This is a genomic window from Rhizobium sp. G187 (assembly GCF_051549525.1).
GTDB lineage: Bacteria > Pseudomonadota > Alphaproteobacteria > Rhizobiales > Rhizobiaceae > Allorhizobium.
This window is the reverse complement of sequence record NZ_JBPUGM010000009.1, coordinates 1-55961: the sequence shown is the minus strand read 5'-3', so window position 1 is coordinate 55961 and position 55961 is coordinate 1. Positions and strand designations below refer to the sequence as shown.

Sequence of the window (55961 nt, the reverse complement as noted above, 5' to 3'; positions counted from 1 at the left end):
GCCTCTGCTGTTCAAGCGGTTGCCAGGTTTGAAGCTCGCAGAGACGCCCAAGGTCAAGGACGTCTATCATTTCCATGGGTTGGAGCGTCTTGATCTGACCTGGTGACGTCGACGGCGTCAGCGTAGCGTTGCATCAGCATTTCGACGGCCCGCCGCATGGCCAGGCGCAATTCCGGCGGGTCGACCACATCGACTTCCGTTCCGAGCTTCAGCATTTCGGATACGGCCATGCGCTCATGCGCCACGGGCAGCCGGATCGTGCGCCAACCGTGCTCGTCTGGTTGGCCGATAAATTCGAGATGGGCGCGGACATAGGGCGCCGCCATGTGCTCGATCTCCTTCAACCGCCAGGGCGAGAGACGAATCACTGCCCAATTCGGATAGAGTTCACGTTCAAGCCGGCGCGTGTTTTCGTTCCAGTATTCTGCGAGATTGAAATCCGTCGGCCAGTCGAAACGCTCTTCTGTGACGATGAGGTCGAGAACACGGGAAATGCGATAGGTGCGCGCTGTGTCATTAACACGCGCCACGAGATACCAGGCACCTCCCTTCATCACGATGCCGAGCGGTTCGGCGATCCTGTTCTTCTCGGCTGTCCAGGAGCGGTAGCGCATACGGATGCGCTTGGAGTTCCACACCGCGTCGGCGATGGCCTGCAGGTAGATGGGCTGCTCCCCCTCCGCGAGCCAGGTGGGCGCATCAAGATGAAATTTCTGCTGCATGCGGCGCGCGCTCTGGCGGAGATCCTCCGGCAAGGCGGCGGTGAGCTTCTTCTGGGCGCCAGCCATCAGGGTTTCCAGGCCGAGATCGGCTGCTGCCCCCGGAATACCGGACAGGAACATGGCTTCGGCCTCGGCGGGGGTCAGACCGTTCAAGCGCACGCGGTAACCGTCCAGCAATCGGTAGCCGCCGTCCGAGCCGCGCTCGCTGTAGACCGGGATGCCCGAGAGCGACAGCGCATCGATGTCGCGATAGATGGTGCGCACCGAAACATCGTTTTCATCGGCCAAGGCCTCGGCCGTCACAAGGCCTTTCGCCTGCAGGGTCGTCAAAATGTTGATCAGCCGGCTCGCCCGCATCCAAAAATCTCCCTTCCGGGCATTATGCTAATCCAACCTGACACAATCTGACAGGTATGACGGTGCAATTTCTCCGCATCGCCTCGGAGCGAGATGCTTTCCAAAGGGAGATTTCCATGACCAAGACCCGTCCGATTACCCTCTTCTATTCCCCCCAGACGCGAGCCACTGGGGCACGAATCCTGCTTGAGGAACTGAAGGTGCCCTATGAATTGCATGTGCTGAACATGAAGGCGGGCGAACAGCGGCAACCGGCTTATCTCGCGATTAATCCACTCGGCAAGGTCCCAGCTGTTCGCGTGGGCGACACGCTGGTCACGGAGCAAGGCGCTATCTATCTGTACCTCGCGGATCTTTTTCCAGAGGCGGGCCTTGCGCCTGACCTTACGGATCCGGATCGCGGCGCTTATCTCCGTTGGCTCTTCATCTACGGCAGTTGCTTTGAACCGGCGGTCATCGATCGCTTCATGAAGCGCGAACCGGGATCGATGAACGAGACGCCCTATGCCAGCTACGCGTCTCTGATCGATATGCTGGAGACCGCCCTGACGAAGGGGCCTTACCTGCTGGGAGAGCGCTTCACGGCAGCCGATCTGCTCTGGGGGATCGCGTTGCGTTGGACAACCATGTTCGGCCTGGTCGAGGCACGCCCTGCGTTCCAAGCCTATATGGAGCGCATCAGCAGCCGCGAGGCCGTCCAGAGGGTATCGGCGGAAGACGCGGCCCTGGCCGCAGAACATCAAGCGGCAGCAGACCGGATTGTGAGCGCGAGCTAGAGCCGGATCACATAATCCTTGCGAGTCGTTTCAATGACTTCCCAGGTTCCCTTGAAGCCTGGTCTGAGGATCAGACGGTCACCGGCGACAAGCTCGATCGGCTCGCCCCCGTCTTCGGTGACTATCGAACGGCCTTCGAGAATGTGGAAGTATTCCCATTCATCATAGAGGATCCGCCACTTGCCCGGCGTGGACTGCCAGACCCCTGCATAGACGCCGCCATCGGCTTCTTCGAGATTCCAGGTGGTGAAACGCGGGTCGCCTGAAATCAGCCTTTCGGGTGCTGGCGCGCCCTCCTCCGGCGTGACGGTGGCAGGATCGAAGGCCAGGGAAAGGCTCATGAGCTGTCTCCAGAAGATAACACGGCGGCACCACATGTGCCGCCGTTATGAAAGATGGTTCAGGCCTTGGCGAGGGCCTGTTCCAGATCGGCGATGATATCGTCGGCATCCTCGATGCCGACTGACAGCCGCACCACATCAGGACCGGCACCGGCCGCAATCTGCTGTGCTTCACTGAGCTGAGCATGGGTGGTCGAGGCCGGGTGAATGATGAGTGAGCGCGTATCGCCAATATTGGCAAGATGTGAGAAGAGCTGCAAACCGCCGACCAATGCCTTGCCGGCTTCCAGGCCACCCTTGATGCCGAAAGTGAAGACGGCCCCTGCCCCCTTCGGCGAATACCGCTTCTGAAGGGCATTGTTCGGATCGTCGGCAAGTCCCGCATAGTTGACCCAGGCCACCTTCGGATGGCTTTTCAGCCAGGTGGCCACCTTCAACGCATTGTCGCAATGGCGCTGCATGCGCAGCGGCAGTGTCTCGATGCCCGTCAGGAGCAGAAAGGCGTTCATCGGTGCGATCGCGGGTCCGAGATCGCGCAGGCCGAGGACACGGCAGGCGATGGCAAAGGCGAAATTGCCGAAGGTCTGATGCAGCACCACACCATTATATTCGGGGCGCGGCTCCGACAGCATCGGGTATTGGCCGGCCTTTGCCGACCAGTCGAACGTGCCGCCATCGACGATCACGCCCCCCATCGAATTTCCATGACCGCCGAGAAATTTGGTGACCGAGTGGACGATGATGTCGGCGCCATGCTCCAGCGGACGTACGAGATAGGGGCTCGCCATGGTGTTGTCGACGATCAGCGGCAGACCGTGCCGATGAGCAACCTCTGCAATGGCCGCAATGTCGACGAAGGTACCGCCCGGATTGGCCAGGCTCTCGATGAAGACGGCCTTCGTCTTCTCGTCGATCTGAGCGGCAAAGCTTTCCGGATCAGCGGGATCCGCCCAGCGCACCTGCCAGCCAAAATTCTTGAACGCATGGCCGAACTGGTTGATCGAGCCGCCATAGAGCTTGCGGGCGGCGACAAAATTGTCCCCGGGCTGCATCAGTGTGTGAAAGATGAGGAGCTGGGCTGCATGCCCGGAGGCGACGGCAAGGGCTGCCGTGCCGCCTTCGAGCGCCGCAATTCTTTCCTCGAGAACGCCCTGGGTGGGGTTCATGATGCGGGTGTAGATATTGCCGAACTCCTTCAGCGCAAAAAGGTTCGCAGCGTGGTCCGAGTCGTTGAAGACATAGGCCGTCGTCTGGTAAATCGGCGTAATCCGCGCGCCAGTGGTCGGGTCAGGTTGGGCACCGGCATGGATGGCGAGTGTGGCAAAGCCCGGATTCTTGTCGGACATGATTTCGATCCTCCCTCATGGTTGTCGGAGCGGATCATAACGCGCTTACGTCGTCTGTCAGCCCTGGCTTGTTCCAATCTTCTTGGACAACGGAGCAAATCGATCCTTGATCGATATCAATGACCGCAGCCCGGGCTTTGGCATGATGGGAAAGCAACCACGGAGCGCTGCCATGTCCATTTCCCTTACAGATCCGATCCGCCAAGGCTTTCACCATCTGCTCACCTGGTGCGGGACAGGGTTCGAGGCGACGGCTGAAGCCGACCTTCTGGCCAATCTCGATGAGACCCAGCTTGCTGCACTCGCAGAGGATTGCGGGCTGACGCCCCATGAAATGCTGGCGTTGGCAAAGGCGGGCCCGCACGCCGCAGACGAGATGCCGAGATTGATGCGCGCGCTCAATATTGACCCTGCCGAGGTTGAGTTCCGCATGCGAAAGCTGTTTCGAAGCATGCAGGTCACCTGCGCGAATTGCAGCGCAAAGCAATCCTGTCGCCACGATCTGGACAATGGCCATGCGGAAACAGTGTTCGCCAGCTATTGCGGCAATGCCGATCTGATGAACAGCCTGCGCGTCGATCCGGAACTTCTTGTCGAGCGTTGAGCAGGTTCAAAGCCCGAGGCGGGGGATCTCAATGGCCGGGCAGCGGTCCATCACCACGGTCATGCCCGCCGCCTCCGCTCGACTCGCCGCTTCGTCATCCCTGACGGACAACTGACCCCAAATCACCTTCGGCGGGATGGCGAGAGATTTCGCCTCCTCAACCACGGCGCCGAGATACTCAGGCGCGCGAAACACATCGATCATGTCCACTGCTTCCGGCAGATCGGCAAGCGTGGCGTACACAGTTTGCCCGAGGATTTCCTTGCCCGCCTGCCCCGGATTGACCGGAAAAACCCTGTAACCATGCGCCAACAGGAAGCGCATCACGCCGAAACTTGGGCGGTCCGGCTTGGGTGACGCACCGACAAGCGCGATGCTCTGGACCTTGCCAAGGACTGCTCTCAGATAGTCGTCCGGATAATTGTCATGGCGGGTCATTCGGCAATCCTCACTTTCGGCTTGTTCTCAATCCCTAAATGGAATGGCTGCCAGTCGACAACAAGAGCGACCCGCCCTATTTCCCATGGCACTGAGAGCAGCTTTGTCCAGCAAAGCTATTTCCAAACGAGGAGGATGGCCGATGCGCCTTCAAGCAATCACTGCCCTTGCCCTTGCATGCGGGCTTGGATCACCGGCCTTGGCGATATCGCGCTATAATTCGACCCAGATGAGTTGCGACGCCGTTCGCGAACGCGTCATCAATGAGGGCGCTGCAATCTTACGCTACCCATCGACCCGGGTCGCCGGCATGACCCTGTATGATCGCTATGTCACGCGGAATGCCGCCTGCGAACAGCATGAATATGCCGCACGCTCTTATGTGCCGACGAAGGACAATCCGCGCTGCCCCGTCTTGAACTGCCAGGAGTACGAGCCGCGTCCCGGTCGGTTCGGCAAGCCCAATCTGCGGTTCTGACGACCTCAGGCTGCGTGAGCCGGACCATCACGATGGGGCCGGTGTGTCGCCTCATAGACCAGCGGATATTCGGAAACGAGTGCACGATTCATCACGACCGAAATCCCAGCCGCCTCGGCCCGAGCCGCCGCCTTGTCGTCACGGACGCCAAGCTGCGTCCAGATTGCGGCTGGTCTCGGCGTCATAGCCAGCACCTCATCAACGACCGAATCGAGATACTCGGACCGACGGAACACATCGACCAGGTCAATCGGTTCCGGAATATCGGCCAGAGAGGCGTAAACCGTTCGCCCGAGAATCGTCTCCCCTGCGTGCAGCGGATTGACCGGAAAGACATGATAGCCTTTTCCGAGCAGGAAACCGGCGATCCACTGGCTGGGCCGCCGGTCATTGGTTGAAGCCCCGACGATTGCCACATTGTGGGCTTTCGACAGGATCTCGGCGAGGTAGGCATTGGCATAGTGATCATGCATCATGGACGTCTCTCCCGGCCCTTATGGGCGCATCGACCATCTTGTGTCACGATGAGCAGAATAATGGGCCGCCCTTAACGAAGCGCATGAGAAATCGCTAAAGTTCAGTCCATCACTGGGGCAGAACAATATGTCCCTGCTCATCCTGCGGGAAAAATGGATTGTAGGCGATTTCCCAAAGATGCCCGTCCGGATCGGCCACATAACCGGAATAACCGCCCCAGAAGACTTTTTCCGGAGCCTTGACCAGCGTTGCGCCGCAGGACACGGCAAACTTTACGACGGCGTCTACGCCTATCTCACTTGGCACATTATAGGCCAGCGTGACGCCGGAAAACCCCGCCGGCTTGTTCTCGACGCCCACATCTTCGGCGAGGGCAGCCCGGCCATACAAGGCCAGAACTGTCCCCTTGAGCTGAATGAAGGTCACACCCGCGGTGGATGCCGGCGATCTCGACCATCCAAGGCGTCGATAAAATTCGGTGCTGGCTTCCAGGTCCGACACCCCCAGAGTGACCAGAGAAATGCGACGCTCCAATGACATAAAAGACCTCCGTAAACTGAAGTCTGCCGTTACGTTCGGTTTATGTTTTCATTATGTTCATACGAATATTAGCAACCTCGAATGGCAACTTCCCTCCATTTCTCAATCCTCGGCTTGTTGAAGGAACGCTATCTGTCCAATCGAGTGATTTGCTTATGAGCACTTGTTGCCCATTGTCTCTGTCGACCCGGTGACGCTCTTAAGGTCGCCGTCCGCCATCCGACTGCACGGCCAAAGCCGCAACTGACGGCACTTTTTGCGGCGAACAATGCGGTAAAATAATACCTCAACAACAAACAATTGATATCATTGCATATTTCTCCACCCCGCCCAGACAGACGCATCTTGACGTGGTTACACTGTCCGCGTAGATGCAGATCCGGAATGAAAGCCTCACGGCCTACGTTCCCTTTTGCGTCGAGAACGGCGCGAAACAAGCAACAAGAAACGCCTGCGGCCCTCTCGGGGACTGGCAGGATCACACGGAAAGAGACCTCAATGTCTACCTTCGTTCAGAAGCCTGCAGAGGTGGAGAAGAAGTGGATCGTCATCGATGCCGAAGGGCTCGTTGTCGGCCGCCTTGCCACCATTATCGCCACGTATCTTCGCGGCAAGCACAAGGCCACCTACACCCCCCATGTTGACGACGGCGACAATGTCATCGTCATCAACGCCGAAAAGGTCGTCTTCACCGGCAAGAAGTATGCCGACAAGAAGTACTACTGGCACACCGGTTATCCGGGCGGCATCAAGGAGCGTACGGCTCGCCAGATCATCGAAGGCCGCTTCCCGGAGCGCGTCGTTGAAAAGGCTGTCGAACGCATGATCCCGCGCGGCCCGCTCGGCCGTCGCCAGATGAAGAACCTGCGCGTTTACGCCGGCGTGAACCACCCGCATGAAGCCCAGCAGCCCGTCGCTCTCGACGTTGCAAAGCTGAACAGCAAGAACACAAGGAGCGCCTAATCATGGCCGATCTTTCTTCCCTGAAGGACCTTGCCCCGGCACAGGACGCAGCTCCGGCTCACGTCCGCAAGGTCGACTCGCTGGGTCGCTCCTACGCCACCGGCAAGCGCAAGAATGCCGTTGCCCGCGTATGGGTCAAGCCGGGCTCCGGCAAGATCACCATCAACGGCCGCGAATTCCGCACCTACTTCGCCCGTCCGGTCCTGCAGATGATCCTGCAGCAGCCGATCATCGCAGCTGCCCGTGATGGCCAGTTCGACATCGTCGCGACTGTCGCCGGTGGCGGCCTGTCCGGCCAGGCCGGTGCTGTTCGTCACGGTCTCTCGAAGGCCCTCACCTACTTCGAGCCGGGCCTGCGTCCGGTCCTGAAGAAGGGTGGCTTCCTGACCCGCGACAGCCGCGTTGTCGAGCGTAAGAAGTACGGCAAGGCCAAGGCCCGTCGTTCCTTCCAGTTCTCGAAGCGCTAATCGCTTCTCGAACGGTTCGATGTTCTACAGAAGGCACATGGTTTCATGTGCCTTCTTTTTTGAGACCCACAGGGTTTCGAGGCGCGTGCTGACAGCCGATCAACCGGGGAAAACGCCGGTTCATTTGCCGAGAGCGACCCGCCGTGGATGCTCGCCTTCCGTGGAAACATGTAGATGCAATATAGAAGAGAGCTCGACGGACTGCGCGCCTTGGCCGTTCTGCCGGTTGTCCTCTTCCACGCCCAATTGCCCTTTTTCGATGGCGGGTTCGTTGGCGTCGATATCTTCTTCGTCATCAGTGGATATCTGATCACCAGCATTCTCCTGGAACAACTCGACCAGGGCAGCTTCTCTCTCGGCCAATTCTACGAGCGACGAGCGCGGCGCATTCTGCCGGCGTTTGTGGTGATGATGCTCGTCTGCCTGCCACTGTCGCAGATCCTGATGGATCCACACACCTTCCAGGAGTTTCTCGACAGCTTTCTCCAAAGCGCCATCGGCCTTTCGAACCTCTACTTCATGGACCAGGTCGGCTATTTCGCGCCCGATGCCGATCTCCAACCTCTCTTGCACACCTGGAGCCTGGGCGTTGAGGAGCAATATTATTTCGCCTTCCCCTTGTTGCTCGCTGGGCTGACTGCGCTCAAGCCGAGCTTGAGGACACAGGGCATTATCGGCTTGACAGTCGCCGGCTTTGTCTTTGCAGAGGTTGCGCGGCATATTGATCCTGAGCGCAGCTTCTTCTTCACCTTGTCGCGCACTTGGGAGCTGGGGTTGGGCTCAGTCTGTGCAGCTCTTGTCCGAAAACGGGAATTCAGGGCCAGCAATCTTTACAGTCTGACGGGCCTCGCCCTCATTGCCTTCAGCCTCATCGTCTATGATCGGACGGTTCCGTTTCCCAGCGTCTACACGCTCCCGCCCTTGATTGGGACGTGCCTGATCATCCTCTTCGCACAGGAAAAGACCCTCGTCGGTCGGCTGCTCTCGGCGCCACCATTTGTCGGGCTCGGGCTCATTTCCTACAGTGTCTACCTCTGGCATCAGCCGATCTTCTCGTTTGCACGCTTGCTCAGCGCCGAACACCCCTCTTCCCTGCAGATGGCCGGACTGTCGGCTCTCACCATTCTGGTCGGATGGATATCATGGCGCTGCATCGAGCAGCCTTTTCGGCAACCGCAGCATACCCTTCTGGCCGGCAGACGGCAGATGCTTGGCGCAAGCGCAGCGGCGATTGTCACGCTTCTCGGCCTCGCAGGACTTGGAATCGCCTTCGAAGACTACAGTCGCGCAACATGGCTTCGCTTGAACCCGGATATCGCTGGCCCTTATCTTTTGTTGGAGCAAGCCCAGCTAGAGCGCAATCTGAGGGCTGGCGCCATGGGAGACCCGAATCCGACCGAATGTAGGTTCAGGGCACCCAACCTCGACGAGGCCGTGGCCAAGAGGCTGGACGATTGCCATCGCAAATATGGACCAGGCATCATGGTGCTTGGGGATAGTCACGCCATCGATTTCTTCGGCGTGGTCATTTCCCGGTTCGCCTCACCCTTCGTCGTCGGCATGACACAAGATGGCTGCCGGCCGCATGATCCTGAATCCGACTGCCAGTTTGATCAGGTGGCGGACTATTTGAGCCAGAGGAATGGGCAACCCATCAAGCGCGTCGTCTATACACAGGCTGGGTTCTACCTGATGCAGACGGCCGATGGCAGCCCAGTGAGGCGCAGCTTCTTTGACAAGCTGACGATCAATACGCCTTTGCCAAGGACGTTGCCCGACGCCGGGCGCATTGATGCAACGGTTGCCTACCTGAACAGGCTCAGCCGCTTCACCCAGGTGAAATGGGTGGGACCACGCACCGAACCCCACATACCATTCAAGCATTTTGCGCGTGTCGGCTGCGACGCCCGTTTTACATTGCGCCCCGGACAGGGCGAGGCGTTTGAAGCCCTCGATGCTTTCATTGGCAGCAGGGTCGCGAAGTTCGGCCAATTTTCCTATGTCTCGCAGAACCAGATGATGCGTTTCGACTGGGCGACGGACTATAGCGACTGCAAAGAATTGTTCTTTGCCGACGGGGACCATTACTCGGCAGCAGGCGAGATCCGGTTTGGCCGCGATCTTCCTCCCAGTTTCCTCAACTGAGCTTGCGAGCGTCGCGCCCAAGCATCTTGTCAAATCGTCGTCGTTGCGGAAGAGATCAGGGGCAAGCACGAGGGGACGGCATGGACAACACCGCGACCACTACAACGCAACAGACCGGCCGCCCCGGGCTCTTAGCACCGCTCGCAGTCGCAGGCTCCACGGTCGTTTTCTTCTTCACGATGCTGGTGCCCTTCTGGAATGACTATCGCACCGGTGGCAACAACTGGAAGCAGGGCGACTGGTTGATCAGCAGCCTGAACGAACCGATACGACGCGGCCCTTTTGGCAGCGCTCTGATTACGGTCTCGGATATGCTCGCGATCAGCCCGCTCACATTGACGTTCGTTTTGCAGCTGCTGCTCCTCGGATTGTTGCTCAGCGTCACGGCTCTGATTTTTCGTGCGCTTGTCAGGCGTGACAGGGTCTATCTCCTTCTTCTCATCTCCCCCGGCTTCTATTTGGTCTTCTGGGCAGCCGATCCCCAGGGTAGCCTGCGAAAGGAATTGCTGGCCTTCTGCGCTATGGGACTGGTCCTTACCTATCCCCTCTACCGCTCGAAGGTGATGGTGTTCCTCGGCTGTCTCCTGTTTGTCATCGCAGCCATTGGGCACGAACTCAATGTTCTGCTATATCCAGCCTTTGTTGCCGTGACGGCGATCATCGGGACAGGAGCCAAATCCAGACGGTTCTTCGTGGTCTGCGGTCTCCTTGTGTCCATCGGCAGTGTTGCTGCACTTGGTTACGCGATCACTTTCTCCCGCGTCGCGGACGTTGCAACAATCTGTGCGCCACTGCTGGAGCGCGGACTTTCTGCAGAAATCTGCAAGGGCGCAATTGGGTTTCTCAATCAGAGTACCGACGCGGCGAAAGCGCTTGCATCTGAAAAGATGTCGACGGGATCTATCGTCGGCTTCTTTGCAGCCGGCTACCTTGCCGCATTGCTGCCGATCGTCTTCTTCATCAGCCGCCTTGCGCGTCCGGGATTGCCCGCGCTGGCGCTCATGCTCACGGCCCTACCCATCCTCCCTCTTTATATCGTCGCGGTCGACTGGGGACGGTGGATCAGCCTTCATATCACGTCCGCAGTCTTCATCCTGACTGCCCTCGGACTGACAGGGCGCCTTGCCATCACAAAACGGATATCTGACGCTGGCATCATAATCTTCACACTCGCCGCAGTCCTGCTGACGCCGAACCATGAGACCGGCCTCGTCATCGGCGGCGTCGTGCGCCGGGTTGTCGCACTGACCTACTGGCTGCTCGGAATATAATCCGCCACCCCCAAAGCCCCACAGAATTGCTCTCTCCACAGAGGCTGGTTAGGGTGGGCCGAAAGACAATAGGAACCGAACAGGACATGGCCAGCAAGACAATCGACAACGCGTTTACAGCGCCTGCATTGCGCGCGGCTGCGACCGACCCGACCTATGCAGGCGCGCTCTCCTTCATGCGCCGCCTCTATTCCAAGGATCTGGCGGATGTGGATGCAGTCGTGCTCGGCATTCCCTTCGATGCGGCCGTGTCAAACCGTCCTGGAGCGCGTTTCGGACCACAGGCGATCCGGCGCGCCTCGGCGATCTTCGACAATGACCCGCAATACCCCTTTTCGCGGGATCTGTTCGAACAGATGTCGGTGATCGACTACGGCGATGTCCTGCTGGACTATGGCAATCACCAGGAGACGCCCACCCGTATCGAAGCGCAGGCGGCGGCGATCATCGCATCCGGCGCCTACCTGCTCGGTCTCGGCGGCGACCACTTCGTCACCTGGCCGCTTTTGAAGGCGCATGCCGCGAAGCATGGTCCCTTGGCGCTTGTCCATTTCGATGCGCATCAGGACACATGGGACGATGACGGCCAGCGGATCGATCATGGCTCCTTCGTCTGCCGCGCTGTCCGCGAAGGTGTCATCGACCCGGAGCATTCGATCCAGATCGGCATTCGCACCCATGCGCCTGAAGATTTTGGCATCCGGATCCTGCATGGGTGGGAGGTCGAGGACATGAATGCGCAGGCCATCGCAGACGCGATCCTCGCCCATGTCGGCAACCGCCCCTGTTATCTCACCTTCGATATCGACTGCCTCGACCCCGCCTATGCGCCGGGTACGGGCACGCCAGTCGCCGGCGGACCGTCTTCTGCGAAGATCCTGTCGGTCCTGCGCAAGCTCGGCCCCCTCGATATCCGCGGATCCGATATCGTCGAAGTGGCACCTGCCTATGACCATGCCGACATCACCGCAATTGCCGGTGCGACCGTCGCCATGTATATGCTCGGGCTGAAAGCGGAGAAGCTCGCGGCAAACCGATGAACGCGATGCGTGAACCGCTTATCAAGATGAATCCAGAAACCGCTCCAAGCGACTGACAGGAATAGAGAAATGGCAGCGAAGATCTTTATCGACGGCGAACACGGCACGACAGGCTTGCAGATCCGCACGCGTCTGGCCGAACGCCGCGACATCGAGCTTCTCTCCATTCCGGAAGCCGAGCGGCGCAATGAAGCGATGCGGGAAGACCTGCTCAATACCGCCGATATCGCGATTCTCTGCCTGCCTGACGACGCGTCGAAGCAGGCCTATGAGATGACTGCGGCCAACAACAATGTCCGGCTGCTCGATGCGTCGACTGCATTCCGTATCCATCCTGATTGGGCCTATGGCTTTGCCGAGATGGACAGGGCGCAGCGGGAAAAGATCCGCACGTCGCGGCATGTCTCCAATCCCGGATGCTATCCAACCGGCGCCATTGGCCTCATCCGGCCGCTGCGGGCCGCGGGCATCCTGCCGGATGGATATCCGGTCTCGGTCAATGCCGTCTCCGGTTACTCCGGCGGTGGCAAGCAGATGATCGCGCAGATGGAAGACCCAACACGTGACGACGCAATCTCGGCCAATAACTTCCTCTATGGCCTGAACATGAAACATAAGCATGTGCCGGAAATGAAGACCCACGGCCTGCTCGACCGGGCGCCTCTGTTTGCACCATCCGTTGGCCGGTTCGCGCAAGGCATGATCGTTCAGGTGCCGCTGTTCCTGGAGGACCTGGCGGACGGTGCGACGATCGATAGCGTCCATGCAGCGCTGGTGCAGCACTATGCCGGTCAGGACATCGTCTCGGTCGTCCCGCTGGCGGAAAGTGCGGGTCTCAGCCGCATCGATGCCGAAGAACTGGTCGGCAAGGACACAATGAAGCTTTACGTCTTCGGCACAGCGGGTATGCCGCATGTCAATCTGGTCGCCGTGCTCGACAATCTCGGTAAGGGCGCTTCTGGAGCGGCCGTGCAGAATATGGACCTGATGCTCTCGGCTTGAACCGGCGGCCTATCCAACAAAAAGGCGGCTACGAGATCTCGCAGCCGCCTTTTTGTTTGTCTTCGACGCTTGGTCTACGTCGTTAAACCTATCCGCGGCAGGCCGCCATCAGTCCCTGATTTCGACCGTCACCGGGCGGGCCCGCTCGCCGTAAAACCCCCGCAGATGTGCAACGGTAAAGGCGAGCAGCACCAGCGCCATGCCCTGATGGGTCAGGCCTGCATGGAGCGGAACCTGCGTGACGAGGGTGAGAACGCCGATTGCCGCCTGGATCGTGACAAGACCGAACAGCACCATGCTGCGGCGCGCATGGGTCGAATTCGCATTGCCGCGCAGGGACTGGACCATGTGCAGGAAGACCGCGGCGAAGAGCACATAAGCGCCGATGCGGTGGATGAACTGAACCGTCTTCGGGTTCTCGAAGAGATTGATCCAGACCGGCTGCTGGACAAACAGACCGCCGGGCACGAGCGCGCCATCCATGAGCGGCCAGGTGTTGTAGCTGTAGCCGGCGTCCAGTCCGGCCACGAGGGCTCCAAGATAGATCTGCACGAAGGTCAACACGAGCAGGATACCCGCGAACATCCGTGAATGCGCGCTTGGCGCTGCTTCCTCGCTATGGGGCGAAAGGCTGCGCATGATCCAGACGCAACTGGCGAAGATGAAGCAAGCCATCATCAGATGCACGGCCAGGCGATACTGGCTGACATCGACACGCTCGCTCAGGCCTGAGGAGACCATCCACCAGCCGATGAAACCCTGCAGGCCGCCCAGACACAGGAGGCCGACCAGCGGCAGGCGCAGGCTGGGCTCGATCCGTCCCCGCACCCAGAAATAAAGGAGCGGCAGAGCGAAGATCATGCCGATCATGCGCGCCAGCAGGCGATGCGCCCATTCCCACCAGAAGATGAACTTGAATTCGTCCAGGGTCATTCCCTTGTTGATCTGCTGGTATTCGGGGATCTGGCGATAGAGCTGGAGCTCTTCTTCCCATTCCGCGACGCTCAGCGGCGGAATGACGCCATGGATCGGCTTCCATTGCGTGATTGACAGGCCTGAATCCGTGAGCCGCGTCGCGCCGCCCACCAGAACCAGACAGAACAGCGTGAAAATCACCACGCCGAGCCAGATGCGGATGGCGCGCCTGTCTGAATCCAGACGCGCAATCTCCTTGCGGACTTGAAATTCGGTTCCGGTTGTCACAGCTGTCATTCGTCAATCCTCTTCTGGACCGTTGATTTGCATCAGCCGCGCGTGCAAAACAAGCCCGCTGCTTTGCGGCAAGCGGTCGCGTCGTGAGAGACCATCGGCCATGGCAAACGAGAGGCCCAACATGCGCCCTACCCTTCGCTCCTTCATCGGGACGATCCTGATCATCGTCATCGTCTCGCTTTATGCCTTGCTGGCGACCACGATTGCCACCGCAACACTGGCAACCGCGCCTTGGTGGGCCCACCTCCTTTACTTCCTGCTGACCGGCCTCTTGTGGGTCGTTCCGGCCATGCTGGTGATCAAGTGGATGGCGGGTTCGCGAAAAAAGCAGGACGGCGGCCGTTAACGCGGTGCTAACCGCAATCGGATCGCCGCCCCAAGCTATCGGGGCCTGCTAACCCTTTATTGTCGCGCCGCCAGTAGCTTCGCTGTGTTCCAAAGCCTGGGACGAGAGGCGGCAAGGCTATGCACAGCATGACATCACACAGAGCAGAAAGCTCTGGATCTGAGGGCGCTCTCCCAACGACTGCGCCGGCCAGTTCTCTGAAGCGCACCTTCAGTGTTGGCCCGATTTCAGTCCGTGTGCACAGGTCGATGGACACCGTCGAGCGAGAATGGCGCCGTCTCGAGATGGACCGTTGGAATTCCCTTCATCAGGGATTCGACTGGTGTAGCGCCTGGATCAAGACCCATGACGTCCCGGTTGCCATCATCGAGGCTAGACTTGATGGCGAGCCTGCTTTCATCCTGCCCCTGCAGATCGAGCGCCACAGCCTTGTGCGCATTGCCCGGTTCATCGCTACCAGCTTTACCAATTTCAACAGTGGTCTGTTTAGTGCTGCGTTTCGCCAACGGAGCCACGAATTCCACGCCGACATGTGGTCCGATCTTTTTCGCGAGGCGCTTGCTCTTGAGGTGGATCTGGTCAGCCTGAGCAATATTCCGATCGCCTGGCGTGGCGAGACGAACCCACTTAGCGCTCTGACATTCGTGCGAAACCAGAACAGTGCGTTTCAGCTGGCCCTCGGCCCCGACATGGAAACGACACTTGCGCCGCTCAATGCCAAGGCACGCCGGAAGAAGTACAGGACACAGATCCGGCGCCTGGACGAGGTCGGCGGTTTCGAGCATGTACGCGCCCGGACATCGGACGAAAAACACGCCCTGCTCGACTGCTTTTTCCGCCAGAAGGCCACGCGCTTCGAAGCCGCAGGGCTTCCGAACGTATTCCGCGCCCCTGAAACGCAGGCCTTCTTCCGCATGCTGCTCGATCTCGACAGGGGGGGCAACGATGTCCCGCTGGAGCTTCACGCCATCCGACTGAAGGGCCAGCATGAAGGGGCGATAGCCTCGATCACCGGGCTCTCACGCAAGGGCGATCATGTCATCTGCCAGTTCGGCTCGATCGACGACCGGCTCTTTCCGGAGGCGAGCCCAGGAGAATTGCTGTTCTGGCTGGTGATCGAACACAGCGCCGTCACGGGAGCCAGCATTTTCGATTTCGGAATTGGCGACCAGGAATACAAGCGACGCTGGTGCAAGAAGGAAACGGAGCACTTCGACATTCGGGTGCCCCTGACGGGGATCGGGCGACTGGCTGCTCTCGCCGGCACGGGCACAACCCGCGCCAAGGCATTGATCAAGGCGCGCCCGGGGATCTACGCATTCCTGCAGAGGCTGCGCGCCCGCAGCGCGACCTAAAGGACCTCAGGCCGCGTCGCGATCGCGATCAGACTGTGGCAGCCGGGCCGACATCAAGACGAGGTCGGAATATCCCACCGCTTCGAACGCCGCCATGATCTCAGCCAGCTCCCGCTCATCCGGTTCCGGTGCCGAGAGGATGATCTCGTGCGTCCCGTTGCGGCTCAGTCGCGCAACACCTTCGGCCTGGGCAGGTCCACATTCAACAATGACAAGGTCATAGGCATCGGCCAACGCGTCGACGATCATCGTCAACCGGTCTGCACCACGCATCGCCTGACGGATATCAGCATTGCCCTGCGGCACGATATCAGCCGCAGACAGGCGGTCCGGGTGGATGCAATCGGCAAAGGCTGCGTCTCCGGTCAGGAGATCGGTGATACCCGAGAGCTCTGATCCATGTGTCATCAACTGGGTTGGCCAACCGGAACCCGTCATGTCGACGAGAACGACACGCCGGCCTCTGCGTGCCAGCTCGCGGGTCAGCGCCACCGTGCCCTCGGAGCCCTCGTCGCCAGATGGCGAGATGGCAAAGGCTATCGAGGTTGCTTCTTCGATAAGGTAGTCGGCAACGGCTGCCGCCGAGAATTGGTCGTCTTCCTTGAGGCGATCATCCGGGACGACGAGATCCGCCATGTCATCGACTGCATGGCGCGCAACAGGCTCTTCCTCAACGAGGACGGTGGAAACGTCGAGATTGCGGCGCGCCACGCTGCGCGGCTCGGCTGCAACAGGCACGTCCTCGACGTCCAGCGGACCGGCAACGTGGTAGCCCCGCTGGCGAACGGCGCGGCCGCTGAAAAGCTCAATCAGCATAACGATGATCGACAGCAGGATCAGAGTGGCCAGGGTCGTCACGATGGTAATCGGCAGAACTTTCGGGAAGCTCGGATCGGCCGGTTCGATGGCAGCGGATATCAAGCGCGCATCGGCGGGGCTTGCATCCTTGTCCAAACGCGATGAGGCTTCACGGTATCGGGCGAGATACGTTTCCAGCAGCTGGCGCTGGGCGGCGGCTTCCCGCTCGAGGGATTTCAGCTCGACTTCGTCTTCTCCGGCGCGGGCCGTGTCAGCCTTGACGGTGTTGAGCTGTGCGACAAGCTGGGTTTCCTGCTCGCGGGCGACGGCTGCCTGGTTTTCAAGACCTGCGGCAACCTTGAGGAGTTCGGCCTGGATCTGCTGCCGGATGCCGGACAGCTGGGACCGCAGGGCTTTCATCTGCGGGTGACCGTCAAGCAATCGTGTCGATGCATCGGCGATCTGCGCCCGGATCTGCGATTCCGTCGTATTGAGACGGCGGATCGATTCCGACCCGGCGACTGCCTCGAGCGTGTCGGTCGGCTTTCCGGCCTTAATCGTAGCCCTCAGATTTTCCGCAGTTGCTTCCGCGGCGGCGCGCTCACCACGCACCCGGGCAAGCTCCGTGGAAATATCGGCAAGCTGCTTGCTGGTGAAGGATGTCTGGTCGGAACCGAGCGGCATGAGGCCAACCGACGACCGGTACTCGGCGACGGATTGCTCCGCCTCCCGAACCTTGCCTCTGAGGTTGGCGATCTCCGTCTCCATCCAGCGAACCGCCTCGCTGTTGCTGTCGAGCTTGGCCCCACTTTGCAGCGACCTGTAGACGCCGATGATTGCATTGGGCACGGCAGCCGCAAGCTTCGGGTCCTTGGAGGTAAACTCCACGGCGATCACGCGGGATTTGTCGAGTTGGTAGACGGCGAGGTTCTGCCGAAAGGTCTTCAGGACGCGCTCTTCCGGTGCGAGTTCCAAGGGGTTCTTCTGCAGGCCGAAAAGCACAAGGAAATCGGTGAGCGCCGAGGCGCGCGAGTCCGGATCGAATTCGGCAAGCTCATAAAGCTTCAGATCGCGGGCAACCTGCTTCATCAGGTCGGTCGATTGCAGGAGCTGCACCTGGCTTGCAATATTGAGCTCATCCGGCAAGGGTTCGCTGGCAAGCGACGCCGTGCCCGAAGCGGAGAAATTCGGCTGACCGGACTCGATCAGCAGTTTCGCATCGCTCTTGTAACTGGGGGCAATCGCATTGGCGCCGACGAAGGCCAATCCACCGGCGAGCACGGTCGCGCCGAGCACCAGGCCCTTTCGCTGCCAGATGGCGCGAAAAAGCTGTGCCAGGTCGATATCGACATCGTTTTGGTCGCGGTCCAAGCTCGGCATCGCCTACTCCCGGGGTCTGTGTGCCCGCGCAATCGTAAACCAGCATGGTAACTCAGAGGTTAACCCCCTCCCCGGCGCAGTTTCCGTGGAGGAATGCCAAGCATATCCAATGATGCCACGCGCCGTTTACGCGGCATTAACCCTAACCGAATGATAACGGGATCATAACTTCAGTTCTTTCGGGGGCGCTTTGGCGCATGGCAATGACGGGCAAAAACGCGATAACCTTGATCGCAATGGCGATCATGTCGATCACGGTCTCCGGTTGCGCCAGCTATCGCCCGGCGCCCAAGGTCTTTCACGAAGCGACGATCCAGCCCTATCGCCTCGACAGCGGCGACCGTCTGCGCGTTACCGTGTTCGACCAGACCAATCTCAGCAATACCTATACCGTCGACCAGGCTGGCTACATCGCCTTCCCGCTCGTCGGACAAGTCGCTGCCCGTGGCGCGACCTTGACGCAGCTTGAAGGCACCCTCGCCCAGAAGCTCAAGCAAGGTTATCTGCGCGATCCGGACGTCACGATCGAAATCGATCGCTATCGTTCGATCTTCGTCATGGGCCAAGTCGGCCAGCCTGGCCAGTATGCCTATGTGCCCGGCATGACAATCCTCAACGCCATCGCGGTTTCGGGCGGCTTCAATGGTCGCGCCAATCAGCGCGATGTCGACGTGACTCGCAAGATCAACGGGCAGATCATCACCGGACGCGTGCCGATCACCGATCCGATCCTTGCCGGCGACACGGTTTATGTCCGCGAGCGCCTGTTCTGATCCATGAACCAGCCCCCCTTGCGCATCGTTCATTGCTTTCGGTCGCCCATCGGCGGGATTTTCCGCCATGTGCGCGACCTTGCCGAACAGCACAGCAAGGCGGGTCACAAAGTGGGCATCCTCTGTGACAGCACGACGGGCAGCGCGCATGAGGACAGGCTGTTCGAACAGATCATGCCCTATCTTGAGCTCGGCCTGACAAGGCTACCGATTCGCCGGGGCGTGACACCCGGAGACCTCGTGGCTCTCTCCAACAGTTACAAACAAATCAAGGCATTGCAGCCGGACATTCTGCATGGACATGGCGCAAAAGGTGGCGTCGTCGCGCGGGTGATCGGCTCACTTCTGCGGGCGAAAAGGTATCGCGTTGCCCGCTTTTATTCCCCGCATGGCGGCAGCCTGCACTTCTCCAGAGGGTCGGCTTCCGGCCAACTGGTGTTTGCCGCAGAGCGGGTGCTCGATCGGATGACCGACGCCATTTCCTTCGTCTGCGACTATGAACAGCGCACCTACGAGAACAAGATCGGCAAACCCCGCTGCCATCAGACACGGATCTACAACGGCATCAGCGACCGCGATTTCGGCGCCATCATCCCCGAGGTCGGGGCTGCGGATTTCGTCTACGTCGGCATGCTGCGCGATCTGAAAGGGCCCGATGTCTTCATCGAGGCCTTCGCCGAGACGGAGCGCCTGGTCGGACGGCCACTTCGGGCCCTGATCGTGGGCGACGGTCCGGACGAAGCGAAATACCGTCAGCAGATCGAGATGAAGGGCCTTGCACGCCGCATCGGCATGCTTGCGGCCATGCCGGTCCGTGAGGCTTTTGCGAAGTCTGACATCGTCGTGGTTCCGTCACGGGCGGAAGCCATGCCCTATATCGTGCTGGAGGCTCTTGCTGCCGAAAAGGCACTGATCGCATCGCGCGTTGGCGGTATTCCGGAAGTGCTCGGCACAGAAAGCCCAGCCCTGGTCGAGCCGGGCAATGTACAGGCACTCGCCTCTGTCATGGCACGAGCCCTGACCACGCCCGGCTGGAAACGCGATACCATGCCGACCCCAGACAGCTTCCGGCAGCGTTTTTCCGCAGTCGTAATGGCGCGCGACATGGAAGCTCTGTATCGGGACCGTTTGGCCCAGCTCTGATCCGCCAAACCGTATCAACCCGGAACACTCTTCCCCACTCAGCACGCGGGGCTAAAGCGTTTCTTAGGACCTTCCAATTAATATCCTCCGCAGACCTGTGCGAGCTCTGCCCATGAACAAGATCGACAAACCCGATGCCTTCGATCTCGACGCCATGCGCCGGGGTGCCGCCGATCGGGCCGGCGTGTCTTCATCTCCCGAAGGCAAAGCCGAAATCAGCGATCTGGCGCGGCAGATTGCCAGCCAATATGCGGTGGCGAATTACTCGCCCTCAATCGTCATTGGCCAGCTTCGCTTTCTCGAATTCTTCGCACTCTTTGCCATAGCTCTCGGCGCCAACTACTTCGTTGCCGAAGATCCCGGCGGCCATTTCATCGCCGGCCTTGCCACGGGTGCCGGCGGCGCGCTTCTGGCGCTCGTTCTGATGCAATTGTCAGACTGCTATCACGTATCGATCCTGCGAGGTCCGATGCGCTCCATGGGGCGTGTTCTGGGCAGCTGGACCGTCGCAGTCGCCGTGCTTGCCCTTGCCAATCTGTTCTTTGCCCAGAATGATTCTGCATTTCCAAGCGTTCTGTCCGCCTGGTATTTCATCGGCGCCGGCTACCTCATTGTCGAGCGCAATCTGATCGGGCTCGCGATCCGCCGCTGGGGCCGCAATGGCGTGATGGAACGGCGTGCGGTCATCGTCGGTGGGGGCAAACCGGCGAAAGATCTGATCCGGGCGCTCGAGCAGCAGCCGGAAAACGACATCCGCATTTGCGGCATCTTCGACGATCGCAATTCGGAGCGTTCGCCCGACGTCGTGGCCGGATATCCGAAACTCGGAACTGTGGCCGAGCTGGTCGAATTCGCCCGCCTCGCCCATATCGACATGCTGGTGATCTCGCTGCCGCTGAGTGCCGAGGCGCGGATCATGCATCTTCTCAAAATGCTTTGGGTGCTTCCTGTCGATATCCGGCTTGCCGCGCATTCCAACAATCTGCGCTTCCGGCCGCGCGCCTATTCGCATGTCGGGGCCGTCCCGCTGCTCGACATTCTCGACAAGCCGATCCGAGACTGGGATTCGGTTGCCAAGCGCGCGTTCGACATCTTCTTCAGCGTCCTGGCACTGATCCTGCTCTGGCCCGTGTTCATCGCCACCGCAATCGCCGTCAAGACGACGTCCAAGGGGCCGATCCTCTTCGTGCAGAAGCGCCATGGCTTCAACAACGAGGTGATCAACGTCCTCAAGTTCCGTTCGATGTATACGGAGATGAGCGATCCTTCGGCAAAGCTTGCGGTGACCAAGAACGATCCGCGCGTGACCCCTGTCGGCCGCTTCATCCGCAAGACATCGATCGACGAGCTGCCGCAGATCTTCAATGTGCTGCGGGGGGATCTCTCGCTTGTCGGGCCACGTCCGCATGCTGTCGCCGGGCAGACCCGCGACAAGACATTCGCCGAGATCGTCGAAGGCTATTTTGCCCGCCACCGCGTCAAACCCGGCGTGACCGGCTGGGCGCAGATCAATGGCTGGCGTGGTGAAATCGACACCGATGACAAGATCAAGTTCCGCACGGCCTACGACCTCTATTACATCGAAAACTGGTCGCTGCTGTTCGACCTGAAAATCCTGTTCCTCACGCCGATCCGGCTTCTCAATACGGACAATGCCTATTGAGCTCGATCAGCGCCCCGTTTGGCGAGGCCCAGCCAGGTGCGCGCCTCTTCAATCCGCAACTGGCCGCGATCCAGCTCGCCGGCTCGTGGCTGATGGCGCTGGGTGTCTTCCTTTCGGGCTTTGTCATATCCGAGCCCGCCCCTTATGAACTTCTGATGGCCTGCCAGGTGGCGCTGTGGTTCCTCTTTGGCCTGAAGATCTCACGCGCCGTTGCCCCGCTCTTGGCCCTGCTGATGCTCTTCAACATTGGCGGCCTTCTGGCACTCACCATGCTTCGCGACATCCTGACCGAGCAGGTTCTCTATGTCGCCGTATCGATCTTCCTCGCGCTGACCGCCGTTTTCTATGCCGCCGCCATTGAAGACCGCCACCAGCGGCTGGCACTTATCTTCCGCGCTTGGGTCGCGGCTGGGATCATCACCGGCCTCCTCGGCATCCTCGGTTACTTCCACGCCTTCCCCGGCGCCGACGTCTTCACCCGCTACGACCGTGCCATGGGCGCCTTCCAGGATCCGAACGTCTTCGGGCCCTTCCTGGTCGTGCCGACGCTCTACCTCATGTATGGGCTGCTGAAGGGCGGACTTGCCGGTGCGCTGCCACGCGTCATCGGGCTCCTGGTGCTCACCCTTGCGGTCTTCCTCTCCTTTTCTCGCGCCGCCTGGGGCCTCTTCCTCTTCTGCGCCATCGCGCTTGTCTTCGTGATGCTGCTTAAGGAGCGGACCAATGCATTCCGGCTGAAGATCCTCCTTCTGTCCCTCGCCGCTGTCGGCGCCATGGTGGTGGCCCTGGTGATCGCGCTTCAATCCGACAAGGTGCGTGACCTGTTCGAAACGCGCGCGCAATTGGTGCAGGACTATGACGGTGGTCATCTCGGCCGATTCGAGCGCCATCGGGTTGGATTCGTGCTTGCGATGGAGCGGCCGCTTGGGATTGGTCCGATGATGTTTGGTCGGATATTCCCGGAGGACGAACACAATATCTGGCTGAAATCCTTGATGACCTACGGCTGGGTCGGCTTCGTCTCCTATATCTCGCTGGTGGTGTGGACCGTGGTCATGGGGTTCCGGCTCCTGCTCCACGATCGACCCTGGCAGCCCTATCTGATGATCGGCTGGATCGCGCTCCTCGGTCACATGCTGATCGGCACCGTGATCGATACGGATCATTGGCGGCACTTTTACCTGCTCCTGGGCATCGTCTGGGGTTGCGGCGCGCTTGAATGGCGGCATCGACGTCAACGTCAGATCCGCGTCTGAACCCAAACCGCCGGAGCATTTTTGGACGACGTGATTGATTTCGCGTCGGACGACCTCATATTAGTAAAATGGTAACACCCGCTCAGATACGCGCCGCCCGCGCCATGCTCGATATCACGATCGAGCGCCTCTCCTCCGAGAGCGGCATGGCGCCGCTTGTCATTCTGCAAATCGAATCGGGGGAAGGTGCAAGCACCATCGGCGGCGATCTGGAGACATTGCAAAAGGCTCTGGAACGCATGGGTGTGACCTTCCTTCGCTCCGGCGAGGCTGGCAGTGGTGGAGACGGTATTCGGCTGGCGTCCGTGCATGTCGAAGAAGGCATGCGGCCCGATGAGTTGACCGCCGCGAACGACGACTGAGACCCGGCGATTGGCATTCCGCCATATGGCAATGGAACAATATGTGCCCGGCAGCATTCACCGCCTGACAACGCAATCAGGAGATTTGGGAATGCAGCGCAATAACGGGCTCTATCTGATCATCGGCGCACTCGTCGTCGCCGTCATCGGCCTTGGCATCTATGTCTATCAGGAGGAATCAAAGCCCGATGGCGTCGAGTTGCGCATTGGCGAAGGCGGCGTTTCGATTGAGGAGAACTAAGCCCGTTGTGGCGTGACCTTTCAGGTCGGTTTTATAAAAGCATCGTAGAATGACCTGGGGGCGCTAACGGCGCCCTCAAGCATATAGGCCTGCCTCTTGGCCTTTCCGGCAGAGGCCTTGATTGGCAACCCGTGATCCAATCCATCAACCTCATGATAGTCGAGGACGACCCGGCCTGACGCATCCTTCCAGCTCATGACTTTCCCATGGACAAGCGGACGGGTGGTCGCCCCCTCTTCCGACAGACCAATGACATCGAGCCACTGCACAAGACTTGCGCGCCCGTTGGCGGGTGCGACGACCTTGTCACTATTGCCATGCCAGATGGAAATGGCCGGATGCCTTGAATTTGGTTCGCTGCGTGCAGTCCGCACCAGATCACCCCATTCGCTGGGTGTCCGCTCCACGCTTGAGCGCATGACCCTCAGCGCCGTCATGGCATCACGCGCTGCGCCATATGGAAGGCCAGCCACCAGTTGGCCCGCTCGGAAAAGTTCGGGATAAGCGACCAGCAAAGCCGCCGCCATGGCAGCCCCCGCCGATAGGCCGTGAATGAATATCCGATTTGGCGGAATACGATGTTTCGTGACGCAGTATTGGATCATCTGTCGGATTGACCCGACCTCGCCGCGATCCCTGGCGACAGCACTCGGCCGGAACCAGTTGAAACAAAGGTTGGAATTGTTCTGACTGCGCTGCTCTGGATAAAGCAGCATCAAGTGCTTGTCGCGTGCCAGACGTGCCCAGCCACTGCCCCTGTGATAATCGCTGGCAGTCTGCAGGCAGCCATGCAACACAACCACAAGCGCCTTCGGCGGCTGGGCTGTCGAGGGCACGAACTGCAGCATGCGCAAACGTCCCGGATTGCTGCCGAAGCCTGAAACTTCCACCAGTTCCTGAATTTTGGGGCGAACACTTGCTCGGGCTCGTTTGCGCGGCGGTGTAATGGCAAACGGAAACGCGCCCTTCATGGTTTTGCGCAGGCGCCGCTGGCCCTTCAAGAACAGCGAAAGCGGTGTCGACATCTTGAAGCGCATGAAAACCCCACTGGTTCCTGTCGAAAGACAAGATAGTGCTGCAATGCAGCATTCCTAGGACGGGATTGCTCAGTCATCCATTATTCGTCACATCAAGGCAAGAAACCCTGAGACGAAAAAGGCCGCTCGACATATGTCGAGCGGCCTCTTGAACCTAAGGAGGCGATCTCTACGACCGCCTCAAAGTCCAGATATCTCGGAATGGCGGGATTCGAACCCACGACCCCTTGACCCCCAGTCAAGTGCGCTACCGGGCTGCGCTACATTCCGTCATCTTGCAGCGGGAGCACGCTCCCAACCGGCCCGAAGGCAAGTTTCCTTTAGACAGTCAGTCATTCGCGCGCAAGGGGAAACTCGGAGCTCGCAGAATTTTCCGCAGCAGACATCAGCGTGGGCGCTTGATCAGGGTTTGCATCTCGACGAAACGGCGTCGGTCTTCGAGGTCTTCACTGTCGGATGCGTAGCACGTGCTGTCAGCGCAGAAGCGCAGGATTTCCAGCTTCCCGGCATTCTCGGTGAACTGGCATTCGATCTCGTCCGTGATGTCGCTCGGCTCGGCATCCATCCGGGTCGAGTATGTCATGCGGGCGCCCGGCGGATCGAGTTCCGGGAAAGCCTGGACGATCCCGACTTTGATTGTATCGACCATCAACAGGCTCTTGGTGATAAAGGTGCAAGCCTCTTCAACCTTGGCTGCCGCATCACCCTGAGATGCGCCCCCTGTTGCGGGCTGGGCCTTGGTCTGCGCGAAGGCCGGGCCAGCTGCAATGGGACTGGCAAGAACGAGTGCGAGGGCAAGAATATGTTTCATGGGAACCTTCCACGTCGGTGTGACTGCCACCGAACGCGGATCGAGCCATCACGGTTCCCCGATAAATCTCCTCACGGCGCTTTCCCCGAATCTACCGGACCTGATCCAGCAGTCGCTTGCATTCGAGCAGATCAAACAGCGCCTCCTGAAGAAGGGCGCGGTCTTCCTTGCCGACACTGCCCTTGCCCACACTGATCTCTGGCGCATCGTCCCCGCCGCCGCCAAAGTTGAAGAAGCGGCCGCTTGCCTTAACCTTCGGTCGTCCGAGGACCTGATCGTCATCCAGTCCAACCTTCGGTTCCTCGACCTTGGCCGCACTGGCGGCCACCAAGGCCTCCATGGTGGCCACATCGCCAGTCGCGACCGCCATGACGAACTTGTTGCCATTGGTCTTGAGGAGCTTCTGGACGCCCTTGATCGTATAGCCCTGATCATAGAGAAGATGCCGGATACCCTTCAGCAACTCGATGTCGTCGGGACGGTAGTAGCGCCGTCCACCGCCGCGCTTGAGAGGCTTCACCTGAGGGAAACGGGTCTCCCAAAAACGCAGGACATGCTGGGGCAGATCGAGATCGTCCGCGACCTCGCTGATCGTGCGGAAAGCATCGGGGCTTTTGTCCAGTTGCATCGAAGCACTCCTCGCTCATCGCATCCAAGACGCGATTCGCCCATATTTCAACGGTTTGCGAGGTCTTATTCAACTGGGCGGGCGAAGGAAATGCGCCCGTTCCACCGCTTTTGCGTCTTCAGGCGGCCGGATTGACCGGCTTCTGCTTCGACTTGCGGGAGATATGCGCCCGCAAGATGCGCTGCTTCAGGACATTGGACGCCTTGAAAGTCATGACCCGACGCGGCGAGATCGGCACTTCCTCACCGGTCTTCGGATTACGGCCAATGCGCTCGTTCTTACTGCGAACCTGGAAGGTCGCGAAAGACGAAAGCTTCACCGATTCGCCTCTGACGATCGCATTGCAGATCTCATCGATAACGGTTTCGACCAATTCGGCCGATTCGGTCCGCGAGAGACCAACCTTGCGAAAAACCGATTCCGCCAAGTCTGCACGCGTCACTGTCTTCCCGGCCATGATCGTCGCCCGCCTAAACCAATGAACTTGTTGAATACGCAGAGACTATTGCCCTTGTGGGCGGCGGTCAAGCTCTTGTTGAGACGCAATTCGGTGGCAATTCCTTACCAGCGCACCAGGACGGCACCCCAGGTGAAGCCACCGCCCATGGCTTCGAGCATGACGAGGTCGCCCTTCTTGATCCGTCCGTCACCGGCAGCAACCGCGAGCGCGAGCGGAATCGAAGCGGCCGACGTGTTCCCGTGCTTGTCGACCGTGATCACGACCTTCTCGTCGGGTATGCCAAGTTTCTTCGCCGAACCGTCGATGATGCGCTTGTTGGCCTGGTGTGGCACGAGCCAGTCGATATCGTCGGCCGTCGTTCCCGTCGCAGCAAAAGCCGCCTCAATGACGTCGGTGATCATGCCGACCGCATGTTTGAAGACCTCGCGGCCCTCCATGCGCAGATGGCCGACCGTGCCAGTGGTCGACGGACCGCCATCGACATAGAGCTTCTCGCGATGCACGCCGTCGGAGCGCAGGTTCGACGTCAGAACGCCGCGATCGGCAACCGTCCCCTCGCCTGCCTGGGCCTCCAGGATGAGAGCTCCCGCGCCGTCACCGAAGAGGACACAAGTCGTGCGGTCGGTCCAGTCGAGAATACGCGAAAAGGTCTCGGCGCCGACAACGAGCACGCGCTTGGCCATACCGCCTCTGATGTAAAGGTCAGCCGTCGCCATCGCGTAGACGAAGCCCGAGCAGACGGCTTGAACGTCGAAGGCAAAGCCATGATGCATGCCAAGGCGGTTCTGGATGTTGACGGCTGTGGCCGGGAAAGTGTTGTCGGGGGTCGAGGTCGCGCAGATGATGAGATCTATATCACCAGCCGTCAGACCGGCCCGGTCGAGCGCCTGCTGTGCGGCTTCAGCGCCGAGAGATGCCGTGGTCTCTCCCTCGCCTGCGATATGACGCTGGCGGATGCCGGTGCGCTGGACGATCCATTCGTCCGAAGTCTCGACCATGCTTTCAAGGTCTTTGTTGGTCACAACGCGCTTCGGAAGCGCCGCTCCGAAACCACAAACAACAGAACGGATCATTGATTATTCCTAACTGACATCAGGCCGCTTCGGGGCCAGCGGGCGAAGGAAGCCGCGCGTGATATTTCTTCAGGTCGTTTTCGATCTTCTGGGTCAGACCGTTGCGCACCATGTCGTAGCCGACATCAACCGCTGCGGCGAAACCTTCCGCATCGGTGCCGCCGTGGCTCTTGATGACCACGCCGTTCAATCCAAGGAACACGCCGCCATTGACCTTGCGCGGATCCATCTTCTCACGCAGCCGGTCGAAAGCCCCCTTGGCAAGCAGGTAGCCAAGCTTTGCCATCCAGGTGCGCGACATGGCTGCGCGCAAATATTCTGCAATCTGCTTGGCCGTCCCCTCGGCCGTCTTCAGGGCGATATTGCCGGTGAAGCCCTCGGTGACGACGACGTCGACCGTACCCTTGCCGAGATCATCCCCTTCGACAAAGCCGTAGTAATCGATCGTATCGAGGCCCGCTTCCCGGATCAGCCGCCCCGCTTCCTTGACGTCTTCCTGGCCCTTGATCTCTTCCACCCCGACATTGAGCAAGCCAACCATCGGTTTTTCAATATCGAAGAGAGCCCGGGCCATCGCGCCGCCCATGACGGCGAAGTCGAGCAGTTGCTGCGCATCCGCGCCGATGCCGGCACCGACGTCGAGCACGATGCTTTCGCCAGACAGCGTCGGCCAGATGGCAGCAATCGCCGGCCGTTCAATTGTCGCCATGGTGCGCAGGCAGAACTTCGCCATCGCCATCAGCGCGCCGGTATTGCCGGCAGACACCACGACATCTGCCTGGCCGGACTTTACCGCTTCAATCGACCGCCACATGCTCGAGACATAGCGACCGCGACGCAGGGCCTGGCTCGGCTTCTCGTCCATGCCGACGGACACTTCGCAGTGATGAAAGACGGATTTTTCTTTGAGCGTCGGGAACTGAGCCAGGATCGGCTCGCAGCGCTCCTGCTGCCCGAAGATGAGGAAGGTCGTATCCGGATGACGCTCCAGCGCCTTTGCGGCTCCAGGGATAACCACTTCAGGACCGAAGTCGCCGCCCATCGCGTCGATAGCAATTCTGATCACTTAAACCTGACCCTTCCTGATCGCTGGTCAGCGAAATTTCGGTCAAAATACCGCTTTTCATTCCGCGCACAACCCACCCAGAGGCGCAGATGGGGGATGATCAATCCTTTTTCCAGTCCTTCAAAGCGGCAAAGGACGAGGGTTTGCCGTCATCTTCCGGCTTGCTCTCGATGTGACTGGTAAAGGTCGCGCCTTCCTTCTTCGGGTAAGGGTCGATGTCAAGCGCTGCAAATTCAGCAATCAAAGCGCCCGCATCGATCGTGTCGCCAACAAAAGGCTCCGGCAGATCCGGCCCATCCGGATCGAGCACCATTTCACCAGCGCCGTCGAGCACGATCCGCGCCAGCTTCGAGCCTTCCGGCACGAAAATCTGGTCTATTTCCTGTTCGATCGTCGAGGTGATCGGCTCGAGCGTCACAACGCAAGCCTGAACGATCTCGCCGGAGACATGCCCCTTGATGCGAATACCGTCCTTCTTCCATCGCGCAATCTGGAGATCGGCAGAGAGGCTGTTGACGGCTTCCACCTGCCAGACCTCGGCCAGGCTTGCGCATTCGCGCGAGTCTGCCTCGACATGAACCTGGATGGGATTGGCCGAAACGTGGCCGACCTTGACCAGGTAGCTGAACTCAGGTTTCTCGATCGCGTTTTTCGTCATCTCGTTCATCCTTTCCTGCCAGGAGGCGCACGACCAAGGTTAGGCGGCGGCTTCTCTCGGCGGTCATATTCAGTCCTGCGGAACGGAAATCCGCGCCATGCCGGTTTCGATCGCGTCTTCGCCGATGGCAGCCAGCGCCTCTTCCGCTTCAAGCATCCAGTCCGCCAGCGCCTGCATCGACGGAGCGGCATCGCCGGCCTCGGGATGGAAGTTGCGCTTCAGTGCTGCCGCGAGGACAGCACGATCCTTCGCATCGAGCGCTGCCGCGTAAGACTCAAGCCGGCCGTAATACATGCCGGCGAGCTTCTTCATGCGCTTCGGCACGCCGGGGTCGCCCACACCGAGTTCGCGGATCGAATGATCCACATCCTCGAAAAAAGCGTCGATGATGTTCTGCGCAATTTCCTGTCCGCTGCGGGCGGATTTGGCCGTGCGCCGAAAATAGAGAATCAACACGATCGACAGCATCTCGAAACGGCCGAGCACCGTATCCGGCACCTGCATGTCGCGGTAGAAAACCGTACTGCGCGCAGCCGTGGTCAGTGCCTGATACTGGCGCTCGACGATGACCTTGTTGTTCCTCTTCTGACGGAAGAACCCGAATACCATAAATTCCACCAAAAAGAGCGGGGTGCGATGCCCGCCGCTGTCCACGTCGTGTTGCATGATTGCGAAAGCTGGTTTACCGAAGCAGACGTGAATTGCAATGCCGATGTCGTCCAGCCCTGCCTCCCAGGGAAGCAGACTGGAACGTATGGAGGCAGGCTGTGGCAAAGACGTGGCCTTCCCCGGAATGGCCACAATGCTGTGCGCATAGCCATCCGGCGCCTCAGGCGCCTTCGGGACCAATGGGAGACGTTTGCGTGCACATTCGGATTATCAGATCGGACAGGAAGTTCTTGAGCACCACCGTGCTTGCACTGGCCGTCGCCCTCGGAGGTCTTTCCGGCTGCCAGACGTCCGAAGTCTTCCATAATGGCTATGTCGTGGATCAGGCGGCGCTTGATCTTGTTCCCGTCGGCTCAAGCCGCGAACAGGTCCTCCTGTCGCTCGGCACGCCGTCGACGACCGCCACCTTCGAGGGCGAGGTGTTCTACTACATCTCCCAGAAGCGGACGCGCTCCGTCGCCTTCATGAAGCAGAAGCTGGTCGATCAGCAGATCCTGGCGATCTATTTCGACAAGGATGGCGTCGTATCGCAGCGCGCCAATTACACCATGCAGGACGGCAAGGTGTTCGATACGATTTCCCGCACGACCCCGACCGGCGGTCGCGACCTTACCTTCCTGCAGCAGTTGCTGGCCGGCGGTGGCGGTGCAGCCAACAGCGTCAAGAACATCCTGGGCGGCCAGTAAGCCGCCGCCCCGCCCCCCGGCGGAATTTGAATTCAAGACAAGAAGAAACCGCGGAAGTCACCTTCCGCGGTTTTTTTCATTCTGTCGTCTGCAAATCAGCCAGCCAGCACGGCAAGCAGGAGGAGTGCGACGATATTGGTAATCTTGATCGCCGGATTGACGGCGGGGCCTGCCGTATCCTTATAGGGATCGCCGACGGTATCACCGGTGACGGAGGCCTTGTGTGCATCTGAACCCTTCAGGTGTTTGACGCCATCCTTGTCGATGAACCCATCCTCGAAGCTCTTCTTCGCATTGTCCCAGGCGCCACCGCCTGAAGTCATTGAGATGGCGACGAAGAGGCCATTGACGATGACGCCGAGCAAGGACGCACCGAGTGCCGCAAAGGCGGAAGCCTTGGAGCCGGAAATCATCAGCACGCCGAAATAAACAACGAGCGGAGCCAGCACAGGCAGCAGTGAGGGGATGATCATCTCGCGGATGGCAGCGCGGGTGAGGATATCGACCGCCCTGCCATAGTCCGGCTTTTCCGTCCCTTGCATGATGCCGGGCTTCTCGCGGAACTGACGGCGGACTTCCTCGACGATGGATCCCGCAGCACGGCCGACGGCCGTCATCGCGATACCGCCGAAGAGGTATGGAATGAGGCCGCCGAAGATCAGACCCGCGACCACATACGGGTTGGAGAGATCAAACGAGATCGGCCCCATGTCGGCGAAATAGGGATAGGTCGCGCTGTTGGCCGCGAAGTAGGCCAGATCGTTGGAATAGGCCGCAAAGAGCACCAGCGCGCCGAGGCCGGCTGAGCCGATGGCATAGCCCTTGGTCACCGCCTTTGTGGTGTTGCCAACCGCGTCGAGCGCGTCCGTGGATTTGCGGACTTCAGGCGGCAGATGCGCCATCTCGGCAATGCCACCAGCATTGTCGGTGACCGGGCCGAAGGCATCGAGCGCCACGATCATGCCGGCTAGACCGAGCATGGTCGTGACGGCGATCGCTGTGCCGAAGAGACCGGCGAGCTGGTAGGTCGCGATAATACCGCCTACGATGACAATTGCTGGCAGCGCCGTCGATTCGAGCGATACGGCGAGGCCCTGGATGACGTTGGTGCCATGGCCGGTGACGGACGCCTGGGCGATGGAATTGACCGGGCGCTTGTTGGTGCCGGTGTAGTATTCGGTGATCACCACGATCAGCGCCGTGACGACGAGACCGAGTACTCCGCAAAGGAACAGATTGAAACCGGTGATGTCAATGCCGGCAACCGTGCCGATCGATCCCCAGCCAATGGTCAGCGACGTCGCACCGCCAAGGCCAATGATCGACAGTGCTCCGGTGACAATCAGGCCCTTGTAAAGCGCGCCCATGATCGAGCCATTGGTGCCGAGCTTGACGAAGAATGTCCCGATGATCGAGGTCAGGATGCAGGCACCGCAGATCGCCAGCGGATAGATCATCGCGATATCGAGCATGGCCGAACCGGCGAAGAAGATGGCGGCCAGGACCATGGTAGCAACAACTGAGACGGCATACGTTTCGAAAAGATCGGCCGCCATGCCGGCGCAGTCGCCGACGTTGTCGCCGACATTATCGGCAATCGTGGCCGGGTTGCGCGGATCGTCTTCCGGAATACCGGCTTCCACCTTGCCGACGAGGTCGCCGCCGACATCCGCACCCTTGGTGAAGATACCGCCGCCGAGGCGGGCGAAGATCGAGATCAGCGATGCACCGAAGCCGAGTGCGACCAGCGCATCGATGACTTCGCGCGAGCCGCTTGCATGACCGAGGATGACTGTCAGGATGTAGAAATAGATCGACACACCGAGCAGTGCGAGGCCCGCAACGAGCATGCCGGTGATCGCACCGGACTTGAAGGCGATGTCGAGACCGGCAGCCAGACTATGCGAGGCGGCCTGGGCGGTGCGCACATTGGCGCGGACCGAGACATGCATGCCGATGAAACCGGCAGCACCCGACAGAACGGCGCCGATCAGGAAGCCGATGGCTGCCGTGGCGGACAGAAGAAACCAGGTGGCGACGAAAACGACGGCGCCGACGATCGCGATGGTCAGGTATTGCCGAGTGAGGTAAGCCTGCGCACCCTCGCGTATATAGCCTGCAATTTCCTGCATTCGGGCGTTGCCCTGGTCTGCTGCCAGTACCGAGCGCGTGGCCCAGACTGCATAGACCACGGACAGAAGCCCGCATAAAATTACGCCTAGAAGAACCGTCATTCGCAATACCCTCCCGTATTGCCCGCGCCTCACTCACCGCGGGCGACCTTGCGTGGACTCAAGGCCCCCTCCACCGAGACCCCGCCGCCGCGAGGCGAGATTGCGTTGCGGTTTCCGTGGCGTCAAGTCCGCATATTTCGCAGTGCGGAGGGAACCTAGGCCGGCTTTCGCGATGCGGCACGCAGCTGAAGCAGCACGAGGATCAGGCAGAGGATCGTGACAGGCCAGATCAGGAGGTTCATCACCGACCAGCCGAAGGCCGTGAAAACCTTGCCGGATGAGAAAGAGGAAAGCGCCACCGTCGAGAACAGAATGATGTCGTGGAACCCTTGCACCTTGTCTGCCTCTGCCGGCCGGTAGCTCGAAGCAACGATGGCGGTAGCGCCAATAAAACCGAAGTTCCAGCCAATACCGAGGAGCACGAGCGCACCCCAGAAATTCCAGAGTTCAACGCCCATATGCGCGACGATCGCGCAGGCCATCAGGATCAGGAGCCCGGCTCCAACCACTTTTTCGGCACCGAAGCGGCCGATCAGCATGCCGGTAAAAAAGCTCGGTGCGAACATCGCAATCACGTGCCACTGGATGCCGAGCGTTGCGAGTTCGGAGGAAAAGCCGCAGCCGATGACCATGGCAAGCGGCGCTCCGGTCATCATGAAGGTCATCAGCGCATAGGAACTGATGCCGCAGATCATGCCGGTCGCAAAGCGCTGGGTCATGACGATTTCACGCAGAGGCCGGGTCGGCTCATCACCCGCCGCCTTCACATTCAGCGCCGGAAGCTTGAGGAAATAGAGCGCAACAATGGCACATAGCAGGAGGGGCACCATGCCGAGAAAGGCCCCGGCAAAGGTCACGGGCGCCAGGGCATCCTTGAGCCAGATCGCCACTTGAGGACCCAAGATGGCCGAGACGATCCCGGCGGCCAAAATCCACGAGATCGCCTTGCCCTTATAGAAACTGGGGGACGCGTCGGCCGCTGCAAAGCGGATCTTTTGGGTGAAACCGCCACAAAGCCCCATCAACATCAATGCGAATGCGAAGAGCCAGAAATCGGACCTGATCAGTGCGAAGGCAGCAAGCGCACTGCCAAGGGCACCCGTCAGCGCGCCGACCATGAAGCTTTCACGCCGGCCGAGAAAGCGCGAGGCGAGCGCCACAACGACCGCACCGACGGCAACACCAATGTTAAAGCCAGTGAGCGGCGCTGTCGCCAACGACTTGTCGGCGCCGAGCATTTGGAAACCGGCAAGGCCACCAACGGAAAATGCCAGCGGTGGACCCGAGCCCAGAATCGCCTGGGCCACAGAAAGAAGCCCGACATTGCGCTTGGCGGACGACAGTTGTTTTTCAAGGCCGCCCTGCGCCGTCGCATTCATGTCGATCTGTCCTATTTCTGCGCCGGAACGCGCACCTGCTTTGCAATACGATCGAGCACGGCGTTGACCAGCTTCGGCTCGTCATCGGGGAAGAAGGCCTGCGCGATCTCGACATATTCCGTTACGATGACGGCGATCGGCACATCCTTGCGCTCGATCAATTCGAAAGCCCCGGCGCGCAAAATTGCGCGCACCGTGCTGTCCATGCGCGACAGGGACCAATCGTCCTGCAAGGCCTGGCGGATCAGCGGGTCGATCTTCGTCTGGTCGCGCACCACCCCGGCCACGATGGACCGGAACCAGGAGGCATCCGCCTTCAGATAGGTGTCGCCATCGACTTCCTGGCCGAGGCGGTGGGCTTCGTATTCTGCCACCACTTCGAGCACGCCAGAACCGGCAATATCCATCTGATAAAGAGCCTGGACGGCAGCGAGGCGCGCAGCACCCCGCTGGTTCGCCGTCTTCACTGGCTGCTTGCCTTCACCCGTCGTCATCGTTCAACCACCCAGTTTCGTCTTCAGGGCGATCATGCTCAAAGCCGCCCGTGCGGCAAAGCCGCCCTTGTCTTTCTCACTGCGCTTGACGCGCGCCCAGGCCTGCGCCTCATTCTCAACCGTCATGATGCCGTTGCCGATGGCGAGCGATTCCGAGACTGCAAGATCCATCAGTGCGCGCGAGGATTCGTTCGCGACGATGTCGAAGTGATATGTCTCTCCGCGAATAACCATGCCGAGCGCGACAAAGCCGTCATAGACGGTGCCTTCGTCGTCTGCCGCATCAAGCGCCATGGCGATTGCTGGTGGAATTTCGAGAGCGCCAGGCACCGTTACAACGTCATAAGTGGCACCGACCTCGTCCAACGCATGCTTGGCGCCGTCGAGAAGTGCATCCGACATGTCATCGTAGAAGCGTGCCTCGACGATCAGCAAATGCGGCGAAGCCTTGTTCTTTCCCATGGTCCGATCCGATCTGAATGTGATTTGTGGCCGCCTCGGCCCAACAGAAACGCGGTCAAACCACGCCGTATCGTTGATGGCAAGTGTTTTCGCGCGGGAGCTGGAATGCGTTGGCGGATGCGTAGCCACCGCTGCTTCGCACTGCCTCGCAATCCAACGGCCTGCGACACCCCGATCCGGGCGGAATTCAGGCAAGCTGGATGAAAAATATTTAATGAAAATCATAGACTTAGAAACTGGAAACGATTGGATGTCGTCCTTAACTTCGAGATGCAAGCGAGCGACGGGATCAACCGCCATCGCAACTTCCTCGAAAGGAACAGGACCATGAACCGCTTCGCAGTCATCCTCAGCGCATCCGCGCTCTCCGCAATCGCGTTCGGCACGGAGAGCAATGCCGCATCCTCCCATCATCCGTCAGGACACGCCGACACCAAGACGCAAGCGGCAGTCGACACGCTCTCGGCAGATCACTTCAAGGTCATCCGGCTCGATAAACTAAAGCACCATGACCCGGCCTGGAAGAGACACTCAGCGACGTCAACCTCGTCCCACGAAGCACGGCGGGTCCAGGCCTCGGTCATCGCCAATAAAACCCTGTCGCGAAAACTTCAGGCCAGCGGCATAGAACTGACCCATATCATTGCGGCCGACCGTAACGCCGATGGTGGCGTCACCTTCTATCTCCGCTAATTCTTCAAGCTGAACGGCATCTGTGCGGGGTGCTCGGATCGCACCCTCTGGAAGCCGCCCGGTTCTGTCTGGGAACAAACTTGCCTCACGGCCCGTTCTGTAATCGAAGGCGACGGACGATCCGTCTCCGGTCCACTGACACGATACAGGAGGCTTTCATGGGTCGCGGTATTCTTCTCTGGCTGATCGGCGTTCCGATCCCGCTCATCATTCTGATCATGCTGTTCTGGCGCTAAATCCAGGCAGACGCGGGCAACCGCTCAAAGATCTGCCGACGGTCCCGGCCGAAGTTTTGCTCATCAATCAGGGCAAATCCGGCCGGCACCCGACCGGGCAGCAGAGGTGACGGAATGCCCCCGGCGCCAACGGTTCCATCGCCGCCGAAAAGATGGATCCGGTCGACATGGCCACGGGCAAGCAGATCGGCCGCGACGCGCGCGCCACCTTCGACCATCAGCGAAGAAATCCCGCGCTGCGCCAGTGCTGCCAGCAAATCCTCGATGCCGTCGATCTCCATCACTTCCACGCCCATCGCGGCCAAGGCAGCACGGTTACCAACCGCGCCTCTCGACACCGCAAGAATCACAGGCACCTCGTTGGCAGACAGCGCAAGCTTGGAAGCCGGCGACAGTTCCGCGCGGCGATCAAGCACAATCCGAAGCGGCGAGGCGTGTTCAAGACCAGGCAGGCGAACGGTCAGTTCTGGATCATCCGCCATCGCCGTGCCGATCCCAACCAGGATGGCATCGCTTGAGGCGCGCAACCGATGTACCTCGTCTCGCGCTTCCTGACCCGTAATCCGGATCTGGCCTGCCCCTGTCGCACCCAACATGCCATCGCGCGAAACGGCAAGTTTCAGAGTCACTTGCGGCCGCCCCCTCGTCTGACGCATGAGGTATCCGGCCAGAGCCTGTCGCGCTTCCTTCTGCAATATCCCGATCGTTACCTCGATGTCGGCATCGGCAAGGATCTTCAATCCCTGGCCCGAGACACGCGGGTCGGGATCTGCCACCGCAACCACGACGCGGGCGATCCCCGCCCTTATCAGGGCATGGGCGCAGGGCGGTGTCTTGCCATGATGCGAGCAGGGTTCGAGCGTGACATAGGCGGTCGCTCCCCTCGCCTTTTCGCCGGCCTCGGCGATGGCCTGAGGCTCGGCATGCGGACGTCCACCGCGTGCGGTCACGCCACGTCCGACAATCTCATCATTGCGGACGATGATGCAGCCGACCGATGGATTCGGCCCGGTTTGCCCCAGATGCGTGAGCGACAACGCGATCGCCTCGCGCATGTACGTTTCGTCTCGTGCCGTGATCGACACTTGCCTCAATCCGCAGTGCTGTCGCGCGAGATCTTCGCATTGATCTCAGCGATCACGTTTTCGAAGTCCTCGGCATGGGAAAAATCGCGGTAGACGGAGGCGTAGCGGACGAAGGCAACATCATCGAGGGTCTTCAGGGCTTCCAGAACCTGGAGGCCGATTTCCTCGGACGAAATTTCGGTTTCGCCGGAACTTTCCAGTCGACGAACGATGCCGGAGACGGCGCGCTCGATACGCTCGCCATCCACCGGCCGCTTTCGCAGTGCGATCTGGAAAGACCGCACCAGCTTGTCGCGTGCAAAGGGCGCCTTGCGACCGGTCTTTTTGAGGACCATCAGTTCGCGCAGCTGCACCCGTTCGAAGGTGGTGAAGCGACCGCCGCAATCCGGACAGATACGCCGCCGACGGATGGACGTATTGTCCTCCGCCGGTCGCGAATCCTTGACCTGGGTTTCATCAGATCCACAGAAGGGGCAGCGCATCAGCGTCCAGCCTTACATGTAGGGGTACATCGGGAAGCGATCGGTCAGGCCGACGACCTTCTCGCGAACGGCTGCCTCGACGGCTGCATTGCCCTCATCCGAGTTGGCGACCTTAAGACCGTCGAGAACTTCGACGATCAGATTGCCGATCTCGGTGAACTCGGCTTCCTTGAAACCGCGCGTCGTACCGGCCGGGGTTCCGAGACGGATACCGGAGGTGACGAAGGGCTTTTCCGGGTCGAAGGGGATGCCGTTCTTGTTGCAGGTGATGTAGGCGCGGCCGAGGCCGGCTTCTGCCCGCTTGCCGGTGGCGTTCTTCTTGCGAAGGTCAACGAGCATCAGGTGGTTGTCGGTGCCGCCCGAGACGATATCGAGATTGTGGCTGATCAGCGTCTCGGCCAGAACCTTGGCGTTCTTGACGACCTGAGCCGCATAATCCTTGAACTCCGGCTTCAGCGCTTCACCGAAGGCAACGGCCTTTGCGGCGATGACATGCATCAGCGGACCGCCCTGGAGACCTGGGAAGACGGCCGAGTTGAACTTCTTCGCCAGATCCTCGTCATTGGTGAGGATCATGCCGCCGCGCGGACCACGCAGCGACTTGTGGGTCGTGGAGGTCGCAACGTGGCAATGCGGGAACGGCGACGGATGCTGACCACCGGCGACCAGACCGGCGATGTGCGCCATGTCGACCATCAGGTAGGCGCCAACCGAATCGGCGATCTCGCGGAAACGCTTCCAGTCCCAGGTGCGGGAATAGGCGGTGCCGCCGGCGATGATCAGCTTCGGCTTGAACTGTTCGGCCTTCTTGGCGACGTCTTCCATGTCGAGCTGGTGGTCGTCTTCACGCACGCCGTAGGAAACGACGTTGAACCACTTGCCGGACATGTTGACCGGTGAACCATGGGTCAGGTGACCGCCCGAGTTCAGGTCGAGGCCCATGAAGGTGTCGCCCGGCTGCAGCAACGCCAGGAAGACGGCCTGGTTCATTTGGCTACCGGAGTTCGGCTGAACGTTGGCGAAATTGACGCCGAAGAGCTTCTTGGCGCGTTCGATCGCGAGTTCTTCGGCGATATCGACGAACTGGCAGCCGCCGTAGTAGCGCTTGCCCGGATATCCCTCAGCATACTTGTTGGTCATGATCGAGCCCTGGGCTTCGAGCACGGCGCGGGACACGATGTTTTCCGAGGCGATCAGTTCGATCTCGTGCCGTTGGCGACCAAGTTCCTTCTCGATCGCACCAAAAATGTCCGGATCGGATTCAGCAAGGGGGCGAGAGAAGAAGGCATCGTTGTTCGACATGATCGCAGGCTCCTCAAAGAGTTTGATGCTGTCGGGTATTAACGTTCCGCAGTGATGAGAGCAATACGGAGAACGACATTTGCGGATCAATTGACGCGGGCATGGTGTCGCGCCTGACTTTTACGGCGAAACGCTGTCAATGGCGTCAAACAGAAATGCCGCACCTTTCGGCGCGGCATGAAATGTCTAGCGTCTCTGCCGGCTCTTATTGCGGCAGGATGTCGTCTTCGACGGAGCCCGCGACCTGCTCCTGACCGATATTGGTCTGCAGCGCCAGCTGCGCATCGCCGTCCTTCTCGTAGATATCGTCGCGGAACTGCACGACACCGTTCTTGGAAGACCAGGCTGTGAGATAGACCCAGTGGACGCCGATCTCGTCCGAAACCTTGATCGGCGTATTGACGCGGCTGGCGATAACCCGCTCGATTTCCTGGCGGCTCCAGCCGGGCGTGTTCTTGAGCACCCAAACCACAACGTCGCGGACGTTCTGGATACGCACACAGCCCGAGGATTCGAAACGCATCAGCTTGTTGAACAGGCCCTGCGTCGGCGTGTCATGCATGTAGACGGCATCAGGGCTCGGGAAGTTGATCTTCGTCGAGGACATGGCGTTGATCTTGCCCGGGTCCTGCCGGAACATCAGGTTCGGCGCCTTGGGCGCGAACCAGTCGATGCTCTCCGGCGACACTTCATTGCCCTGGCCGTCGATCAGACGAATGGCGTTCCGCGTCAGATAGGTCGGATCCTTCTGCATCAACGGCACGATGTCCTTTTCGACGATCGAGCGAGGAGCAGTCCAGTAAGGATTGAGAATGATGTCGGAAACCTTGGAGCTGACCAGCGGCGACGGACGGCTGATGCGGCCGACGATCGCGGTGTTGCGCAGGGCAACCTGGTCGTTTTCAACGGCTTCGACATAAGCGGCCGGAATGTTGACGACGATGTAACGCTGCTCGAGCGGCTTGGACAGGACATCCTGGAGACGCTGCAGGTTCACGTTCAGCTGGTTCAGGCGCATGTCGGCGGAAATGTTCAGTGCCTTCAGCGAGAATTCGCCGAGCACACCATCTTCCGGCAGGCCGTGCCGCGCCTGGAAGCGTTTGACCGCACCATCGACATACGAGTCGAAGGAGTTGGACATGCCGGCTTCCTGCGGCAGGTCGCCCGAAATCATCAGGCGCTGGCGGAGCGCCTGCACGGCCGGATCGGTGACGCCAAGCTGGAGCTTGGCACCCGTATTGACCTGTGGCCAGCCGCCATTCGAGACGATGATCTGATACTGGGCGATTGCCTGCTGGATGTTGCCAAGATTGGTCGGGCTCAGCATGGCCGTGTTCGACACAATCGCCGTCCCCGTGCGGGACGCCTTGGCATCGAACTGGTCGTCCCAGTTGCCGCGGCGCGGCGCATTGATCAGTTCGTCGACGGGCGTCTGAGCCGCGGCCTGGCCTGCAATCGCCGCGACACCGGCTGCAGCGGCACCGCGCAGAAGCGACCGACGCGAAAGATCAACAATTCCAGATTTCTTGGACATATTACCTACCGTTTCATCCTGAACCAGAACCGAACGCATAGCGCGCCATGGTTAACAAAGCGCCGCCAGAGAGGGCGCAAGACGCGTCACGGGATCGATCAGAGGCTGTCGAAACACCCGTTTTACTCGTTCCGGCGGTCCCATATCAATATGGCCAATTCGTGTCAGGGGCCTGCCAGTCACAAGACCGTGTGGTCCACAACATCATCATGTGATCAACGCATGACAAAACCGGAGGCTTCTATCGAAGCTTCCGGTTTGCGCGGTGGATCGCTGTCTGGAGGTCTGCGAGTAAAGGCTCAGAGGCGATAGAGGATCTGGTCGTTCCAGAAACGATCAAGACGCTGCAACAGCTTGTTCATCTGGGTGAAGTCGTCTGCGCCGATGCCGCCGACCTTCTGGATCGAACCGATATGACGCTCATAGAGCTTGGCGACGATTTCGGCGATCTCCTGCCCCTGATCGGTCAGGCTGATACGAACCGAACGGCGATCGACACGCGAGCGCTGGTGGTTGATAAAGCCGAGGTCGACCAGCTTCTTGACGTTGTAGGAGACGTTGGAGCCGAGATAGTAGCCACGCGAACGAAGCTCGCCGGCGGTCAGTTCCGAATTGCCGATGTTGAACAGGAGGAGAGCCTGGACAGCATTGATATCGGAGCGCCCCTTGCGGTCAAACTCGTCCTTGACGACGTCGAGGAGGCGGCGGTGAAGACGCTCCACGAGATGCAGGGACTCGAGGTAGAGCGAGCGGATGGTTTCTTCTTGCGGGTCGAGCGAAGCCGCCTGGGGCTTGAGCTTGGTGTTCATGTTGTCTGCCTCACTGTTTTGTTTGGCGGTGTTGGTTTTTTCTCCCGCCTTGATGAGGACAGTATCCAATGCACATAAAATTCTATTTAAAACGCAGGCTTAACAGAGGCTTACCGAGCTCTGTCTAGAGATCAGGGTAAATCAACCGTTATAGCTTCCTGCTTGTGTCTGTTCTCGAGCCACAACGCCAGGCGGAAAGCGAGATAGACGACGGCCACCGTACCATGCATGACGACCGCAAGCGGATTGTGACCGAAGATATGTGGCCATACGGCAAACATCAGGATCTGGCCGCCTGCAGCCAGGATCCACATGACCGGACCCCAGGAGCCCGCGAGCCACAGACCAAGGGCTGCAACCGGGAACATGACAGCGAGGCTTGCGCCGGCGACACGCCAGGGAAGATTGAGAAGATCGAAGCGGCCGAGACCGTTATGACTGTAGCCGACAAGCATGGCCCAATACTGCAGCCCGAACCAAAGGCAGGACACGGCGACAATGCGCTGAAAGATCACGAAGCCAAGTTCGGTCAGACTGCGGCGGGGCGAGGAAGACGAATCGTGAGCCATGCGCCAAGAATAGGGTGCCGGAGGGGTTACCGCCAGCGCCAGACCGCACAGACCACAAAGACCCTTGGTCGCAGCCCAATGGTTTTGCATGCCGGCTGCCACATGGTATCAGCACGATCGACACAACGGAGAAGGTTCGATCATGGACAAGACACATCTCGTCGACGAGGTCACGGGTCATCGCCGCATGCGGCGGCTGCGCAAGGCCGACTGGCAGCGCCGCATGGTGGTGGAAAACCGGCTGACGGTGGATGATCTGATCTGGCCGATCTTCGTCGTTCCCGGCACAGGGATCGAAGAGCCGATCGCGGCGATGCCCGGCGTCAACAGGCTGAGTGTCGACAAGGCGGTCGAAGCGGCAAAGCGTGCGGCCGATCTCGGCATCCCGGCGCTGGCCACCTTCCCCAATGTCGAAATGGAACTGCGCGACGAGACCGGATCCGAAGTTCTGAAGACGAACAATCTTCTCAATCAGGTGACTGCCGCCATCAAGAAGGCTGTGCCCAATATTGGCGTCATCACGGATGTGGCCCTCGATCCGTTCACCAGTCATGGCCACGACGGGATCTTACGCGATGGCGAGATCGTCAATGATGAAACCGTCGACCAGCTGGTCAGGGCGGCCATCGCCCAGGCCGATTCCGGCTCGGACATCATCGCCCCCTCGGATATGATGGACGGCCGCATCGGCGCGATCCGCCGGGGCCTGGATGCCGCCGGCCACCAGGATGTCGGCATCATGTCCTATGCGACGAAGTTTGCGTCCTGTTATTACGGCCCCTACCGCGAAGCGATATCGACGAGTGGACTTTTGAAGGGTGACAAGAAGACCTACTACATCGATCCCGCCAATGGCACGGAAGCGCTGAGGGATGCGGCGCTCGACGTCGAGGAAGGCGCTGACATGCTGATGGTCAAGCCCGGCCTGCCCTATCTCGACATCTGCTGGCGCCTCAAGGACAGCTTCGGGCTTCCGGTCTTCGCCTATCAGGTTTCCGGAGAGTACAGCCAGATCAAAGCGGCGGCCGCCAATGGCTGGATCGACGGGGAGCGTGCCATGCTGGAAACCTTGCTCTGCTTCAAGCGCGCCGGCTGTGACGGCATTCTCAGTTATTTTGCCATGGATGTCGCACGACTTCTGGCGAAACAGGGCTAGCATACAAGGCGCGTTGTATTTCGGCCCTTTGCTTCCCATATCAGGCGGACAAACGAAGGAGCCAATACAGATGAGCCTCGATAGCAATTCGTCCTATGCCGCACCCGAAGACTGGCGCGCCTACAGCGGCGTGCTGTCGAGACGGGTGTTCGCCTTTCTTGTCGACTACCTGTTCGTCGGGCTCCTCTGGATTCCGGCGGCCGTCGTGGTCTTCTTCCTCGGTATCCTGACGCTGGGGCTCGGGTGGTTCCTCTATCCGATCCTGTTCTTCGTCGTTGCCGGGCTCTATTTCGGCCTGTCGCTCGCCGGCGCATCGCAGGCAACACCCGGCATGCGAATGATGGGGATCGCAATGGTGCGGCTCGACGGACGGAAGATCGATTTCGTCACCGCAATCGCCCACCTCGCATTGTTCTGGATCCTGAATTCGGTTCTGACACCCCTCATCCTGCTTGCCGGCCTCTTCATCGAGCGCTCGCGTCTGGTCCATGACCTTTTGCTCGGCACGGCCGCAGCCCGCACCTATTGACGGGTAAAAGCGCCGGCCTCGGCCCAGTCGGCCGGGCCGGCGCTTCTTCAGGTTGACCTTTTGCGATCTTGCTCCATCCTAGTCCCATGGCAGAGCACAGGATTCTACTCAAAGGATGATGAACACCCAGACCTCCCCTTCCCCGCAATTTTATCTGACGGCGCCTGCGCCGTGCCCTTATCTCGCGGGAGAAATGGAGCGGAAGGTCTTTACCCATCTTGTCGGGCAGAGGGCGACCGAGATGAACGACCTTCTGACGCAAGGTGGATTTCGCCGTTCACAGAACATTGCCTACAGGCCTGCCTGCGAATCCTGCCGCGCCTGCATATCGGTGCGCATCCTCGTCAATGAATTCGAGACGGGACGATCTTTCAGACGCGTTGAAAATCTCAACCGCGACGTCATCGCCACTGTCTTTCCCGCTCAGCCATCGACCGAACAATTTTCGCTGTTTCGCCGCTATCTCGACGCCCGGCACCAGATGGGCGGCATGTCGGATATGTCAGCGCTCGACTATGCGATCATGGTCGAAGACAGCCACGTGCAGACGCGTGTCGTCGAATACCGGCTGCGCAATCCCGGTGACGGCATCAGCGGCCAACCCAAGGGTGAACTGATCGCCGTTGCACTCACAGACCTGATGAGTGACGGTCTGTCGATGGTCTATTCCTTCTACAATCCAGCGATGGAAAATCGTTCGCTGGGCACAATGATCGTGCTCGACCATATCCGGCGCGCCCGCACACTCGGTCTGCCGCACGTCTATCTGGGCTATTGGGTAAAGGGCTCGCAGAAGATGGGTTACAAGACCCGCTTCCAGCCGCAGGAGCACCTGCTCAACCAGGGCTGGACGCGTTTCGAACCGGAAGCCTGACGGCAATGCATCATGAAAAAAGCGGCGAAGCCTTTCGGTTTCGCCGCTTTGTTATCTCAGGTCACAGGAAGCCTGCGCAGCTTAGGACAGCTTGCGAATGATCCCGTAAACGATATTGCGGTTTGCGCCAAAACGAATGCTGCAATCGACGTCCAGGCCTTCGGTTGTCGCACGCATGATCCGCCACATGTCTTCTTCCGAACGCAGAAGCAGCGCCCAGTTCATGAAGGTCTCCATGTAGCCGTCGTCGGCGATATCATCGGCGAAGTTGGCGAACAGGAACGTACCGTGCGGCTTCAGCATCTGCAGGCAGCGCTGCGAGAGCTTGATCGCCACTTCATCGGCCAGATAATCGTAAAGACCGGCGGCGTAGACGAAGTCGAACTTGCCGAGCGCCTGCGGGCGCATCAAGACCGTACGGACGGAGCCGTCGACGGCTTCTACGGCCGTTCCAGCATATTCGCTGGCGACGGCACCGACGCTCAGCGGATCCTGATCCAGTGCCACCCAACGCTTGATCGTTCCGTTCTTCAGCGCCTGGGACATGGCGGCTTCGCGAAGATGACCCGCGGCGATGGTCAGGATTTCGGCTTCGCCACCACGCGAAGAGGCAACGTCGTCAACATACTGCGCCAGCAGATCACGGCGTTCGCGCACGGCCACGCAAGCCGGTGACTGGCTGGTAAAACCGTGAACTTCCTTACCCATCGGGCTTGCAGCATCCAGCGCCGGCTGGACGCTCGGGTGGCCGTAGATGAAATCGAGCAAGCCGGCATCGCCAGAATAACCGCGTGGCTTCTCAAAAGACCAGCGCGTGAAGGGATCCGCATGAAAATGGCGAGCGATATCGTGGTTCTGCGCGAGCGGGATCAGCTGTTCCCAGATCTTGGGTGCGATGCGATTGCGCAGCACGTGGAGACCACCGAGCAAACGCTGCATGATCAGGCCAACCGGCGTCTCCTGCTGGAACTGCTGTTCTGCAACCCGAAGGTGAAGAGCCATCTCGGCGCGGGCCTCTTCAAGCGCACGCTGGTCGATCGGGCTCGATGATGAGAAAACTTCGTTAGCAATGGAGTCCGGAGTGATCAGGCTTTCGCCATCAAATGCAGTATCCAAATCGCGCATTCTTGCGCTCCCCTATTAATTTCAACGGTGTTAATACTTCATAAACCATAAGGGGAATTGCTGCACCTTGCACGCCGATTTTATGTAGTCGTTAAAACATAGTTAACGGATGTTGCGCTTAAGTTGATCCGGAGCCGCGCGATGATCACGCAACAAGTGGAGCAGATAATGAACCGGGGCAGAAATGACCCAGAACGCTCTCGACCTGGTGCGCGTCAAACCGCAGAATTGAAAGCTCTGTACAAGAGCGAGCGTGGCGCCACGCAGGTCCGCGAGACCCGGCTGGGTCTCTGGCTCGCGGCTGGCGTGTATCTTTTGTTCGGCATATCTGACGCGCTGCTAATTCCCGACGTTGCTAATCAGACGGTCATGGCGCGATTCCTGGTTGCATTTTCGTCGATGGCGGTCATGGAGATTCTCGCGGCCACGCGGGTGCATCCGAAATGGTCTGACATGACGTGTGCGGCCGCCGTGGTTACCGCCTATCTCGGATGGCTGGTTGCAGCGATTGGCACACAATCGGTCGACAATTTCCGCTTTTACATGATCTTTGGCACCATCTTCATGATGAGCGCCAATCTGTTCTTCAATTTGTTTTTCCGCCTGTCGGTGATCACTTCAGCGATCATCCTGATGATTTTCATCGGCAGCTTGCACTTTGCGCCTATTCTTGAGCCTGATCAGCAATTCGTTCTCATCCTGTTCTACAGCTCCTGCTTTGTATTCACATCATACGTAAACTGGAAGTTGAATGAAGAACGCTATCACGTCTTTCTGAACGCGCTTGAGGCTGCCCACCAGCACAAAGAGTCGGTGGAGCGCGGCGCAGCACTCGAGCGCCTGTCCAACACCGACTACCTGACCGGTGTGGACAACAGGCGGGCTGTCGACAAGCATCTTCGAGATCTCTGGAGTGAATGGCAGCGGGAGGGGCGCGCCTTTGCGGCAATTCTGGTAGACGTCGACTTCTTCAAAAAATACAATGACTTCTACGGCCATCAAGCCGGCGATCGATGCCTCATTCTGGTGGCTACGAGCCTGCAGGAAGCGATGAGGCCACTCAATGCGACAGTCGGTCGATTTGGCGGCGAGGAGTTCATCGTGCTGGCGCGTGTCGATAGTCGCGAGCAGGCCGCAGCCTATGCCGAGGTCATCCGCGCAACGGTCGAGAACCTGGCACTTGTCCACAGCCATCGACGCGATGGACAGGAAATAGTCACCGTCAGCGTCGGCGCCTCCCTCACCCGCCCCCAGACAGGGCCGAAACTGGAGCGGCTGATCGATGAAGCGGACCGTGCGCTTTACAATGCCAAGCTGAACGGCCGCAACTGCGTGCGTGTTTTCAATCCTACCGATCCGCAGACCAGCGACGAAAACGAGAATATCGCTGCAACCCTGAGGATTGCCATCCGCAGCGACCTCATTCACATGGTCTACCAGCCGATCTTCGACATGCGGACCAATCGCCTTGAAGGCGTCGAGTCCTTGATGCGGATGAAGATGGCGGATGGCACGCCGCTCTCCCCCAGCCAGTTCATCCCCGTGGCAGAGCGCACTGGCGCCATTGTCGAGCTTGGCCATTGGGCCATTCGGCGCGTTTGCGAAGAGGTGCTCGTACCCGGGCATGCGTCGCTGGTCAGCGTCAACGTGTCAGCGACACAGTTGATGTCACGCGGCTTTGCCCTGTCCGTCTCCACCATCCTGGAGGAGACCGGCGTCTCGGGCACGCAGCTTGCCTTCGAAATCACGGAAGGCATCGACATGGAAGGGCAGTCGGACGTCATCCGCTGCATCACCGACCTGCAGGCACTCGGCATCCGTATCTGGCTCGACGACTTCGGCACCGGCTTTGCCGGCCTGTCCTGGCTCCGGCTCTTCCCGTTTGATACCGTCAAGATCGACCGGTCGTTCCTGCAGGATACCCGCCGGCCAGCGGGCCGCGCCATGCTGGAAGATATTATCCGCCTCATCCGCAATCGCGGCCTGAAAATCCTGATCGAAGGTGTTGAAAGCGCCGACCATGTCGAACTGATGCGTGAACTCGGCATCGAATTCGGCCAGGGCTATTTTCTGGGACGGCCAGGAGCCGTCGCCGATATTCCATTGGTCGGCAATATCAAGAAAACAGGCACCAAGCGCTTCTGATCGCGGATCTGCTTCCAACACCCGCTCTATCGATCAAACGACAAAGCCGGCCATGAATGGCCGGCTTTGTCGTATTCTAGCCCCTACACCAGATGGGTTTATCCAGAGAACTTGCCGCTGCGGGGGAAGCCCTTCGGCACGGTTCGTCCTGCAGTGGCCCGGTCACCCATCCATTCCAGGAGTTCATCCTTGGACTTGAGGAATGTACGCCCTGCGCTGTCCGCCCAGGTCAGACCGTCTGCGATGGCAAAGCACTTCACATCAGACACGCCACCATCCTTGTAGCGCTGCAGACGAACGCCCTTGCCGCGCGTCATTTCCGGAATCTGGACCAGCGGGAAGACGACCATCTTTCGGTTCTCGCCGACAACGGCCACATGGTCGCCGGAAACCTGAACGACGAGGCGTGTCTCGTCCGGCATGCCAACATTCATGATCTGCTTGCCCTTGCGGGTATTGGCAATGACTTCGCCTTCCGCCACCACGAAGCCGTTGCCGGCTGTCGAGACTAGGAGGAGTTTCCGGCTTGCATCATGCACGAAAGCGGTCAGCACATCCTGGTCGTTTTCCATGTCGACAATGATGCGCAGGGGCTCGCCATGGCCGCGGCCGCCCGGCAATTTGTCGCCACCGAGCGTGTAGACCTTGCCACCGGTTGTAACGATCAGGATCTTGTCGGTGGTCTGGGCCGGGAACGCCACCTTCAGCCCGTCGCCTTCCTTGAAGGTCAGCGACGAGGTATCGGCAATATGGCCCTTCAAGGCCCTGATCCAGCCCTTTTCCGAGATGACGACCGTGATCGGCTCCTTCTCGATCATGGCCTGCTGAATCGCTTCAACATCGGCATCTGGCGCGTCGGCAAACAGCGTGCGGCGGCGGCCAAGCTCCGTTGCCTTGGCATATTTCTTCTTCACCTCGCCGATTTCCCAGGCGACCGTCTGCCACTGCTTTTCCGGTGAAGCGAGCAAGGATTCGATCTCGGCTTTCTCTGCCGAAAGTTCCTCATGCTCCTTGCGGATCTCGAATTCCTCGAGCTTGCGCAAATTGCGCAGCCGCATGTTGAGGATGGCTTCGGCCTGATTGTCCGTCAGGTCCCAGCGCGCGACCATCACCTGCTTCGGCTCATCCTCCTCTCGGATGATCCGGATCACCTCGTCAAGGTTGAGGTAGGCGATCAGCAGGCCGCCGAGAATTTCGAGGCGACGGTCGATGGCCGCAAGGCGGAACATCGAGCGCCGGACAAGGACCTCCTTGCGATGGGCGAGCCATTCCGCAAGAACGTCACGCAGCCCCATGACCTTGGGCACCTTACCCTGGGACAGCACGTTCATATTGAGCGGAATACGGCTTTCGAGCTCGGTCAGCTTGAACAGCGATTCCATCAGCAACGTCGCGTCGACGGTCCGGCTTTTCGGCACCAGCACGACGCGCACATCCTCGGCGCTTTCGTCGCGGATGTCCTCCAGCAAAGGCAAGCGGCGCGCGATCAGCAATTCGGCGATCTTCTCGATCAGGCGCGACTTCTGCACCTGGAAGGGGATCTGTGTGACGACGATCTGATAACCGCCGCGGCCGAGATCCTCGATCTCCCACTTGGCACGAACGCGAAAACCGCCGCGACCGGTACGGTAGGTTTCGAGCATCGATGCCCGGCTTTCGACGATGATCCCACCGGTCGGAAAGTCAGGCCCCTCGATGCCGCCACGCTCGGGATGGGCCGGATCGGCAAACAGTTCCTCGACGGTCGCCTCGGGGTTCTTGATCAGGTGAAGCGCTGCGTCGCAGAGTTCGTGGGCATTGTGTGGCGGAATCGACGTCGCCATGCCGACCGCAATGCCGGAGGAACCGTTGGCAAGCAGGTTCGGAAAGGCGCCGGGCATGACGACAGGTTCGTCGTCTTCCTCGTTATAGGTCGGCCGGAAGTCGACTGCGTCCTGATCGATACCTTCGAGCAGGAGAGCCGCGACATCGGTCATGCGGGCTTCGGTGTAACGATAGGCAGCCGCGCTGTCGCCGTCGATATTGCCAAAGTTGCCCTGGCCGTCGACGATCGGATAGCGCTGTGAAAAGTCCTGCGCGAGGCGCACCAGAGCATCGTAAACCGACTGGTCGCCATGCGGGTGGAACTTACCGATGACGTCACCGACAATACGGGCGCACTTCTTGAAGGCCGAGTTCGGCCGAATGCCCATTTCGCTCATCGCATGGATGATACGACGATGCACGGGTTTCAACCCGTCACGAACGTCCGGCAATGCGCGGTGCATGATGGTCGACAGCGCGTAGGCGAGATAACGCTCTTCGAGCGCCGCCTTCAGATCGACCGGCTGAATGTTGTCGCCACCCTCATCGGGCGGAAGCTGATTTTTCCCCATGTGACTTGCCTAGACGAGCCGCAGCCAAACAGCAAGAAATCTGCGGATTCTCCCTGTGGATTAAGGGATTGTGACGGCCATCACCGCCTTGTTAAACAATCCCCACTAAGGCGAAACCTGTGGACGTTTTTCCAATCCCTTTTATAAGAACAGATGCGCGCCCGCTCCGCTGAAAAGCCCGGGCCCAGCCATCAAAGGAAGACCAGATGACCCTTAACCGATCCATGAAATCGCTCCTCGCAGGCGCAGCCATTATCGGCTTCGCGAGCCCGGCTCTCGCCCTTGATGGCCAGGACCTGCTGGCGAAAATCAATGCGTCCTATGCCGCTGGCGGTGGCACGCTATCGGCTGAATCCATCGAAGTGGATGGCAGCGACGTCACGATGAAGAACGTCAAGTTCAGCGTCGGCGCAGCCGGCACGCCTGGCGAAACTCCGCTGACGCTGAGCGAACTCTCGCTGCAGGGCGTCAGTGAAGAGGAAGGCGGCGCCTACCTCATCGAGAAGGTCGAATTCCCGGAAGTCGACTTCAAGGAAGACAAGACCAGCATCTCCGTGACCGAGCTTTATCTGTCCGGCGTCTACATCCCTGGCGATCCGAATGCCGAAGGCCTCGATTCGATCATGTTCTACGACGAGGCCCATAGCGGCCCCATCGACATCACAATCGATGGCAAGTCGGTTTTCAGCATGACGGAAGCCGTGGCCACCATGGGTCTTTCGGAAGACGAGAGCACCATGACCTTCGAAGCCAGCGCGACCGGCCTCAAGGCTGATCTCAGCACGATCGAGGATCCGAAGGCCAAGGAAGCCGTCGAAGCTCTGCAGCTCACCACACTTGACGGTTCGCTTAACATGTCGGGCAGCTGGGAAGTCGAAAGCGGCACGATCGAAGTTGACGACTATTCGATCGACTTCTCCAATGTTGGCAAGCTCAGCCTGGCGTTCAGCATGTCCGGCTACACGCTGGATCTCGTGAAGCAGCTGCAGGAACAGGCCCGCACGATGCAGGGCCAGCCGCAGGACGAACAGGCCCAGCAGGCCGCTGGCCTCGCCATGCTCGGCCTCGTCCAGCAGATGACGCTGGTCAATGCCAAGATTCGCTTCGAAGACGCCGGCATCACCAAGCGCGGCTTCGACTATGCCGGCAAGACGCAGGGCACCGACGGCAACCAGATGGCACAGATGGTCAAGGGCATGGTTCCCCTGCTCCTCGCCCAGGCCAATCTCGGCGCGCTGCAGAACGAGATCACGGCAGCCGTCAACAGCTATGTTGACGATCCGAAGGCCCTGACGATCGTGGCCGCTCCGGCAAGCCCGGTCGCCTTCCCGATGATCATGGGTGCTGCCATGGGCGCTCCGGACTCGATCCCGACGCTGATCGGCCTCAAGGTCACCGCGAACGACTGATCTGCCATCTGCTATGTCCATGACAGAAAGGCCCGGTTGCGAAAGCAGCCGGGCCTTTTCCTTGAGCCATCGTCAAAATGAAAAGGCCGGGATACCCCCCGGCCTCGCCATTTCAAAATCGTCGGACCCGATCAGTCCTTCTTCGGCTGCGGCACGACGCGCAGCGCGAGTTCGCGCAGCTGCGTGGGCGTTGCGGGCGATGGCGCGCCCATCAGCAGATCCTGGGCCTGCTGGTTCATCGGGAAGATCGAGATCTCACGCAGGTTCTTCGCACCGACGAGCAGCATAACCACGCGGTCGATGCCGAAGGCGCAACCGCCATGCGGAGGCGCGCCGTACTGGAAGGCGCGGTAGAGGCCGCCGAAGCGCTCTTCCACGTCCTGCTGGCTCAGACCCACCTTTTCAAACGCCTTGACCATCAGTTCCGGCGACTGGTTACGGATCGAGCCCGAGGCGATTTCGAAGCCGTTGCAGACCGCGTCGTACTGATAGGCCTTGAGCGTGAGCGGATCCTGGCTGTCGAGCGCCTCCATGCCGCCCTGCGGCATCGAGAAGGGGTTGTGGGCGAAGTCGATCTTCTTTTCTTCCTCGCTCCATTCGTAGAACGGGAAGTCGACAATCCAGCACATTTCGAAACGATCGCGGTCGACGAGGTTCAGCTCCTCGCCGGCGCGGGTGCGGGCTTCGCCAGCAAACTTGTAGAACTTCGACGGCTCACCGGCGACGAAGAAGGCGGCGTCGCCCGCTTCCAGGCCGAGCTGGGTGCGGATCGCTTCCGTGCGCTCTTCGCCGATGTTCTTGGCGAGCGGGCCGGAACCGGCGATCTTGCCGTCCTCTTCCTTCCAGAAGATGTAGCCGAGGCCCGGCTGGCCCTGACCTTGCGCCCAGGCATTCATGCGATCGCAGAATGCGCGCGAGCCGCCGGTCTTGGCCGGGATCGCCCAGATCTCGACCTTCGGGTTCGAGGCGATCATGCCAGCGAACACCTTGAAGCCGGAATCACGGAAGTGGTCGGTGACGCCTTCCATGATGATCGGGTTGCGCAGGTCCGGCTTGTCGGAGCCATATTTGCGGATCGCGACGTCGTAAGGGATGCGCGGCCATTCCTTGGTGACCGGCTTGCCTTCGGCGAACTGCTCGAAGACCGAGGTCATCATCGGCTCCATGGTCTGCCAGACATCTTCCTGGGTCACGAAGCTCATCTCGACGTCGAGCTGGTAGAACTCGCCCGGCAGACGGTCGGCGCGCGGGTCTTCATCACGGAAGCAGGGCGCGATCTGGAAGTAGCGATCGAAACCGGCCACCATCAACAGCTGCTTGTACTGCTGCGGCGCCTGCGGCAGCGCGAAGAACTGGCCTTCGTGGATACGCGAGGGCACGAGGAAGTCGCGCGCACCTTCCGGCGAAGAGGCGGTCAGGATCGGCGTCGTGTATTCGGCAAAACCGGCAGCGGCCATGCCATTGCGCATGGCAGAGACGATCTGGGTGCGCTTGACGATGTTCTTGTGCAGCGTCTCGCGGCGCAGATCGAGGAAGCGGTACTTCAGGCGCACGTCTTCCGGATAGTCAGGCTCGCCGAAGACCGGCAGCGGCAATTCCTTGGCCGCACCAAGGACCTCGATTTCCTGGGCGTAAAGTTCGATCTCGCCGGTTGCCATCGTCTTGTTGACGGTGTCGTCCGTGCGCGCCTTGACGAGGCCATCGATGCGGATGACCCACTCGCCACGCACGGTTTCGGCCAGCTTAAAGGCCGGGCTATCCGGATCGGCCACGACCTGGGTGATGCCATAGTGATCGCGCAGGTCGATAAAGAGCACGCCGCCATGGTCACGAACGCGATGGACCCAGCCCGACAGGCGGACGGTCTGCCCGACATCGGACTTGCGAAGAGCGGCACAGGTGTGGCTGCGGTAACGATGCATGATCAAGTATCCCGAATGTGACGGTCGAAAGGGCACCATCAAGACAGGCGCGCGACCGATAGAAAATCGGGCGGAAAAGCGCATGACACGCCTGATTTGTCAAGGCTGCGTGGTGTGTGAGAGGCGTCGTCTGGGTTTAACGGGTAGTGGAGTGCCCGAGGTCGGCGCGTCTTCAGTCCGACGACTTTTCGAACTTAGGAGATTGAAGCGACCAGAACTACTCGGCTCACCGACGACCACTCTCGGCCCGAAGCGGACATTCACGTCTGAAACGCTGAAGCCAACTTTGCAGCCGCATCGGTTATGGCGGCGGTCAAGGCTGTCACCCGAAAACATGCCTAAATCTGCGGCGGCACGATGTCCCATGAGCGCTATCAAACCGGCCGAGCAAAGCTCGGTGGTAAAACCTCTTTTCGTTGTTCATCTCGCTCTAATCAATGGCTGAAAGAGCGGTGTGGTCGCGTCTGGCGAATTCAAGATCCTGATGAATCATTCCAGCGGTGGGGCTGACACGAGTCTGGGAAGCGCTGCTGCGATGGCGTCAATCGCTAAGCGGACTTTTCGAGGCATATGTGGTGTCTGCAACCACAGCACTGAACAATCATAGTGAAAGCGTTGTTCACGGGACAACAACAGCGTCAGCTCGCCAGCCCCGATTCGATCTCGCACCAGCCAATAGGGAAGCCAAGCAATTCCCATGGAAGCAACGGCCGCATCGGCGATTGCGTCGAGATCGTCAAACCGCAGTCGGTGGTGCGGTGCAATGCGTAGGACAGGCAGATCACCGCGAGGGAAAAGCCATGGCGCAACTCCACCTGCGCGGCGATATACGAGTGCATGGTGATTGTTAAGGTCCTGAAGCTGTTCTGGCGTTCCGTAGGTCGCAAGATAGGAAGGTGAGGCACAAACCACCATCTGCTGGCGCGCAATGAGGCGAGAAATGATACCTGCCCTGTTTTCTAGTTGGCCGGTTCTTATCGCGAGATCGTAGTAGCCTTCGGCAAGATCGGCGAAGCTATCACTAAAGGACAGATCCAGGCTCAGCGCGGAGTGTCGACGAGCGATATCCAGCAGGATCGGAGCCACGCAACGCCTGCCAAAATGGACTGGCATGGTCACGCGCAGGGTTCCTCGTGGTTCCGATACTTGATCGGCTGCAAGTGCGTCGGCAGCCTCAACCTCAATCAAAATGCCACGGCAATGTTCGTAATACGTTTTGCCAAACTCCGTTAGGCTCTGCCGGCGGGTCGTTCGGTTCAGAAGTCTGGCTCCAAGGCGGTCTTCGAGAAATTGCACGTGCTTACCAACCATAGGTCCGGAAAGATCGAGTGCTGCCGCAGCCGCAACAAACGAACCCAACTCAACAGCTTTCACGAACACGGCCATACTAGTCAGGCGATCCATAATTCGAAACCCATGATTTGAATTGATCTGCTTTAAGAGCCATTTATCGGACTTCAGAGGGTCGTCATAGCTAATTCCTATCAATTGGTTAGGAGTTAGCTTGATGGCACGTATGGTTCGCTTTTATGAACACGGAGGTCCCGAAGTTCTGCGCCTTGAGCCCATGGATTTACGGCCACCTGGACCGGGGGAGGTCCAGATCAGGGTGAAGGCCATTGGTGTTAATCGTGCTGACGCTTTGCTTCGCTCGGGCACATACATCGAGAATCCGCCCCTTCCCTCGGGTCTTGGCCTTGAGGCTGCAGGGATCGTCGAAGCCCTTGGGCCGGGCGCGCAAGGCTTTGAACCTGGCGATGTGGTCAGCGTCATCCCTCCCATCTCAATGGCTCGTTGGCCTGCCTATAGTGAGCTCGCGACGTTCCCGGTGGAACACATCGTAAAGCATCCGCCCTCTCTTGACTGGCAGGTAGCGGCGTCCATTTGGATGCAGTACCTTACGGCCTACGGCGCTTTGATCGACATTTCCAAACTGAGTGCTGGCGACTTCGCCGTTGTTACCGCGGCGTCAAGCAGCGTTGGGATTGCCGCGATCCAGATAGCAAATATGGTGGGCGCCACTGCGATCGCCATCACCCGGACCTCCAAAAAGAGGGCCGCCTTGATCGGAGTCGGCGCTGCGCACGTCATCGCTTCCGATGAAGAAGATCTGCGCTCCCGGTTATTCGACATTGTCGGGTTAGATGGAGCCCGAGTCGTCTTCGACCCGATTGGCGGCCCCACCCTAGAGCCGTTAACGTCAGCCATGTCCAAGGGAGGCATTCTAATAGAGTACGGAGGCCTCAGTCCCGAGCCAACCCCATTCCCGCTCTTTACGGTTCTCAGCAAGACACTGACGCTTCGGGGATATCTCGTTCATGAGGTTGTAAGTGACCCATTACGTCTTGCTGCGGCCAAGCAATTTATTCTCGATGGTTTGAACGAGGGATACCTCCGCCCAGTAATTGCGCGGACTTTTCGATTTGACGAGATAGTTGATGACCTGAGCCCCTGACCTTCCTCCAGAATTTGGTAGAGTCCGTCACATCAAGGAGACGGACGAATGAAGCGTTCACGGTTCACGGAAGAACAGATCATCGGAATATTGAAGGAGCAGGAGGCG

56 protein-coding genes and 1 tRNA gene (1 of these 57 running past the window's edge) are annotated in these 55961 nt (G+C 59.7%); 26 read left to right on the top strand and 31 right to left on the bottom strand.

The window, feature by feature from the left end:
* Positions 1-106: the 3' portion of a cytochrome P450 gene (locus ACSV9I_RS20470; protein ID WP_438330613.1), read on the top strand. It extends 1139 nt beyond the left edge of the window; only the last 106 of its 1245 coding nucleotides appear in the window; the start codon falls outside the window, past its left edge; its stop codon occupies positions 104-106.
* Here the strand turns inward: ACSV9I_RS20470 and ACSV9I_RS20465 are convergent.
* Positions 54-1079, bottom strand: coding sequence for a helix-turn-helix transcriptional regulator (locus ACSV9I_RS20465; RefSeq protein ID WP_438330612.1), 1026 nt, complete (start codon positions 1077-1079; stop codon positions 54-56). The two genes, ACSV9I_RS20470 and ACSV9I_RS20465, sit on opposite strands and share 53 nt — an antisense overlap.
* A gap of 116 nt (positions 1080-1195) precedes the next feature.
* Between ACSV9I_RS20465 and ACSV9I_RS20460 the strand changes: the two genes are divergently transcribed.
* The gene (locus tag ACSV9I_RS20460) at positions 1196-1855 is read left to right on the top strand and encodes a glutathione S-transferase family protein (RefSeq protein WP_438330611.1); all 660 of its coding nucleotides are present in this window, start codon (positions 1196-1198) and stop codon (positions 1853-1855) included.
* Here ACSV9I_RS20460 and ACSV9I_RS20455 read toward each other — a convergent pair.
* Together ACSV9I_RS20455 and ACSV9I_RS20450 are read right to left on the bottom strand one after the other, a co-directional pair.
* The gene (locus ACSV9I_RS20455) at positions 1852-2196 is read right to left on the bottom strand and encodes a cupin domain-containing protein (protein ID WP_438330610.1); all 345 of its coding nucleotides are present in this window, start codon (positions 2194-2196) and stop codon (positions 1852-1854) included. The two genes, ACSV9I_RS20460 and ACSV9I_RS20455, sit on opposite strands and share 4 nt — an antisense overlap.
* Positions 2197-2255: 59 nt before the next feature.
* Entirely contained in the window at positions 2256-3542 is a 1287-nt protein-coding gene (locus ACSV9I_RS20450) for an O-acetylhomoserine aminocarboxypropyltransferase (RefSeq protein WP_438330609.1), read from the bottom strand.
* 172 nt (positions 3543-3714) lie between these two features.
* On the opposite strand from ACSV9I_RS20450, the gene ACSV9I_RS20445 reads away from it, so the two are divergent.
* Complete coding sequence (locus tag ACSV9I_RS20445; RefSeq protein ID WP_438330608.1) at positions 3715-4146, top strand: DUF6455 family protein; 432 nt, start codon at positions 3715-3717, stop codon at positions 4144-4146.
* Between the two features lie 6 nt (positions 4147-4152).
* Here the strand turns inward: ACSV9I_RS20445 and ACSV9I_RS20440 are convergent, their stop codons facing one another.
* Complete coding sequence (locus ACSV9I_RS20440) at positions 4153-4584, bottom strand: CoA-binding protein (protein ID WP_438330606.1); 432 nt, start codon at positions 4582-4584, stop codon at positions 4153-4155.
* Between the two features lie 142 nt (positions 4585-4726).
* On the opposite strand from ACSV9I_RS20440, the gene ACSV9I_RS20435 reads away from it, so the two are divergent.
* A complete protein-coding gene (locus ACSV9I_RS20435) occupies positions 4727-5062 on the top strand; it encodes a hypothetical protein (RefSeq protein ID WP_438330605.1) in 336 nt (111 codons plus the stop codon).
* 5 nt (positions 5063-5067) lie between these two features.
* Here the strand turns inward: ACSV9I_RS20435 and ACSV9I_RS20430 are convergent, their stop codons facing one another.
* Positions 5068-5538 carry a CoA-binding protein gene (locus tag ACSV9I_RS20430; protein ID WP_438330604.1) on the bottom strand — a complete coding sequence of 157 codons (471 nt, stop codon included), beginning with the start codon at positions 5536-5538 and terminating at the stop codon, positions 5068-5070.
* A 109-nt stretch (positions 5539-5647) separates the two neighbouring features.
* The gene (locus ACSV9I_RS20425; protein ID WP_438330603.1) at positions 5648-6079 is read right to left on the bottom strand and encodes a VOC family protein; all 432 of its coding nucleotides are present in this window, start codon (positions 6077-6079) and stop codon (positions 5648-5650) included.
* Positions 6080-6577: 498 nt separating this feature from the next.
* On the opposite strand from ACSV9I_RS20425, the gene rplM reads away from it, so the two are divergent.
* The 6 genes from rplM to argC all read left to right on the top strand — a co-directional run bounded on the left by rplM (position 6578) and on the right by argC (position 12967).
* Positions 6578-7042 (top strand): 50S ribosomal protein L13, encoded by a 465-nt coding sequence (gene rplM / locus ACSV9I_RS20420; protein ID WP_054159066.1) that lies wholly within the window; start codon positions 6578-6580, stop codon positions 7040-7042.
* Between the two features lie 2 nt (positions 7043-7044).
* Positions 7045-7509: a 30S ribosomal protein S9 gene (gene rpsI / locus ACSV9I_RS20415; RefSeq protein WP_438330601.1), complete on the top strand. Its 465-nt coding sequence runs from the start codon at positions 7045-7047 to the stop codon at positions 7507-7509.
* Positions 7510-7683: 174 nt separating this feature from the next.
* Entirely contained in the window at positions 7684-9654 is a 1971-nt protein-coding gene (locus ACSV9I_RS20410) for an acyltransferase family protein (RefSeq protein ID WP_438330599.1), read from the top strand.
* Positions 9655-9734: 80 nt separating this feature from the next.
* Positions 9735-10925: a hypothetical protein gene (locus ACSV9I_RS20405; protein WP_438330597.1), complete on the top strand. Its 1191-nt coding sequence runs from the start codon at positions 9735-9737 to the stop codon at positions 10923-10925.
* 86 nt (positions 10926-11011) lie between these two features.
* Positions 11012-11965 (top strand): agmatinase, encoded by a 954-nt coding sequence (gene speB / locus ACSV9I_RS20400; RefSeq protein WP_438330595.1) that lies wholly within the window; start codon positions 11012-11014, stop codon positions 11963-11965.
* A 69-nt stretch (positions 11966-12034) separates the two neighbouring features.
* A complete protein-coding gene (gene argC / locus ACSV9I_RS20395; protein WP_438330593.1) occupies positions 12035-12967 on the top strand; it encodes an N-acetyl-gamma-glutamyl-phosphate reductase in 933 nt (310 codons plus the stop codon).
* 108 nt (positions 12968-13075) lie between these two features.
* On the opposite strand, the gene ACSV9I_RS20390 is transcribed toward argC, so the two are convergent.
* Positions 13076-14179: a COX15/CtaA family protein gene (locus ACSV9I_RS20390; RefSeq protein ID WP_438330591.1), complete on the bottom strand. Its 1104-nt coding sequence runs from the start codon at positions 14177-14179 to the stop codon at positions 13076-13078.
* A 121-nt stretch (positions 14180-14300) separates the two neighbouring features.
* Here ACSV9I_RS20390 and ACSV9I_RS20385 point away from each other — a divergent pair, with 121 nt between their 5' ends.
* Both ACSV9I_RS20385 and ACSV9I_RS20380 read left to right on the top strand, forming a co-directional pair.
* Entirely contained in the window at positions 14301-14525 is a 225-nt protein-coding gene (locus ACSV9I_RS20385; RefSeq protein WP_054159116.1) for a DUF2842 domain-containing protein, read from the top strand.
* 248 nt (positions 14526-14773) lie between these two features.
* Positions 14774-15880, top strand: a complete 1107-nt coding sequence (locus ACSV9I_RS20380) for a GNAT family N-acetyltransferase (RefSeq protein WP_438330589.1) — start codon at positions 14774-14776, stop codon at positions 15878-15880.
* Between the two features lie 6 nt (positions 15881-15886).
* Here the strand turns inward: ACSV9I_RS20380 and ACSV9I_RS20375 are convergent, their stop codons facing one another.
* Positions 15887-18058 carry a GumC family protein gene (locus tag ACSV9I_RS20375; protein WP_438330587.1) on the bottom strand — a complete coding sequence of 724 codons (2172 nt, stop codon included), beginning with the start codon at positions 18056-18058 and terminating at the stop codon, positions 15887-15889.
* A gap of 203 nt (positions 18059-18261) precedes the next feature.
* Between ACSV9I_RS20375 and ACSV9I_RS20370 the strand changes: the two genes are divergently transcribed.
* From ACSV9I_RS20370 to ACSV9I_RS20345, 6 genes are all read left to right on the top strand, one after another.
* Positions 18262-18831: a polysaccharide biosynthesis/export family protein gene (locus ACSV9I_RS20370; RefSeq protein ID WP_438330586.1), complete on the top strand. Its 570-nt coding sequence runs from the start codon at positions 18262-18264 to the stop codon at positions 18829-18831.
* 3 nt (positions 18832-18834) lie between these two features.
* Positions 18835-19974: a glycosyltransferase family 4 protein gene (locus tag ACSV9I_RS20365; protein ID WP_438330584.1), complete on the top strand. Its 1140-nt coding sequence runs from the start codon at positions 18835-18837 to the stop codon at positions 19972-19974.
* Positions 19975-20086: 112 nt separating this feature from the next.
* Entirely contained in the window at positions 20087-21637 is a 1551-nt protein-coding gene (locus ACSV9I_RS20360) for an undecaprenyl-phosphate glucose phosphotransferase (RefSeq protein WP_438330582.1), read from the top strand.
* On the top strand, positions 21634-22893 hold the full coding sequence (locus tag ACSV9I_RS20355; RefSeq protein ID WP_438330580.1) for an O-antigen ligase family protein: 1260 nt from the start codon (positions 21634-21636) through the stop codon (positions 22891-22893). The genes ACSV9I_RS20360 and ACSV9I_RS20355 overlap by 4 nt, the downstream gene beginning before the upstream one ends.
* A 68-nt stretch (positions 22894-22961) precedes the next feature.
* Positions 22962-23255, top strand: a complete 294-nt coding sequence (locus ACSV9I_RS20350) for a helix-turn-helix domain-containing protein (protein WP_054159077.1) — start codon at positions 22962-22964, stop codon at positions 23253-23255.
* 91 nt (positions 23256-23346) lie between these two features.
* Positions 23347-23496: a hypothetical protein gene (locus ACSV9I_RS20345; RefSeq protein WP_197278355.1), complete on the top strand. Its 150-nt coding sequence runs from the start codon at positions 23347-23349 to the stop codon at positions 23494-23496.
* 20 nt (positions 23497-23516) lie between these two features.
* Here the strand turns inward: ACSV9I_RS20345 and ACSV9I_RS20340 are convergent, their stop codons facing one another.
* The 9 genes from ACSV9I_RS20340 to ACSV9I_RS20300 all read right to left on the bottom strand — a co-directional run bounded on the left by ACSV9I_RS20340 (position 23517) and on the right by ACSV9I_RS20300 (position 29838).
* The gene (locus ACSV9I_RS20340) at positions 23517-24533 is read right to left on the bottom strand and encodes an extracellular catalytic domain type 1 short-chain-length polyhydroxyalkanoate depolymerase (protein ID WP_438330577.1); all 1017 of its coding nucleotides are present in this window, start codon (positions 24531-24533) and stop codon (positions 23517-23519) included.
* Positions 24534-24729: 196 nt separating this feature from the next.
* A tRNA-Pro gene (locus ACSV9I_RS20335) sits at positions 24730-24803 on the bottom strand.
* A gap of 115 nt (positions 24804-24918) precedes the next feature.
* Positions 24919-25344, bottom strand: a complete 426-nt coding sequence (locus ACSV9I_RS20330) for a hypothetical protein (protein ID WP_438330575.1) — start codon at positions 25342-25344, stop codon at positions 24919-24921.
* Between the two features lie 91 nt (positions 25345-25435).
* A complete protein-coding gene (locus ACSV9I_RS20325; protein WP_054159119.1) occupies positions 25436-25966 on the bottom strand; it encodes a MerR family transcriptional regulator in 531 nt (176 codons plus the stop codon).
* Positions 25967-26090: 124 nt separating this feature from the next.
* On the bottom strand, positions 26091-26429 hold the full coding sequence (locus tag ACSV9I_RS20320; RefSeq protein WP_438330573.1) for an integration host factor subunit alpha: 339 nt from the start codon (positions 26427-26429) through the stop codon (positions 26091-26093).
* Positions 26430-26533: 104 nt separating this feature from the next.
* Complete coding sequence (locus ACSV9I_RS20315; protein ID WP_438330571.1) at positions 26534-27505, bottom strand: beta-ketoacyl-ACP synthase III; 972 nt, start codon at positions 27503-27505, stop codon at positions 26534-26536.
* Between the two features lie 19 nt (positions 27506-27524).
* Positions 27525-28571 carry a phosphate acyltransferase PlsX gene (gene plsX, locus ACSV9I_RS20310; RefSeq protein WP_438330569.1) on the bottom strand — a complete coding sequence of 349 codons (1047 nt, stop codon included), beginning with the start codon at positions 28569-28571 and terminating at the stop codon, positions 27525-27527.
* Positions 28572-28671: 100 nt separating this feature from the next.
* Positions 28672-29229 carry a YceD family protein gene (locus ACSV9I_RS20305; RefSeq protein WP_438330567.1) on the bottom strand — a complete coding sequence of 186 codons (558 nt, stop codon included), beginning with the start codon at positions 29227-29229 and terminating at the stop codon, positions 28672-28674.
* A 69-nt stretch (positions 29230-29298) separates the two neighbouring features.
* The gene (locus ACSV9I_RS20300) at positions 29299-29838 is read right to left on the bottom strand and encodes a ubiquinol-cytochrome C chaperone family protein (protein ID WP_438330565.1); all 540 of its coding nucleotides are present in this window, start codon (positions 29836-29838) and stop codon (positions 29299-29301) included.
* Positions 29839-30077: 239 nt separating this feature from the next.
* Here ACSV9I_RS20300 and ACSV9I_RS20295 point away from each other — a divergent pair, with 239 nt between their 5' ends.
* Complete coding sequence (locus ACSV9I_RS20295) at positions 30078-30584, top strand: outer membrane protein assembly factor BamE (RefSeq protein WP_438330564.1); 507 nt, start codon at positions 30078-30080, stop codon at positions 30582-30584.
* 95 nt (positions 30585-30679) lie between these two features.
* Here the strand turns inward: ACSV9I_RS20295 and ACSV9I_RS20290 are convergent, their stop codons facing one another.
* The 4 genes from ACSV9I_RS20290 to ribH form a co-directional block, all read right to left on the bottom strand.
* On the bottom strand, positions 30680-32818 hold the full coding sequence (locus ACSV9I_RS20290; RefSeq protein ID WP_438330563.1) for a sodium-translocating pyrophosphatase: 2139 nt from the start codon (positions 32816-32818) through the stop codon (positions 30680-30682).
* Between the two features lie 155 nt (positions 32819-32973).
* Positions 32974-34197, bottom strand: coding sequence for an MFS transporter (locus ACSV9I_RS20285; RefSeq protein WP_438330562.1), 1224 nt, complete (start codon positions 34195-34197; stop codon positions 32974-32976).
* An 11-nt stretch (positions 34198-34208) separates the two neighbouring features.
* Complete coding sequence (gene nusB, locus ACSV9I_RS20280) at positions 34209-34691, bottom strand: transcription antitermination factor NusB (protein ID WP_438330561.1); 483 nt, start codon at positions 34689-34691, stop codon at positions 34209-34211.
* A 3-nt stretch (positions 34692-34694) separates the two neighbouring features.
* Positions 34695-35153 carry a 6,7-dimethyl-8-ribityllumazine synthase gene (ribH, locus tag ACSV9I_RS20275; RefSeq protein WP_054159087.1) on the bottom strand — a complete coding sequence of 153 codons (459 nt, stop codon included), beginning with the start codon at positions 35151-35153 and terminating at the stop codon, positions 34695-34697.
* Between the two features lie 327 nt (positions 35154-35480).
* On the opposite strand from ribH, the gene ACSV9I_RS20270 reads away from it, so the two are divergent.
* Positions 35481-35846 carry a hypothetical protein gene (locus ACSV9I_RS20270; RefSeq protein WP_054159122.1) on the top strand — a complete coding sequence of 122 codons (366 nt, stop codon included), beginning with the start codon at positions 35481-35483 and terminating at the stop codon, positions 35844-35846.
* A gap of 232 nt (positions 35847-36078) precedes the next feature.
* Here ACSV9I_RS20270 and ribD read toward each other — a convergent pair whose 3' ends face one another.
* The 6 genes from ribD to ACSV9I_RS20240 form a co-directional block, all read right to left on the bottom strand.
* Positions 36079-37167, bottom strand: a complete 1089-nt coding sequence (ribD, locus tag ACSV9I_RS20265) for a bifunctional diaminohydroxyphosphoribosylaminopyrimidine deaminase/5-amino-6-(5-phosphoribosylamino)uracil reductase RibD (protein WP_438330560.1) — start codon at positions 37165-37167, stop codon at positions 36079-36081.
* 5 nt (positions 37168-37172) lie between these two features.
* Entirely contained in the window at positions 37173-37649 is a 477-nt protein-coding gene (gene nrdR, locus ACSV9I_RS20260; protein ID WP_054159089.1) for a transcriptional regulator NrdR, read from the bottom strand.
* 12 nt (positions 37650-37661) lie between these two features.
* Entirely contained in the window at positions 37662-38951 is a 1290-nt protein-coding gene (gene glyA, locus ACSV9I_RS20255; RefSeq protein ID WP_438330559.1) for a serine hydroxymethyltransferase, read from the bottom strand.
* Between the two features lie 205 nt (positions 38952-39156).
* Positions 39157-40485 (bottom strand): L,D-transpeptidase family protein, encoded by a 1329-nt coding sequence (locus ACSV9I_RS20250; protein WP_438330558.1) that lies wholly within the window; start codon positions 40483-40485, stop codon positions 39157-39159.
* 299 nt (positions 40486-40784) lie between these two features.
* Entirely contained in the window at positions 40785-41294 is a 510-nt protein-coding gene (gene ldtR / locus ACSV9I_RS20245; RefSeq protein ID WP_054159092.1) for a transcriptional regulator LdtR, read from the bottom strand.
* A gap of 131 nt (positions 41295-41425) precedes the next feature.
* Entirely contained in the window at positions 41426-41863 is a 438-nt protein-coding gene (locus tag ACSV9I_RS20240) for a DUF6163 family protein (protein ID WP_054159123.1), read from the bottom strand.
* 139 nt (positions 41864-42002) lie between these two features.
* On the opposite strand from ACSV9I_RS20240, the gene hemB reads away from it, so the two are divergent.
* The 3 genes from hemB to ACSV9I_RS20225 all read left to right on the top strand — a co-directional run bounded on the left by hemB (position 42003) and on the right by ACSV9I_RS20225 (position 44422).
* Positions 42003-43019 (top strand): porphobilinogen synthase, encoded by a 1017-nt coding sequence (hemB, locus tag ACSV9I_RS20235; RefSeq protein ID WP_438330683.1) that lies wholly within the window; start codon positions 42003-42005, stop codon positions 43017-43019.
* Between the two features lie 70 nt (positions 43020-43089).
* Positions 43090-43548, top strand: a complete 459-nt coding sequence (locus tag ACSV9I_RS20230; protein ID WP_054159093.1) for an RDD family protein — start codon at positions 43090-43092, stop codon at positions 43546-43548.
* A 118-nt stretch (positions 43549-43666) separates the two neighbouring features.
* Positions 43667-44422: an arginyltransferase gene (locus tag ACSV9I_RS20225; protein ID WP_054159125.1), complete on the top strand. Its 756-nt coding sequence runs from the start codon at positions 43667-43669 to the stop codon at positions 44420-44422.
* Positions 44423-44503: 81 nt separating this feature from the next.
* On the opposite strand, the gene ACSV9I_RS20220 is transcribed toward ACSV9I_RS20225, so the two are convergent.
* Positions 44504-45547, bottom strand: coding sequence for a class I SAM-dependent methyltransferase (locus ACSV9I_RS20220; RefSeq protein WP_054159094.1), 1044 nt, complete (start codon positions 45545-45547; stop codon positions 44504-44506).
* A 168-nt stretch (positions 45548-45715) separates the two neighbouring features.
* Here ACSV9I_RS20220 and ACSV9I_RS20215 point away from each other — a divergent pair, with 168 nt between their 5' ends.
* Positions 45716-47692 (top strand): putative bifunctional diguanylate cyclase/phosphodiesterase, encoded by a 1977-nt coding sequence (locus ACSV9I_RS20215; protein WP_054159095.1) that lies wholly within the window; start codon positions 45716-45718, stop codon positions 47690-47692.
* Between the two features lie 98 nt (positions 47693-47790).
* Here the strand turns inward: ACSV9I_RS20215 and parC are convergent, their stop codons facing one another.
* Complete coding sequence (gene parC / locus ACSV9I_RS20210; RefSeq protein ID WP_054159096.1) at positions 47791-50067, bottom strand: DNA topoisomerase IV subunit A; 2277 nt, start codon at positions 50065-50067, stop codon at positions 47791-47793.
* 206 nt (positions 50068-50273) lie between these two features.
* On the opposite strand from parC, the gene ACSV9I_RS20205 reads away from it, so the two are divergent.
* Positions 50274-51476 carry a hypothetical protein gene (locus tag ACSV9I_RS20205; RefSeq protein WP_438330557.1) on the top strand — a complete coding sequence of 401 codons (1203 nt, stop codon included), beginning with the start codon at positions 50274-50276 and terminating at the stop codon, positions 51474-51476.
* Between the two features lie 131 nt (positions 51477-51607).
* Here the strand turns inward: ACSV9I_RS20205 and aspS are convergent, their stop codons facing one another.
* Both aspS and ACSV9I_RS20195 read right to left on the bottom strand, forming a co-directional pair.
* Positions 51608-53398: an aspartate--tRNA ligase gene (gene aspS / locus ACSV9I_RS20200; protein ID WP_438330556.1), complete on the bottom strand. Its 1791-nt coding sequence runs from the start codon at positions 53396-53398 to the stop codon at positions 51608-51610.
* Positions 53399-53887: 489 nt separating this feature from the next.
* Positions 53888-54802, bottom strand: a complete 915-nt coding sequence (locus tag ACSV9I_RS20195; protein ID WP_438330555.1) for a LysR family transcriptional regulator — start codon at positions 54800-54802, stop codon at positions 53888-53890.
* A gap of 103 nt (positions 54803-54905) precedes the next feature.
* On the opposite strand from ACSV9I_RS20195, the gene ACSV9I_RS20190 reads away from it, so the two are divergent.
* Positions 54906-55853: a zinc-dependent alcohol dehydrogenase family protein gene (locus ACSV9I_RS20190; RefSeq protein WP_438330554.1), complete on the top strand. Its 948-nt coding sequence runs from the start codon at positions 54906-54908 to the stop codon at positions 55851-55853.
* The last annotated feature ends 108 nt before the right edge of the window (positions 55854-55961 follow it).

Bases quoted from the DNA above. Each gene is read 5' to 3' on its own strand.
- ACSV9I_RS20350 (WP_054159077.1), top strand. From the start codon at position 22,962: ATGGTAACACCCGCTCAGATACGCGCCGCCCGCGCCATGCTCGATATC.
- ACSV9I_RS20190 (WP_438330554.1), top strand. From the start codon at position 54,906: ATGGCACGTATGGTTCGCTTTTATGAACACGGAGGTCCCGAAGTTCTG.
- ACSV9I_RS20445 (WP_438330608.1), top strand. From the start codon at position 3,715: ATGTCCATTTCCCTTACAGATCCGATCCGCCAAGGCTTTCACCATCTG.
- ACSV9I_RS20410 (WP_438330599.1), top strand. From the start codon at position 7,684: ATGCAATATAGAAGAGAGCTCGACGGACTGCGCGCCTTGGCCGTTCTG.
- ACSV9I_RS20425 (WP_438330603.1), bottom strand. From the start codon at position 6,079: ATGTCATTGGAGCGTCGCATTTCTCTGGTCACTCTGGGGGTGTCGGAC.
- ACSV9I_RS20460 (WP_438330611.1), top strand. From the start codon at position 1,196: ATGACCAAGACCCGTCCGATTACCCTCTTCTATTCCCCCCAGACGCGA.
- ACSV9I_RS20195 (WP_438330555.1), bottom strand. From the start codon at position 54,802: ATGGATCGCCTGACTAGTATGGCCGTGTTCGTGAAAGCTGTTGAGTTG.
- ACSV9I_RS20405 (WP_438330597.1), top strand. From the start codon at position 9,735: ATGGACAACACCGCGACCACTACAACGCAACAGACCGGCCGCCCCGGG.
- ACSV9I_RS20230 (WP_054159093.1), top strand. From the start codon at position 43,090: ATGAGCCTCGATAGCAATTCGTCCTATGCCGCACCCGAAGACTGGCGC.
- nusB (WP_438330561.1), bottom strand. From the start codon at position 34,691: ATGACGACGGGTGAAGGCAAGCAGCCAGTGAAGACGGCGAACCAGCGG.
- parC (WP_054159096.1), bottom strand. From the start codon at position 50,067: ATGGGGAAAAATCAGCTTCCGCCCGATGAGGGTGGCGACAACATTCAG.
- ACSV9I_RS20440 (WP_438330606.1), bottom strand. From the start codon at position 4,584: ATGACCCGCCATGACAATTATCCGGACGACTATCTGAGAGCAGTCCTT.
- ACSV9I_RS20450 (WP_438330609.1), bottom strand. From the start codon at position 3,542: ATGTCCGACAAGAATCCGGGCTTTGCCACACTCGCCATCCATGCCGGT.
- ACSV9I_RS20240 (WP_054159123.1), bottom strand. From the start codon at position 41,863: ATGGCTCACGATTCGTCTTCCTCGCCCCGCCGCAGTCTGACCGAACTT.
- ldtR (WP_054159092.1), bottom strand. From the start codon at position 41,294: ATGAACACCAAGCTCAAGCCCCAGGCGGCTTCGCTCGACCCGCAAGAA.
- ACSV9I_RS20340 (WP_438330577.1), bottom strand. From the start codon at position 24,533: ATGCGCTTCAAGATGTCGACACCGCTTTCGCTGTTCTTGAAGGGCCAG.
- ACSV9I_RS20360 (WP_438330582.1), top strand. From the start codon at position 20,087: ATGAACAAGATCGACAAACCCGATGCCTTCGATCTCGACGCCATGCGC.
- ACSV9I_RS20295 (WP_438330564.1), top strand. From the start codon at position 30,078: ATGGGAGACGTTTGCGTGCACATTCGGATTATCAGATCGGACAGGAAG.
- argC (WP_438330593.1), top strand. From the start codon at position 12,035: ATGGCAGCGAAGATCTTTATCGACGGCGAACACGGCACGACAGGCTTG.
- ACSV9I_RS20320 (WP_438330573.1), bottom strand. From the start codon at position 26,429: ATGGCCGGGAAGACAGTGACGCGTGCAGACTTGGCGGAATCGGTTTTT.
- ACSV9I_RS20435 (WP_438330605.1), top strand. From the start codon at position 4,727: ATGCGCCTTCAAGCAATCACTGCCCTTGCCCTTGCATGCGGGCTTGGA.
- ACSV9I_RS20430 (WP_438330604.1), bottom strand. From the start codon at position 5,538: ATGATGCATGATCACTATGCCAATGCCTACCTCGCCGAGATCCTGTCG.
- ACSV9I_RS20455 (WP_438330610.1), bottom strand. From the start codon at position 2,196: ATGAGCCTTTCCCTGGCCTTCGATCCTGCCACCGTCACGCCGGAGGAG.
- ACSV9I_RS20465 (WP_438330612.1), bottom strand. From the start codon at position 1,079: ATGCGGGCGAGCCGGCTGATCAACATTTTGACGACCCTGCAGGCGAAA.
- ACSV9I_RS20315 (WP_438330571.1), bottom strand. From the start codon at position 27,505: ATGATCCGTTCTGTTGTTTGTGGTTTCGGAGCGGCGCTTCCGAAGCGC.
- ribH (WP_054159087.1), bottom strand. From the start codon at position 35,153: ATGGGAAAGAACAAGGCTTCGCCGCATTTGCTGATCGTCGAGGCACGC.
- ACSV9I_RS20345 (WP_197278355.1), top strand. From the start codon at position 23,347: ATGCAGCGCAATAACGGGCTCTATCTGATCATCGGCGCACTCGTCGTC.
- ACSV9I_RS20250 (WP_438330558.1), bottom strand. From the start codon at position 40,485: ATGTCCAAGAAATCTGGAATTGTTGATCTTTCGCGTCGGTCGCTTCTG.
- ACSV9I_RS20365 (WP_438330584.1), top strand. From the start codon at position 18,835: ATGAACCAGCCCCCCTTGCGCATCGTTCATTGCTTTCGGTCGCCCATC.
- ACSV9I_RS20300 (WP_438330565.1), bottom strand. From the start codon at position 29,838: ATGGTATTCGGGTTCTTCCGTCAGAAGAGGAACAACAAGGTCATCGTC.
- speB (WP_438330595.1), top strand. From the start codon at position 11,012: ATGGCCAGCAAGACAATCGACAACGCGTTTACAGCGCCTGCATTGCGC.
- ACSV9I_RS20285 (WP_438330562.1), bottom strand. From the start codon at position 34,197: ATGAATGCGACGGCGCAGGGCGGCCTTGAAAAACAACTGTCGTCCGCC.
- ACSV9I_RS20290 (WP_438330563.1), bottom strand. From the start codon at position 32,818: ATGACGGTTCTTCTAGGCGTAATTTTATGCGGGCTTCTGTCCGTGGTC.
- ACSV9I_RS20205 (WP_438330557.1), top strand. From the start codon at position 50,274: ATGACCCTTAACCGATCCATGAAATCGCTCCTCGCAGGCGCAGCCATT.
- ACSV9I_RS20370 (WP_438330586.1), top strand. From the start codon at position 18,262: ATGACGGGCAAAAACGCGATAACCTTGATCGCAATGGCGATCATGTCG.
- ACSV9I_RS20220 (WP_054159094.1), bottom strand. From the start codon at position 45,547: ATGCGCGATTTGGATACTGCATTTGATGGCGAAAGCCTGATCACTCCG.
- ACSV9I_RS20215 (WP_054159095.1), top strand. From the start codon at position 45,716: ATGAACCGGGGCAGAAATGACCCAGAACGCTCTCGACCTGGTGCGCGT.
- ACSV9I_RS20390 (WP_438330591.1), bottom strand. From the start codon at position 14,179: ATGACAGCTGTGACAACCGGAACCGAATTTCAAGTCCGCAAGGAGATT.
- nrdR (WP_054159089.1), bottom strand. From the start codon at position 37,649: ATGCGCTGCCCCTTCTGTGGATCTGATGAAACCCAGGTCAAGGATTCG.
- rpsI (WP_438330601.1), top strand. From the start codon at position 7,045: ATGGCCGATCTTTCTTCCCTGAAGGACCTTGCCCCGGCACAGGACGCA.
- glyA (WP_438330559.1), bottom strand. From the start codon at position 38,951: ATGTCGAACAACGATGCCTTCTTCTCTCGCCCCCTTGCTGAATCCGAT.
- ACSV9I_RS20330 (WP_438330575.1), bottom strand. From the start codon at position 25,344: ATGAAACATATTCTTGCCCTCGCACTCGTTCTTGCCAGTCCCATTGCA.
- ACSV9I_RS20385 (WP_054159116.1), top strand. From the start codon at position 14,301: ATGCGCCCTACCCTTCGCTCCTTCATCGGGACGATCCTGATCATCGTC.
- rplM (WP_054159066.1), top strand. From the start codon at position 6,578: ATGTCTACCTTCGTTCAGAAGCCTGCAGAGGTGGAGAAGAAGTGGATC.
- ACSV9I_RS20270 (WP_054159122.1), top strand. From the start codon at position 35,481: ATGAACCGCTTCGCAGTCATCCTCAGCGCATCCGCGCTCTCCGCAATC.
- ACSV9I_RS20375 (WP_438330587.1), bottom strand. From the start codon at position 18,058: ATGCCGAGCTTGGACCGCGACCAAAACGATGTCGATATCGACCTGGCA.
- aspS (WP_438330556.1), bottom strand. From the start codon at position 53,398: ATGCATCGTTACCGCAGCCACACCTGTGCCGCTCTTCGCAAGTCCGAT.
- ACSV9I_RS20380 (WP_438330589.1), top strand. From the start codon at position 14,774: ATGGACACCGTCGAGCGAGAATGGCGCCGTCTCGAGATGGACCGTTGG.
- ACSV9I_RS20225 (WP_054159125.1), top strand. From the start codon at position 43,667: ATGAACACCCAGACCTCCCCTTCCCCGCAATTTTATCTGACGGCGCCT.
- ACSV9I_RS20305 (WP_438330567.1), bottom strand. From the start codon at position 29,229: ATGACGAAAAACGCGATCGAGAAACCTGAGTTCAGCTACCTGGTCAAG.